A 56,406-nucleotide genomic window follows, 5' to 3' on the forward strand; every position below is an offset into this window, starting at 1 on the left:
CCCTACGGTGGATGGTCTTGTAGGGTGGGTGGAGCGCAGCGATACCCACCAACACCGAAAACCAACGCTCAAGGCGCGGCCAGGTAATCCTGCAGGCAAGCCTGCAAATGCTCGCGCAGCGCCGCCACCGCCGGCGACAGCATCAGACGATGCGGGATCACCAGACACAGCGGTGTGGCCTCGGTCTGCCAATCTTCCAACAGCGGCAGCAAACGGCCGGCGCGCAGATCGTCCAGCGCGTCCAAACGCGACTTATAGGCGATGCCCAAACCCTCCAGCGCCCAGCGCCGCACCACCTCGCCGTCGTCGCTCTGGCGGCGGCCGTCCACCGTCACCTGCTCCCGCAGCGGACCCTGGCTGAAACTCCAGCGCTCGTGCAAGGCCGCGCCCAACACCAGCCGCAGGCATTGATGGCGGCGCAGTTCCTGCGGCGATTGCGGCCGACCGTGGCGCGCCAGATAGTCCGGCGACGCGCACAGCACCCGCCGGTTGTCCGGCGCCAGCGGCAGGGCCACCAGGCTGGAGTCTTCCGGCACGCCGTAGCGCAGAGCCACGTCCACCGGCTGCCGGTACAGATCCGCCACCCGGTCGCTGATCCGCAATTGCAGGCGCAGACCGGCGTGGCGCTCCAGAAAGGCGTCCAGCCAGCCGCGCAGCCGGCTGCGCCCCAGGTCCGACGGCATGGACAGCGACAGTTCCCCGCTCAAAGCCTGACGCTGCAAGGCCAGCGCCTGGCCGCCGGCCTCCACCGCCTCCAGCGCGGCGCGCGCATGGGCCAGGTAGCGCTCTCCGGCCAGGGTCAGCCGCAGGCTGCGGGTGGAGCGCGCCAGCAATTGCGCGCCCACGGTTTTTTCCAGCCGCTTCAGCGCCGCGCTGGCCACCGCCGGGCTCAGATCCAGCTGACGCGCGGCGGCGGACAGGCTGCCGTTGTCGGCGGCGCGGACGAATACCTGCAAATCTTCGAAACGGACCATGATCGTCAAAATTTTTTTGAAACTGAATCGAATTTTAGCCGGCTTTTCGTTGGGTCGAATAGGAATAGCATAAGCACCATCAAGACCGGGCCTTAGAACCTGTTCAAAGTCTGCTGCGCTTCGGCGATACGGCGTTGAAAACAAGCTCAAAATGCTCATGTACCACGTGTACATTCCGCTTTTTCGCTCGTTTTCGCCTTGTCTCGCTCTTGCTCGCGAGACTTTGAACAGACTCTTATCGGCCCACACGCTATGGAGCATGCCAAGATGAAAGCCGTCGCCTATTACCAGAATCTGCCGATCGAGCACCCGGAATCGCTGCAGGACGTGCAGCTGCCCGAGCCCGCCATCGGCGAGCACGACCTGTTGGTGGAGGTCAAAGCCGTTTCAGTGAACCCGGTGGACACCAAGGTGCGCGCCGGCGCGGCGCCGGAAGCCGGCCAGCCCAAGGTGCTGGGCTGGGACGTCGCCGGCGTGGTGCGCGCAGTGGGCGACAAGGTCAGCCTGTTCCAACCCGGCGACAAGGTGTGGTACGCCGGCGCCCTGCACCGCCCCGGCGCCAATAGCGAATTGCACGCGGTGGACGAGCGCATCGTCGGCCGCATGCCGCACAGCCTGGACTTCGAACAGGCCGCCGCCCTGCCGCTGACCGCCATCACCGCCTGGGAACTGTTGTTCGACCGGCTGCAAGTGCTGGACAACCGCGCGCCCAGCGGCCGGAGCCTGCTGGTGGTGGGCGCGGCCGGCGGCGTCGGCTCCATCCTGGTGCAGCTGGCGCGCCAGCTGACCGGCCTGACCGTGATCGCCACCGCCTCGCGGCCGGAAACCCAGGCCTGGGTCAAGGAGCTGGGCGCTCATCATGTGATCGACCACCGCCTCCCGCTCAGCGAGGAGCTCAAGCGCATCGGCTACCCCAGCGTCGATTACGTGGCCAGCCTGAACCAGACCGACGCCCACTTCAAGGAGATCGCCGCCGCCATCGCGCCGCAGGGCAAGCTGGCGCTGATCGACGATCCGGCGGCCCTGGACGTGCGCGAGCTGAAGCGCAAGAGCGTGTCGCTGCACTGGGAGTTCATGTACACCCGTTCGTTGTTCCGCACCGACGATCAGATTGAGCAGCACCGCCTGCTGAACCGGCTGGCCGAGCTGGTGGACGCCGGCCTGATCCGCAGCACGGTGGCCGAGCGCTTCGGCCGCGTCGACGCCGCCAATCTGAAACGCGCCCATGCCTTGCTGGAGAGCAACCGGGCCAAGGGCAAGATCGTGCTCTCGGGTTTCTAAGAACCGGTTTGCGATCCGCTGCGCGTCGTGAAGCGTTGCACGGTGAGGACGAGCTCAAAATGCCCATGTACCACAAGTACATTCCGCTTTTTCGCTCGTTTTCGCCTTGCCTCGCTCTCGCTCGCGAGAGCGTAAACGCCTTCTAAGAATCGATACACGCCATCGCGCCGGCGGCGGCGCCTCGCCGCCGGCCTCATGCCAGCGCGCTAAGCGTCACCGCCCGTCGCCGAAATCGCTTCACAAGGCGCAGCCGGCGCGGAATAATGGCCTGCTGGCTGTCTTTAACAATCCGGGGAACGAGATCACGAATGCGCACGCTTTCGCCTCCGGCCCCGCCGCAGGCGACGCCGGCCGCGCCGCAGCGCCTGGCCCGTCCCGCCATTCCACCCTCCGTTCCCTCAGCCGGCCAGACCGGCGGCGCAAGCGCTCCCTGCCGCCAAACCTTTGCGTAATGGCCTATACCAAGCCTGAGGCCGAAGCGAAACCGGAGCCGCCGCCCGCGCAACAGAATACACAGGTTCAGAGACATAACCATGGCGCAAGGCGCAGCCGCGCCGCCATCTGTTGGGATACTCATATGCCTGATGCCAAATCATTGCGGAGCCAGCCGATACAGATCACCTTGCTGGACGATCACCTGATGGTGCTGAACAGCCTGGCCGGCCTCCTGGCCGATGAAACCGACTTGAACGTAACCGGACAGTTCACCAGCAGCGCGCCGCTGATTCAGCATCTGAAGCAGCACGACGGCGTCGACGTCGTGGTCACCGACTACGCGCTCAGCCCCGGCGACATCGACGGCTTCAGCCTGATCCGCGGCCTGCGCCGGCGTTTCGCCCGCGTGCGCATCCTGGTGATGTCGGCCTATTACACCCCGGCCACGGTGGCGCTGGCGCTGCGCTGCGGCGCTCACGGCTTCATCGGCAAGGAGCAGAGCCTGGACGAACTGGTGGCCGCCATCCGCCTGCTGGCCGACGGCCACAGCTATCTGAGCCCGGACATGAGCGCCGCGCTGAACGAAAGCTGCGCCAACCTGCCGGCGCCGCAAAAAGCCATGTTGCGCAGCTTGCTGGACCATCCGGAACTGTCCCCGCGCGAACGCGAGGTGCTGCGCTGCTGCCTGGACGGCATGACGGTCAGCGATATCGCCGTCAAGTTCTCGCGCAGCATCAAGACCATCAGCAATCAGAAGCAGTCCGCGCTGAAAAAGCTGGGCCTGCGCAGCGACAACGAGCTGTTCCAGCTGCAAAGCCGGCTGGCCAGCCACTGAAGCCATGCGCGCGCGCTCCTTTCTGCTCTCCTGTCTGCTGCCGGCCTTCTGCCTGTCCGGTCTGAGCCACGCCGGCTTCAAGCCGGCGGAACGCGCCTGGCTGGCCAAGCACCCGGTGGTACGCTACGCGATAGACCCCCACGGCTGGCCTATCGAATACATGGAGGACGGCGAGCACCGCGGCCTGACCCAGGCTTATCTGAACCGCATTTCCGAGATCAGCGGCCTGCGCTTCGAGCTGGTGCCGGTGGCCAACCGCCAACAGGCGGTGGACATGATGCTGAGCGGCCGCATCGATCTGCTCACCGCGCTGTCCTCCGGCCTGATTCCGCCGGAGGTGGGCCGGCGCATCCGCTTCAGCGACCCCTATTTTTCCGGCAGCACCGTGCTGGTCACGCAGCCGGACAAGCCCATCGTGTTCAACACCTCCAAGCTGGCCAACAAGACCATCGCGGTGGAAAGCGGCGACCCTTACGAATACTTCCTGCGCGAAAACTTTCCCGCGGTGGACATCGTGGCCACGCCCACGCCGCTGGCGGCGCTGGACGCGGTGGCGGACGGCAAGGCCTACGCCGCGGTGGGGCTGGACGCGGTGATGCAGTCCGTGATCCGCCGCCGCTATTACGGCTCGCTGCGCATCGCCGGCAGCGTCAGCGAAATGCCCAGACTGGTATCAATGGCGGTGAACAAGGACCAGCCGCAACTGCTGTCCATCATCAACGGCTCGCTGGCGCGGCTGACCGCGGACGACACCCAGCACATGCTGGAAGACTGGTTGCAGACCACCGACTACGGCGCGCCGTCCTGGCGCTCCATCGCCCGTTATTACGCGCTGGAGCTGTCCGGCGTCGGCCTGGTCCTGCTCTTGCTGCTGCTGTTCGCCCAGCGCGCCCACGCCGCGCGCCGCGCCGCCCAGCGCAGCGAGGCGGAGAAATCCACCTTTCTGGCGGTGATGAGCCATGAAATCCGCACGCCGATGAACGCGGTGCTGGCCTCGGTGGAGCTGCTGCGCCAGGCCGAGCTGCCGCCGCGCGAACGCGAGCTGGCGGCGCTGGCCAACGCCTCGGCGGTGAATTTGCTGGAGCTGCTGGACAATGTGCTGGACGTGTCCAAGCTCAACGCCAGGCGGCTGCGGCTGGAGCCGCTGGCCACCGACGCGGCGGCGCTGTCCAGCGGCGTGGCGGCGATCTACCGCGCCTGCGCGGAAAAGAAAGGGCTGGAACTGCGGCTGGAGCTGCTTGGCCTGTGCGGCCGCCTGCTGGTGCTGGACCCGGTGCGCCTGCGCCAGATCCTGAGCAATCTGCTCAGCAACGCGGTCAAGTTCACCCGCCAGGGCGAGGTGTGCCTGCGATTGGAACTACAGGAAATAGAGGAAGAGCGGGCGCTGCTCTGCGTCCAGGTCAGCGACACCGGCATCGGCATCGCGCCGGAACAGCAGGCCCGCTTGTTTCACGAATACGCGCAGGCGGACCATACCCAACAACGCTACGGCGGCACCGGGCTGGGCTTGTTGATCTGCCGGCAACTGGTGGAGCTGATGTCCGGCCGCATCGCGCTGGACAGCCAGCCGGAACAAGGCACCACGGTGACCTTGTGGCTGCCGGTGCGCCATGCGCCGGCCGAGCCGGCAGCGGCCGCCGAGCCGGACGTCGCCAGCCCGCCGGCCGCCCTCAAGGAAGCCTGCGATCCCATCCTGGTGGTGGAGGACCAGCCGGCCAATCGCTTCATCATCGCCCAGCAGCTGCTGCAACTGGGCTACCGCGCGGTGACGGCGGACAACGGCGCCGCCGCGCTGGGCTTGCTGGATCAGGGCCAGCGCTTCGCCATGGCGCTGCTGGACTGCAATCTGCCCGGCATCAGCGGCTATCAACTGGCGCTGCGGCTGCGCCGCCACCCGGCCTTGCAGTGGCAGCCCTATCTGCCCATCATCGCCATCTCGGCCACCACCGGCATAGAACACCAGCAGCGTTGCCTGGACAGCGGCATAGACAGCTGCCTGACCAAGCCCTTGCGGCTGGCCCAGCTGGAACAGATCATGACGCTGTGGCTGGACCACCGCCCCGGCCCGGCGCCGGCCGCGCCGATCCCGCCCGACGGCGAGCTGACGCAGTTGCTAAGCCACAGCTGCGACGCCGACGCCGCCGCCTTGCGCCAGGCCTTGCAGGCGCGGGACTGGCCGCAGGCGGAACACTACGCGCACCGCCTGCACGGCGTGGCGCTCAGCGCCGGCCTGCCGCGCCTGCCGGCGCTGGCGGCGGACATGCAGACCGCGCTGCGCCAGCCGCAGCCGGACGCCGCCCGGCTGCAAGACCTGCTTCAGGCGCTGGAGGCGGCGCTGCCGCAAGCGGAGCCGAGCGGCGACTGAGCGAGGCGCCCCGCCAGCTGCCGCTCCACCACCTGGCAGACATGGGCCACGGTCTTGATGTCGACGATGTCGTCGACGCCGATCTCGATGCCGAACTCATCGTTCAGCAAGAGCACCATGTCCAGCAGCTCCATCGAGTCCGCGTACAACTCGTCCACCAGCCGCGCCTGCGGCTGCAGCTTGGACTCCTCCACCGATAAACAGCAGGCCATCACCGCCACCACTTGTTGCTCAAGACTGATTGCCACGGTTGCGCTCCCGGATGCGGTTGGGATCGAGATGCAGGCCGTCGGTGGTCAGGGTGACGCCCGAAGACGAGCTCAAGGCTTCGCCGCGCCGCGCCTCCGCGGCCGCGTCTATGCTCAGCCCGCTGAGCAACGCCGTCACCAGCGGGTTGGCCGGCTTGCCGCGCGGCAATAGATTGGCCTCGCGGATCAAGGTGCGCGCGAAGCTGCTCAGCGCCTGGCGCTGTCGCTCCAAACCCGGATGCTCGGCCAGCACTTGCCGCAACTGCGCGGCATCGTCGCCCAGCGTGCCCGCCTTGCCGTCGGCGAAGTCCTTCAGTACGCCGCTCTGCTGGGTGCTATTGCCCGGCAACACGCGGTTGCGCAGCGCTTCGAACTCGCGCCGTTGCGCGAAGGGCTGCGTCGCGTCGGGCTCCAAGGCGCCGCGCACCGCGCGGATCAGCTCGCTGCCGGCGTCCAGCGCGAAAGCGCGGCTACGCAGATAGGCCTGGGTCGGCAGCGTGTACAGATTGCCGTCGCGGAACTTGAGCCCGCCAAAACCGCCGCCGTCTCGTTCTGCCGTCGGAGCCGTGGCCTCCGCCGTCGGCGCGCGGCCAAGCTGAGACGCTTGTCCATTGGCCTCCGGTTCGCCGGCCGCGCTCTGGCCGGCGGCAGCGTTCAAGACTTGGGATAAGCCATCCGCCACCTGTCGCGCGGCCTGATGCAGACTCGAGCCGGCATCGGCGGCCGGCGCGTCTCCGGCCGACAAGCGAACCGCTTGGTCCAACGGCGTGCTGGCCGCTTGCTGGATATCGACGCGTTCGGCCCGCAACTCGCCTTCCACGCGCCGGCCGGCGGCGGTGTCCAGCACCGTGGACAAGCCGTCCGCCACCGCGCGCGCGGCCTGATGCAGGCGAGCGCCGGCATCCGCCGCCGGCGTGTTGCGCGGCTGAAGACCCAAGCCGCTCAGAAACTCGCCCAACAAGGGATTGGCGCGTCCGCCCGGCGGCAGCAAATTGGTTTCCCGGATCAGGGTTTGCGCAAAACCGCCCAGCGCCTGACGCTGCCGCTCCAGGCCGGGGTGCTCGGCCAGCACCCCGCCCAGCCGGCGCGCGTCGGCGGCCAGCGTTTCCGGCGCGCCGTCGGCGAATTGCCGCAGCAAATCGTCTTGCTGCATGCGGCCGCTGGGCAACATCCGGTTGCGCAAGGCTTCGAACTCGCGCCGTTGCGCGAAGGGCTGCGCCGCGTCGGGCTCCAGCGCGTCGCGCAGCGCCTTGATCAGTTCCCGGCCGGCGGCATGGCCGTCCAAGGTCGAATGAAAAATCTGGCTGCGCAGATAGGCCTGGCTGGGCAGATTGCGCAGCGGGCCGCCACGGAAGGACAGCCCGGCGAACTCCCCGCCTAGGCTGGCGGTTTGCGGCTGGGCTGCCGCGTCGAGCCGCGCCTGACGCGCCGTCGCCTCCAGCTTGCCCGCTTGCGCCGCGCCGGGAATGGGCGTCGCCAGCGTTTCCTCGCCCAAGGCCGTGTTCATCAGCTCGGACATGGCCGTCGACACCTGGCTGGCCGCGTCGCGCAAAGCCTGGCCGGCATCGGTCTGCGTGCCCTGTTCCACGCCGGACGGCACGCCGCCGAGAGTCGCGGACTGCGGCGTGGCCGGCTGGCTGAGCCGCGCCTGACGCGCCGTCGCCTCCAGCTTGCCCGCCTGCGCCGCGCCGGGCGTGGGCGCCGTCAGCGTTTCCTCGCCCAGCGCCGTGCCCATCAGCTCGGACATCGCCTCCATCACCTGGCTGGCCGCGTGATGCAAAGTCTGGCCGCCATCGGTCTGCGTGCCCTGCTCCACGCCGGACGGCGCGCCTCCCAGGATTGCGGATTGCGATGCGGCCGGCTGGCTGATCCGCGCCTGACGCGCGGTCGCTTCCAGTTTGCCCGCCTGCGCCGAACCGGCCGTGGGCGCCGTCAGCGTTTCTTCGCCCAGCGCCGTGTTCATCAGCTCGGACAAGGCGCCCGTTACCTGGCTGGCCGCGTTCAGCAAGGGATGACGCGTTTCCGACAAGGTAGCCTGCTGCGGCTTGGGCAATTCCTGGCTGCGGGCGACTTGCGGCGCCGGCATGCGCAAAGACGTCACCAGGCGCGAGGGCGCTCCGCCATGATGGCGGTTGCCCTTGTTCACATCGCCCAGATAGGTGTCGCCGCGCTTGTCCCAACGCCGGTTGTCCTGACGATTGTCCTGGCTGTTGTCGTTAAAGTTGAAGTGGTAATGCACCTCTTGCGGCCGCGGCGTTTCACCCGGCTCCGCCGGGCCCGGGTTCGGCTGAGGGCCCGGGCCGGGATCGGGCTGATCGGCGCGGACCGGCTCCGGCCGTTCCGGGTCTTTCGGACCCTGGCCCAAGCCCTCCAGCAGGCTGCGCAACAATTGCGGCAGGATGGCGACGGTGTCGAGGTCGCGCGCCAGCGTGCCCACGCTGACGCCGCGCTGCTCTATCAACTCGCCGCGCCGCTGCCGCAGTTCTTCAAAAGCCTTCATCGCCGCGCTGTCCACCAGTTCGGTCAGACGCTGGCAGGTGCTCTCGTCCAGCTGACGCCCCAAGTGGGACTCGACGCGGGACAGGATGAAAGGCACCACCTCGCGACGCATGAAGTCATTGCCCAGCTGCAACACGCCGCCCGGACATTGCCGCTCCATCATGGCGGCCAGCTTGTGCTCCAGCTTGCTGCGCTGCTGATAGTGCTTGTCGGTTCTCGGCGTCCACGGGCCAAAAGCGGATTTTTCGCCCAGGCCGTCCTTCAATATCTTGTCGGTGTACTGCTGCGCCAGCCCGTCCAGCGTTTGGCGCGCCTGTTCGCTCAGGCCCTCCTGCCGGCTCAACTGGCTGTAGACCTTGGCGAATTCGGCGATTTCCAGCTTGGCGTAGCGGTTGGGCGACTCCTGATACAGCTCGCCCAGACGCTGAGACTGCGACGAGGCGGCGAACAAGGCCGCCACGCTGTCGCGGCTGTAGTCCGCCTTGTAGCTGGCCAGATCCGCCAGCGAGTGGCGACGCGGCGGCGCGGCGTCGCTGCTGCGCGCCTCGCTCAGCCGTCGCGCCAAGGCGCTGGCCGGCCGCGCCGGTCCATTCAGCAGCGCGGACAGGTCCGGGCAGGAATGGGCGCGTGATAATCCGGAAAGTCCCGGCATGTTGCTCTCCTAAGAGCCTGTTCACGATCTTGCGAGCAAGAGCGAGACAAGGCGAAAACGAGCGAAAAAGCGGAATGTACTCGTGTACATGAGCATTTTGAGCTTGTTTTTAACGCCGTATCGCCACAGCGCAGCAGTTCATGAACAGGTTCTAAAATGTTGATGACGGTTAACGACAAGCTGAGGACAGGGGCGTCGGCGCGCCCGGCCTCAAGCGTCAAACCGCTGCTTAGCCTTGCAGGAAGGACTTGGCGGTTTCCGTGCAGCTGCTGATGGTACTGCTGAGCACCTTGACCAGGTTGTCGTACAGCGAGTTGGCGTTGCTGTATTTCTGGGTCAGCGTCTGCAGGGTGTTTTTCAGGTTTTCTTCCTGCGCCTTGAAACCGGACTGCCAGGCCTGGAATTTGGCGTTGTCCATTTCTACCGCCGAGCCACTGCCCAAGGCGCCAACGTCGCGGATCATGGTGTCGACCGGCGTCATGTCGATCACCACCACCCATTTGCCGTCCGCCGACTTCTGGACGCAGGAATCCGGCAAACCCATCTCCTTGGCCCACTTCCTGGCGTCCTCTTCGCTGCCGCCCTTGATCGGATCCGCCGATTTATCCTGCGAGGGGAAAAGCACCGCCGCTTTCTTGGGCAGGGAGAAATCCGATTTCAGCTTCTGCAGCGCAGCCTTGAGCGCATCGACGTCCAGCTTGACCTTGTTGCCGTCGCCGCCGGGTTTGATCCAGTTCGCCATCTGCGACAGGATGTCGCTGAACGCCTTGTAGAACTCGGTGTACTGGGCCACCACGTTTTCGTACACGCCCAGATAGCCGTCCTTGATGTCGCCGATGGCCTTGCTGATCATTTCCCACAGTTCGCGGTCGGAAATCATGTCCTTGGCCGCGCCCGGCGCCGTGTACAACATCGGCGCGGCAAATTCCCGCGCTGTGGGCGGAGCGTCGGCGAACACGTCGGCGATATCCGCCTGCAGCGTCGACTTTTGCTCGGCGGACATCACATAGCCGCTTTGCGCCAAAGCGCCCAGACTGCTTTTGAGTTGCTGAGTATTCAGCGTCTGCATGTCGCGGGCCTGGTCCTGCGCCCGCGTCAACGCGCCGCGCTGGAAATTAAGCCGCTCGGCCGCCGGCTGCTCGCCGCCGGCAATCGCCGCCTGCCAGCGCTGGTCCACCAGCTTGCTTTCATAGGTGGTCTGCCCTTCGACGGTGCGGCGGGCGGCCTCGTTGGCCTGGCGTAACGCGTCGGCCTTGTTCTGAGCGGTATTGAGCGCGGACAGCTCCGGCCCTTGCGGCGCGGCGGCGCGGGTTTCAACAGCGACGCCGCCGGTATCGGCTCGCGGCGCGGCGGCCGGGGTTTCCGTCGTTTGCGGCAGCGTCAGCGGCAAGGAGGATGTGGTTTGAATGCCGTTCATGGGAATTCCCCTGCATGGCCAGCGCCGAGGCAGGCGCCAAGGCGCTGGCGGAATGAATGGTGTGGAAGGCCGGCCCGACCGGGATGGCTGGGCCGGCGGGCGGCGCCAGGGACGGCGCCGCCCGGTTCCGGGCTAGCGGATCAGGCGCGGATGTTGCCGGCCACAGCCCCCATGGCCGCGCTCTTGGATTGGCTGATGCTGTCCAAGGTGCGCAGCAGCTCCTGGATGAAGCTGTCGGACTTGCGGCTGCTCTCGCGGGTTTCCTCGGAGGCGGTATTGGCCACGCGGCTGGAAGCCTGGCTGATCTGCTGCTCGGACTGCTCCAGCGTGGAGGCGTAGCGGCCAGAGCCGCCGGCGATATTGCTGGCCGCGGACGAGCTATCCATGATGGCCCGACCGGTGGTTTGCTTGGCCTGAGCCTTGAGCTTGGTGTCGTCCATCGTTTGCTGCTCGATCGAGCTCTTCACCGACAAGTCCTCGCTGGCACTGCCCAAGGCGGTTTCATGCGGCTTGCCCAGGTTCTGGTTGCTGGACTTCAAACCGATCTTGTCACCGGCCATGCCGTCCGCCACGCTGCCTGCGGCGTTGGACTGCGTGCCCGGCTCGCCTGCGCCCAACTTGGCCGCGCCCGGCTGCGACTTCAGGCCCACATGCTTCAGGCTGTCGGGCTCCGTGCCCAGCTTGACCGTGTTCTGACGGTTCAGCGTGGTTTGGATATTGCGACTCTCGTCACCGGCCTTGGCCAGCTTGGGCGCGTTGTTCTTCAATGCACCGCGTTCGGCGTTGAGGCCGTTCAAGCTCTTCTTGGCTCCGACGCCGGTAATGGCCATCTGGCCCACGCCCTGAGCAATACTGCTGGACAGGTTGGCGATGCCTTCGCGCACCATGGAGGCGGCGGTGGCCTTGGTGGCGTCGAAGCTGACCAGCGACAACTTGGTGCTTAAAGCGTTGTCGGCGGTGCGCAGCGCCGACATCAAGACGATGGCGGCCACCAGCAGCGCCACCCCGCTGGGCGCCATGCCGCTGATGTCGAAGGATTTACCCTGTTCTGCCTGTTCCTTGACCTTGTCGTTCATCAGCTTGTTCACGCCGGATTCGACCTTCTGGTACAAGGCCCCCAGATCCTGAACAAACTCCGGGTCCTTGGCTTTTTCGCTCAGATAGGCCTTCAGGCCGTCGGTCACCTGCTTGCTCACTTCGGCGGACGGCGGACGCAGTTCCGGCCCGCTCATCACCTCGGCCAGCGCCTTGCCGTCGCGGCCGGCGCTGTTCAGGATGGGCAGGATGTCCTTGATGTCCACCAGCGACTTGGCCGCCAGCGATTTATCGGCCGCGCCGGATTCCGCCGTAGCGGGGAAAAGAGTATGGACGGACGTGGTGTTGATAGTGTTCAGCATGCTATTTTCTCCTGACTCAAGCGTGGCTCTGACGCAGTACGAAGCGGCCGGCTTCAGCGTTCTGCTGCAGCGCGGAAGACATCATCGTGGTCAGTTCCTGAGTAATTTTCTGAGTGTTGGCGAAGGCTTCCACCGCCTGCTTCAGCCATTGCTCGATCTGATCCATCGCGGCGCGCGCCAGGGTGAAGTCGGCCAGCGCGTCGCTGGCGTTCTTCATGAACACGCCCTGCGCCACATTGCCGCCGGCCTGGGTGGTGGCTTGCGCCACTTCCCCGCCCACCACCACGCGGTTGAGGGTGTTGGCCATCAGCTGTTTGGAGGCGGCGTCGGTGCGCAGACCCAGGCTGTTGGCCAGGCGCTGGAAGCCCTGGGTCAACATCTTGCTGCCGTTCTTGGCCAGTTCCTTCAGCACATTGGGCACCATCTTCTTGATGGCGTCGCCCATCAGCTTGCTGAGCGCGCCGCCCAGCTTGCTGGCGGCGCCCTTGCCCACCACGGCCACCACCACCATCACCGCGACCATGGCCACCGCGGCCAGCACCGCGCCGATGATGGAGCCGGCCAGCTCAGCGGTCTTCTTGTCCACCCCCATGCTTTCCAGCGCCTTGGTAATGGCTTTGCCTATCAGGTCCATCAAGGGTTTGAGCACCTTGTCCATCAAGGGCTTCAACGCCTCTTCCATGAAAGACACCCCGGTGGTGGCCTTGACCACCTCGTCCGCCACCATCAGCGCGACGCCCACCGCGGCCAGCGCCAGGCTGGCGCCGCCGGTGAATGCTGCGGCCACGACGCTGACCACGGTCAGCAACGCGCCTAGAATCTTGCCAATGCACCCCATGGTGCGATTGAGTTCTTCCGCCTTGCGCACTTCTTCCTGGTACTCGGCGGATTTTTTGTCCATTTCCTTCTGGCGGCCTTCCTGCAAGGCCTGGAACAATGCCAGATCGTTTTTCAGACTTTCTTCGCTGTTCTTGCCCACCAGCTCGACGAACATCGCCATCAACATGGTCAGCTTGGCCACATTGGACAGGTTGTCCTCGCCGGTTTTGCGCGCGACATCGCCGCCCACATTGGCGCCTTGCACCTTGCCGGCCAGATCATCGGCGATCTTGCCCTTTTCCACCGCCACCACGCGGGCCTTTTCCGCCACCTCGAACGCCTTGTCGGCTTTCTGCTTGGCTTGCGCGGCTTCGCCGGAGGCTTGCTGGCTGGCGGCCTGGGCGTCGGCGTAACCCGGATCGTCCGGCGACATGCCGTTCAGCTTGGCCAGGGCCGCATCGGCTTTCTTCTGGGCGGCGTCCGCGGCCTGTTTGGCGCTGTCGTAGTTGCCCACCGCGTCTTTCAACGCCTCGGTGGCTTCGCTCGCCGCCTTGAACGCGTCCTGGAACTCTTTGGACAGTTTCTCGCCCATCGCCACTTGCGCTTCCATCATCGCGCGCCAGGTGGCGATGCGGCTTTCCAGCTGCGACAGCGAGACATTGCCCAGCAAGGACATCAACTGCCCCAGCAGCAGCGTCAGCTTGCCCGCGCCGTCCAGCTCTTCCTTGGCCTTGGCCGTGGGCTGGGTCAGCGGCGGCGTGTTCAAGTCACTGCGCGGCTTGGCGGCGCCGGCGTCGTCGCTGACGCGCATCGTGAACAGCGCTTGCGCCGACTTCTGCGCGGCGTCGACGAATTTCTCGCTCGCCTGGGTGTTACCCGATAGCGCTTTCGCCAGCTTGGCACTGTCAAGATTGAAGCTTTGACCGATAGTGTTACCGCTCATGCTTGCTCCTTTTCCTGCTGACGGGATTGCTCGGCCTCCGTCTCCTGCAAACTGTCCAGATACACTTGGGCCTTGGCGCGCAGCGACTCGTCGTCGCTTTGTTCGCACACCAGCTCGAAACACTGCCTGGCCTTGGCCGCCTTGCGCATGAACAGCTGGCACTGCCCGGTGAAGAACACCGGCCGGTAGTCGTTCTTGCTCAGGGCGAAGGCCACCGCGTACAGATCGGCGGCCTTCTGGAACTGTTTCTTGAGCTGGCACACGGCGGCCAGCCCCATGATGTAGTCGGGGTTGTAGAAGTCGTAGATGCACAGAAAGCGGAAGAAGGTTTCCGCCTCGTCGAGCCTTCCCTTGTTGTAAAAATCGTAAGCGTGGGCGTACAGGCCTTCCATCATGTCCGGCGGAATGCCGTGCACGTCTTTCAGGGTGGCGCCCGCGCTTACCGCTTCCCAGACCATCTCTGCCAGGCGGTCGTCGCTGACACTGTCTTCAGGGTTCATCAAACTTCTCCTAGTCGCTGTCACCAACCCGGCAGAGCTGGCTAGAGACGACGGTTGTCTTGGGTGTGAAATGACCGTCGTCGCTGTCATTTAACAGCGGTCGGCGGGGGGAAACATTCAGGAATCGCTCATGGCGACGGCGCATCGGCTATCCGGGCGTGTTCAATATGGCCTTGCGGGTTTTGAGGCCGCCGCCGCGCGGGGGAAGATTGGCGTTGCCGGACCTTCCCGGCGGGCGGGAAGGCTCTTGGGCCGCGTCTATGCGCTCAGCCCTCCTGGTCGTTTTGTTTATCCACAGAAGCGGGCTTGGCGGCGGATTTATCCACAACCGGCCCGGCGGCGTTCGCGTCCTTCCCCTGTTGCTCCGCCGGTAGCCTCGATGGCTCCGGCTCCGGCTCCGACGCCTGCGCTCCGGCGTTTTCCACCTGCTCCAGCCACATCAGCAAGCGCAGCACTTCCTCCACCTCGTCCAGGCTGACCAGGGAATAACGGCGGTGGCTGGCGAAAATGCGCCGCGCCAGCGGGATGTCGCGCACCACCGGCACGCCCACTTTTTCCGCATAGGCCCGCACCGCCAGCGCACGCTGATTGGTCTCCATCACCGAGATGAAGGGGATGGGCAGCAGCTCGGGCTTGAAATAGATGCCGACGGCGATATGGGTAGGGTTGGCCACGATCAGGCGCGAGTTTTCGATGTCGGACTTCACCTGCTCGGACAGGATCTCCATATGCGCCTCGCGGCGGCGAGACTTGATCTCCGGATTGCCCTCCTGCTCCTTCATCTCGCGTTTGACCTCCTGCTTGTCCATCTTCATATCCTTCATGAACAGGAAGTACTCGGCGATGGCGTCCAGCACCAGCACCGCGACGATGCAGCCCAGGCAGGTCAACACCAGCGCCAGCAGCAGTTCGCGCCAGATCACCGCCATGCCTATGGGGTCGCCGTTGAGCTGGGCGAACAGCAGGGCCTTGTGCTTGTGCCACAGCACCAGCACCGCCACCACGAAACTGGCCAGGTAAAGCAAGGCCTTCACCGCCTCCTTCACCGTGCGCAGGCTGAACAGCTTCTTGAAGCCGTTGACCGGGTTCAAGGCCTCCAGATTGAGCTTCAAGGCCTCGCTGGCCAGCACAAAGCCGCTTTGCAGCAGGGAGGGCAAGGCGGAGGCGACGATGCACAGCAGAAAGATGGGCAGCAAGAGCTTGATGCCCAGCCAGGCCACCGCCTGGGCGTAGCCCTGCATGTCCTGCTGGAAGCCGCCGGCGATCACCTGGCGGAAAGCGCCCATCAGTTCCACCAGCGAGCCGAAGGACACCAGATAGGCGACGCCGCACAGGGTCAGGCAGGCCACCACCAGATCGCGGCTCTTGAAGGACTGGCCTTTCTTGGCCGCGTCCTGCAAGCGCTTGCGCGTGGGTTGTTCGGTCTTGTTCGACATCTCAGCGCACCGGCGCGCTCAGCCAGCCGGGCAGCGCCGTCGGCGGGAAGGCCAGCCGCATCACCGTGTCGGGCAACACCGGGCCGAAATACATCAACATGATCAGCAAGGCCGCCGCGCTCTTCACCGTCAGCGACACCGCGAAGGCGTTCATCTGCGGCGCGAAACGCGACAGCAGGCCCAGCACCACCTCGGACAGCAGCAAGGCCGCCACCACCGGGCTGGCCAGCACCACCGCCTTGCTGATCACCTGATTGAGCAGGCTCAGCGTCGGCTGCAAGGCCGGCGCGCACACGCCCAGCGGGTCGCACAGCTGATAGCTCTGACGGAACAGGTCCAGCATCAGGCTCATGCCGCCACCTTGCAGATAGACCGCGGCGGCGAACAGATTGAACATATTGGCCAATTCCGAAGTGTCCACGCCGTTGGCCGGGTCTATGCTGCTGCTCAGCGTCGCGCCGCGCTGGTTGTCTATGATGCTGCCCAGCGCGTGAAACACCCAGAACGGCCAGGCCAGCAGGCAGCCCAACAACAGGCCCACCGCAGCCTCGCGCGCGATCAGCGCGATAAAGGGCAGCGCCTGAAAGGCCGGCAGCGCCTCCACCGGATGCGGCCACAGCCCCAGCGCCACCAGCATGGTGGCCGAGGTGCGCACCACGCCGCTGAGCACATTGCTGTTCAGGAAGGGCAGGATGAAGAACACCGGCGCCACGCGGGCGAAGCCGAGCGCGGCCGAGGCCACCCAGCCGTGGATTTCGAAGAACAGGCCGAACTGCATCCGCCTCAGCCCCGGGCCAGCGCCATGCGCATCACCTCCCGGCCAAAGCCGAGCAGGGTTTCGCCGTACCAGCCGGACAACAGGAACAGGCACAGGCTGACGCCGAACAGCTTGATGCCGAAGGGCAGCGTCTGCTCCTGCAACTGGGTCACGGTCTGGAACAGGCCCACCAGCAGGCCGATGGCGGTGGCCACGATGATGGGCCAGGCCGACATCAGCAACACCAGGTACAGCGCCTTGTTGCCGGCGAACACCAGATCATTCATAGCAAAACTCCAAAATTGAGGCGGGCGGCATGGACAGCGCGGTACTCCGCCCGCTCCATGAAAGCCATTCGCTCCGAGACGCGGAAAGCAAAACCAAACGCAGCGCCATGCCGTGGCGGGACGGTTTGCTCCGCCCGGCTAGGTCGCCAAATCCAAGTACTGCAACACCAAGCCCTTGGACAACAAAGTCCAGCCGTCCAACGCCACGAACAGCACCAGCTTGATCGGCACCGAAATCGTCACCGGGCTCATCATCATCATCCCCAGCGCCAGCAAGATGCTGGAGATCACCAAATCCACCACCACGAAGGGCAGGTAGAGATAAAAGCCGATCTTGAACGCGCTCTTGATCTCGCTGAGCGCGTAGGCCGGCAGCAAGGCGAAGAGGGACGGCTGTTCGTCCTCGGCCGCGTTGCCTGTTTCGCGCTCGGTGCGCTGCGCCTGGGCTTTTTCAAAGAAACTCACCAGTTCCGGATCGGAATACTTCTGCAAATAGCCGCGATAACCGTCCAGGCCGTTTTCGACAAAGTTGCTCACCGATTCCACGCTGTTGAAGCTGACCTGTTCTTCCTGGTAGTGGCTGTAGGCCTGCTGCGCGATCGGCAGCATCACGAACATCGACAGCATCAGCGCGATGCCGTTGAGCGTCATATTGGACGGCACCTGCTGCAGGCCCAGCGCGTTGCGCACCATCACGAACACGATGGAGAACTTGATGAAGCAAGTCCCGGAAGCGATCAGGAAAGGCAGCAGCGTGGCGAAGGCCAGCAGCGCGATCAGCGAAATATCATTCGACATCGGCGGCTCCGCCCAGCCACTCCGTCACTTCCACCCCCAGATGGCCGGCCAGCTGCACCAGTTCGCCGCGTCCCAGCAGCGCGCCGTTGGCGCGCACTTCCACCCGCCGCTCCACGTCCGCCGGCAGGTTCAACAACTGGCCCCGGCACAAGTCCTGCAGCTCCGTCAGCGTCACCCGCCCGCGGTGCAGCACGAATTCCAGCTCCACCGGCAGCTGTCCCATGTCGCGCGCCGGCGCTTCCTGCTCCGCCGCCTGTTGCGATTCATCCCATTCCATGACGATTCCTTCCTCATACGTTTGATAAGTGCCCAGCGCGCGGTCGTGGCAGCGCACCGCCGCCGCCGGCTCGCGGATCAGCAGCACGTCGCCGCGCGTCACGCCACGCAACAAGCCCAGGCTGATGCGGCTGTCGCCGATGACGAAGCGCAGCGGCCAGCTCAACAAGGGCGCCGGGTCCGGCGCGTCTCCGGCCTCGAACGCCGGCGCGCGCTCCAGCCACAGCGGCCCCTCGGCGCACATCACCCGCAGCAGCGGCTGGCGCGGCAAGGCGTCGCCCGGCCCCGCCTCGCCCAGGCTCAAGCGCTGGTAGGCCAGCTCCGGCATCGGCGGCGTCAGCGGCCGTTCCGCCGCCGCCAGCCATTGCGCCGCCTGCGCCTCCACCCCGGCGGACAAGGCCAACCGCGCCAGTTCCGGCGCGGCGTTCTCCAGCCAGGCGCGCGCTTGCAGCCAGCCCTGCCAACGCTGGTCCGCGTCGGCCACAGACAGCCACAAGCCGCCGCGCGGCGGCGTTTCCAGCGTCGCGTCCCAGCCCTGGCGCCGCCAGGCGGCGGCGGCGAGGCTCAAGGCGCGTTCACGCGCGTCGATTTGTCTGAGCGCCAGCATCAGGCGTCCTCCTCCTCATCCCGCTGCGGCTGCTGCCGGCCCTGCTCGTGGCCGTCGTCGCGGGCCATCTGCCATTGCTGCGGGTTGCCGGACTGCCATTGCTCGCCCAAACGCTGTTGCACCAGGCTGTCCGAGGGCTGCAGGCTGAGCACACCGCCGGGCTGGCTCTGCACGTTCACCGCGTGTTCGCCGCCCCAGCGCTGAAAGCGGTAGGTCAGGCCCGGCTGGGCCGGCTCCGGCGCGCTGGGCGCGGACGGCGTCGTCTGGCTCAAGGCAGGGTCCTGCCGCGGCCGCGCCTGCGGAGCGGCTTCGCGCGGCGGCGGCGTCGCCGGCGCGGACGGTTGGGCCGGCGGAGGCGTCAGCGCCGCGGCCGCCGGAGCGGATTCTGTCTTGCGCGTCTCTCCGCCTTCGCGCGCGGCGGCCGGCGTCGGGACCGGCGCGGCGGCTTCGGCTTTCGACACGGTCCGTCCGAGCGGCGTCGGCGCGGCGGCTGCCGTCTGCGGCGCGGCGGCGGGAAGCGAGGCTTCGCCCTTGGCCGAGGCGTGCTCGGCTTTGCGCAGCGCCGGCTCAGCCTTGGACTGCGCCCCCAGCGTCTGCGCCACGACTTTGACCGGCGCGTCGGCCGTCGGCGCCAGGCTGGCCGCATGCTGGGCCGCCAGCGCCGCGGCGGCGGCCTGCGCGCCTTGCGGCCGGGCCGCGGTCTTGCCGCGCGCGCTGGCGTCCGGTCCTTCGCCCTCGCCCAGCGGCGTCCGGCCGCGCTTGCCCGGCGCGGACAGCGCGGCTTCCGCCGCATGGCGGCCGCCGGCGCTCAGCCGCGCCGCGTTCCAGTGCGGCGGCAGCGGCGGCTGCCACAGCGCCCCGGCCGGCAGGCGGGAGCGGTCCCGCTCGCGTTCGCCGGCCTCGTCCTCGCCGTCGCGTTCCGGATCGGCGGCGTCTTGCCGCTGCCTTTGGGCTTCGCGGGCAAAGGCTTCAGCGGCGCCGTCGGCTTCGGCCGCCGGCCGGGCGTCCATGCTCGGCGCGGGAATAGGCGTCATCGCTTCCATATCGTCCTCTCTTCCTGCTCGGCCTCGTCCAGCCGCAAACGCCGCATGCGTTCCTGGCGGCGCTGCAGCTTGGCCCAGCGTTGATACTTGTCTTCCTTGCGCAGCCATTGCCGACGCAAGACCTGTTGTTCCTCGCGCCGGCCGGCCAGGCCCTGGCGCTGTTCTTCTAGCTGGCCGCTTTGCAGGTCCAGGTTCTGCAACTGACGTCGCAGCACCGCCTGCTTGCGCTGCAAGGCGAACAGCTGGCCGCGGCTCATCGCCCCGGCCGGCCGTTGCGCCAGCAGCAATTGGCGCAGGCCCTGGCCCTGCGAGGCCAGCGCTTCTTGCTCCGCCGCCAGCGCGCCGTCCTGGCGCGCCAGCTGAGCCAGCTCGGCCTCGCAACGCGATTGCGCCGCCTGACAACGGCGCAGCAGCGCGCCCAGCTTAGGCAACAAGCTCATGCAGGCTGCGCAGGGTGTCGGCGAAACCCGCGCCTTCGTCCACCGGCTGGCGCAGCCAGCGCCGCAGCGCCTCGCGCGCATTCATCGCCCGGTCGTTGTCGGGGTTCTCGCCGGGGCGGTATTCGCCCAGGTCGATGAAGACTTGCAACTCTTCCAGCCGCGCCATCAAGGCGCGCAGCGCCGAGGCCGCCTGCAGATGGCCGCCGTCGCAGACCTGCCCCGCCACGCGGCTGGCGCTCTTGAGCACGTCGATAGCCGGGTAATGGCCCTGACCGGCCAGCTTGCGGCTCAGATAGATGTGGCCGTCCAGGATGGAGCGGATCTCGTCGGCCATCGGGTCCGGCTCGTCGTCGCTCTCCAGCAGCACGGTGTAGAAGGCGGTAATGCTGCCGCCGCGGGTGGCGCCGGGGCGCTCCAGCAGCCGCGGCAGGCTGTCGAACACCGAGGCCGGGTAGCCGCGCCGCGCCGGCGGTTCGCCGGCGGCCAGCGCCACGTCGCGCAGCGCGCGGGCATAGCGGGTCATGGAGTCGACGAAGAGCACCACTTTCTTGCCCTGGTCGCGGAAGTACTCGGCCACCGTGGTGGCCAGCAGCGCCGCGTTGCAGCGGTCCACCGAGGAGAAGTCCGAGGTGGCGAACACCAGCGCGCAGCGCTCGCGCTTGGGCGAGGCGCGCAGCGATTCGGCGAATTCGGTTACTTCGCGGCCGCGCTCGCCGATCAGGCCGATGACGAAGACGTCGGCGTCGCTCTGCTCGATCAGCATGTGCATCAGCACGGTCTTGCCGCAGCCGGCGGAGGCGAAGATGCCGACGCGCTGACCGACGCCGCAGGTCAGCAGGCCGTCGATGGCGCGCACGCCGGTGGCCAGCGGCTCGCGTATGCCCACGCGCCGCGAGTACGGCGGCGGATCGGCGTCGATGCCGCGCTCCTCGCCGCCGACGCCGGCCTCGGGCGCGAAGCGCTCGACGATGCGGCCGGTGGGGTCCAGCACCGCGCCCAGCGCCGACTCGCCTATCCAGGCCGCCAAGGCGCGGCCGGTGGGCTGCAGCACCGCCTCGCGCGACAGGCCGCGCGCGTTGCCGATCAGACTGAGCACGGCGCGCGGGCCTTGAAAGCCCACCACCTGGGCGCGGGCCACCACCTCGCGGTCCTGCCAGCTGCGGCGGATGTCGCACAGCTCGCCTATCGCCACCTCGGGCAGCGCGGCTTCCAGAATGGGGCCGGACAGGCGTTGCGGATACGCCAGCCGGCGCAGCAGGCGCGGCGCTTTCATCGCAGCAGCGACTCGCTGAAGCGTTCCAGCGCGTCGAAGAAGCCGTTCAAGGCCTCGGAGAAGCGCTTGCCGTCGGCCAGATAATCCGGGTGGGCCATCGCCTTCAGCTCCAGATAGCCGTCGTTGGCGGCCAGTTGCAGCTGGCCGCCGCGGGCGAAATGGCAGCCCTGCATCAGGTCCTGCAGCAATTGGCCGGCGCGCTGGGCCAGCACCGCCTCGTTGTGCTCGCCCAGCCGCGACCACAGCCACACCTCGCCGTCCTGGGCGCTGACGTGGATGCTGGGCAGATCGTGCAGATCCAGCGCAATGGTGGAATGGCTGTCCAGCTCGCCCAGCAGGGCGGGATCGCAGCCGCTCTCTTCCAAGGCGGAGCGGACCAGTTGGGCGATATCCATGGCGAACATAGGCGGAATCCTTTTTTAAATGGTTTTGATCACGTTCACCGACACGCTGTCGGCGATTTCGCCGAAGGACACCACTTCCAGGTCGCGGAAGCGGGTTTCGACCAGTTTCTTGATGAAGCGCCGCACGTCCACCGAGGCCAGCAGCACCAGGTCCTTGTGCGCGATGCCCATGCCGTCCAGGCCGAGCGCGAACAGGTCCATCAGCTCGTCCGAAGCCGCCGGCTCCAGATTGAGGAAGGCGCCGGCCGAGGTCTGGCGTATGCCCTTGCGCACCATGTCCTCCACCTCGGCGGACATCATCACCGCGCGCAGTTCGCCGCCGCTGGCGAACTTGTGGCAGATGTAGCGCGCCAGCGCGCCGCGCACATGCTCGACCAGATTGATCACGTCTTTCTCGCGCGGCGCCCACAGCGCCAGCGCCTCCATGATCAGCTTCATATTGCGCACCGAGATGCGCTCGGCCAGCAGCCGTTGCAACACTTCGGCGATGCGCTGCACCGTGGCGTGGCGCAGCACTTCCTTGAGCAGGTCCGGGTATTTGGCCTCCAGCTGATCCAGCATGTGCTTGGTTTCCTGGACGCCGAAGTATTCGTTGACGTGGCGCGCCAGCAGCGCGGCCAGGCAGTGATAGAGCTCGTCCAGCGCCGGGCGCAGCTGGTAGCCCAGCTTGGCCAGCTTGTCGCCGTCGGCCGGGCGCACCCAGGCGCACTGGCTGGCGCCCTGGGCGCTGAACACCGGCTGCGCCAGCGCGGCGGCCTCGTCCGAATAATTGATCACCCGCAGCAGATCGAAATGCAGTTCAAACTCGTCGGCGCGGATTTCGTTGATCAGCACCGCCACCCGGTTGTCCGGCAGGCCTTCGCCGTCGCGCAGCAGCATGTCCGGCAGCCTCACCCCGTAGTCGATGAAGAACTGGCTGCGCAGGCGCTCGGCCAGCTGCGCCTGCTCCAGCGCGGCGCGGCGCGCCTTGGGCACCAGCAGGATCAGCGGCACGGTTTCCGCCGCCACCTTGTCCAGATTGCCGATCAGGCCCAGGGAGCTGTCCTTGCCGCTCGCCGGCGCCCCGCCGGCCGCGGCCGCCGCCGGAGACTGGGCCGCGCCCGGCGCGCCTTTGCCGGCCATGCGGCGCTTGTAATAGAACAGGCCGCCCAGCGCCGCGGCCAGGATCAGGAACACGATCAGCGGGAAGCCGGGCAGCATACCCACCGCCAAAGCCAGCACCGCGGTCACCACCAGCACGAACGGGTTGCCCAGCAACTGGCTCATGATGTTGCGGCCCATATTGTCGCTGTCGCCGTTGACGCGGGTGACGATGAAGCCGGCGCTGATGGCGATCAGCAGCGCGGGGATCTGCGCCACCAGGCCGTCGCCGATGGTGAGCATGGTGTAGGTGGACAGCGCGGTGGACAGGTCCATGCCGTGCTGGGTCATGCCCACGGCGATGCCGCCGATGAAGTTGACGAAGATGATGATGATGCCGGCGATGGCGTCGCCCTTGATGAACTTCATCGCGCCGTCGAAGGAGCCGTAAAGCTGGCTTTCGCGCTCCAGCACGCTGCGGCGTTCGCGCGCGCCGTCGGCGTCCACGATGCCGGCCTTGAGGTCGGCGTCGATGCTCATCTGCTTGCCGGGCATGCCGTCCAACGAGAAGCGCGCCGCCACCTCGGCCACCCGCTCCGAGCCCTTGGTGATGACGATGAACTGCACCACGGTGACGATGGAGAACACCACGAAGCCCACCGCCAGGCTGTCGCCGATCACGAACTGGCCGAAGGTGTTGATGATCTCGCCCGCGTCCGCCTCGATCAGGATCAGGCGGCTGGTGCTGATGGACAGCGCCAGCCGGAACAGGGTGGTGATCAGCAGCACCGAGGGAAAGGTGGAAAAGCTGAGGATGCGGTCGATGTAGAAGGAGCCCATGAACACCAGCACGGCGATCACGATGTTGAGGCCGATCAGGAAGTCCACCAGATAGGTGGGCAGCGGGATGATCAGCATCGCGATGATCATCACCATCAACAGCAGGATCAGCAATTCCGGCCGCGAGCGCGCGCCGTTGAGCAGGGAATTAAACACCGTTAGTCATCCAAAGCGATTCGATATTGGCGACGGGCCGCGGCCCGCCGGGAAAAACAGCCAGGCAAGACGGGACGTGTCCCCCCGCCTTGCCTGGCGGCTCTCGTTTACTCCGCGCCGCCGCCCTCGGCCTCGCGCCGGCGCTCGGCCAGCTCGTGGCGGTAAGCGATGGCGGCCAGGCGGCGGAATTCCTCCTGCAAGGCGTCCAGCCAGCGTTCGTCGACGAACAACTGCGGCGGCAGCGCCTTGCAGGCCTGGTACAGCGCCTGCAGCAAGGTGGAATGCTCGCTGTGGCGGCTGAGCAAGGCGGTGTCGCCCACCGTCTCCGCCAGCAGGCCGTCCAGCTGCTGCGGCTGTTGCAACAGCGACAGCAGGAACAACAGCCAGTCCGCCTCGCTGGGGTTGAAGGCGCATACCTGCGGGTTGGCCAGCATGCGGCCGACGAAGAGCGCGTCGGCCGAACGCAGCAGCTTGAGCTGGCTCAGCCGGCCCAGCAGATTGCCGAACTCCAGCCGCGAACAGCTGGCGTCCAGCGAATCGATGTCGGCCAGCAGCGCGCCTTCGATGAAATCCAGCACCACCGCCCGGCGCTGGTAGCCGTAGCTGCCCACCCAGTCGGCGTAAATCTCCACTTCCGCCGCCTCGCTCTCCAGAAACTGGCGGTAGCTGGCGCGCAGCAGGCCGGGGCTCAGGGACAAAGCCTTGCCGAACAGCCTCGCCTTCAGCGCGCAATTGATGCCGGCCTTCAAAGGCTTGGCCTCGGCTTGCTCCTCCACCTGCTTGAGCAGGGCCTGCAGGCGTTTGCGCACCACCTCGTCCAGCTGACGGCGGCGCAGCAGTTCGCGCAGCACCAGCACCAGATCGCTGTCGTCCGGGAACAAGGAACGCGCCTGGCGCAGCAAGTCCTCGGCGCTGATCCCGTGGGACTTGGCCACGTTCACGATCTGCTGCGCCTTGGGCTGGGCTTCCTCGTCCAGCACCCGTTCGAAACTGTCGGCCAGATGGCCCAGCTTCTTGTCGTAATCGCGGCGGTTGCGGAACTGGGTCAGCGCCGCCGACATTTCATCGGTGGACTGGACGAAGCGCTGCACCTCGGCCGCCGGGCTGGCGTCCTCCACCTGCTGCGCGTCCGCCTGCCGGGCCTCGCCCTGGCGCTGGGCGTCGCGCTGGGCGTCCAGCTTGCCCTGATGCTTGGGCGAGCGGACGCCGAAGACCGGCGGCGGACGGCCGCTAATGTCCACGCGTCGCGCCCTTGGCCGCGCCCTCGGCGCGCTGTTCGCGGTCCAGATAATCCCGCACCCATTGCTGCAGCGGATCGCTGGAGATGCCGCCCTCCTTGGCCACCGCCGCCGACAGATCGCTGGCGTCCGGCGTCAGCGGATCGTCGATCTCGCGCGGCTGAATCAGGAACACGCGCACGGTATTGCTCTGGTTCTGGCTGCGGTAGCGGAACAGGCCGCCCACCAGCGGCAAGCTGCCCAAGAACGGCACCTTGTTGTTCTGCTCGATATTGGCGTCGCGGGTGTAACCGCCTATCAACAGGCTCTTGCCCTGCGGCACCCGGGCCACGGTGCTGATGCGGGTGCGGCCCACCTCGGGCAAGGCGTCCTGCGGGTCCTTGTCGTAATCCGGGCTCTTGGCCTCGCGGCCGTCCTCGATATTCAGCGACATCTCGATCTGGCCGTCGGCGGAGAAGCGCGGCAGCACGCTGACCAGGGTGCCGTAGGTCACGTGCTGCAGGCTGGAATTGCGCTCGCCCACCAGCTTGGCGTAGAAGGTGCGGTTATTGTCGAAGATGGCCGGCACGTTTTCCTGGGTCAGCACCACCGGGCGCGACACCACATTGGCCTTGTTCTTCTGCGACAACGCCATCACCGAGGCGATGAAGCGGGTGCCGTCCAGCGTGCTGATCGAATTGCTGGGGTTCAGCGCCACGCCCAGCTTATTGCCCACGGTGACGCTGCCGCTCCAGTTGACGCCCAGCTGATCCAGATCGCCCTTGTCCAGATCGATGATCCACAGCGACAGCTCCACATGGCGCTTGGCCACGTCCAGCGCCAGCGCCAGGTTTTCGATGAAGCGCACCTGTTCGGTGGTGCCCTTGATCAGCAGGCTGTTGGTGTCCGGATAGGCGATCACCTTGATGTCGCCGGCCGCCGTGTCCTGCTTCAGCGCGTCGGGCAGGCTGAGGCCGGCCTGGTAGGCCGGCGCCTTGAGCTCCCCGCCGGCGGGAAAGTCCGGCATCGCCGGGATGTCGCTGCCCCGCGCCGGCGGCCGCGCCGGATTGGCGGCGGTCTGCAAGGGCTTGTCCTCGCCCTGCAGCAGCTTCTCTATCACCGTGGCCATGCCGGGGATGACGATTTTCTGGTCGCGCAACTCATAGCTGCGGTCGCTGACGAAGGTGTTGTTGAGCCGCACCACGCCGATCTTCTGCCGACCCAGCTCGATGCCGTCGCTCTGCTTGTCCATGAAGCCGGCGGCGTTGACCACCAGATCCACGAAGACCGGCGGCCCGGACACGTAGAAAGTGCCGCTGCGGTTGTCTCCGCGCAGCGGATAGCGCTTGTCGTAGAGGCCGGACTTGCGCAGGAAGTCGTTGAAGGCGGAGAGCGAGACATTGCGCAGCGACACCACCGCGTTGCGGGTTTCGCTGGCGTCGTAGACGTAGATGGCCTGGCCGTCGTGATACCAGATCAGGCCCAGCTGCTGGGTCATCTTGTCCAGCAGCGCCTGCGGATTGGCCAGGTCGAAATCGCCGCTGATCTGCTTGCGCGCCGCCTGCTTGCTGACGATCACCGGCTTTTTCAGCCGCGAGGAAATCGCGTCGAAGAAAGAACGCAGGCCCTCCTTCTTGGCGACGTAGCCGGCGGAGTCGGCGGCGCGCGCCGGTTCCGGCGCGGCGGCGGCCGGCAGGGCCGCGAGCAGCGTCGCGGCCAGCAGCGCGGCGGATAAAAAGCTTCGATTCATTTGGTGGCCAGTTGAATGATATTGGACAGACCGCGCGGCGACACGCCGATCAGTCCCTTGATTTCGTTGGAAAAATGCGACGACGAGGCGTAGCCGTGCTTGAGCGCCACCTGGGTCAGGTTTTCCCGTCCCTCCGCCACGTCCAGCAGCGAGCGGGCCATGCGCCAGTCGCGCAGCTCGGTCTTGGCCGCGTTGCCCAAGGCGTGGCGGCACAAGCGGCGGAAGTGGGAGTAGGACACGCCGTAGCGTTCGCCCAGCGCCTGCAGCTTGTCGCCGCAGGTGGACTGGGCCAGCAGGAAGCGCACCAGCCAATAGCTCTCGCTGCGGCGCAATAGCGACAGCAGCGCGGCGAAGGCCGGCGACGGCGTCAACACTTGGAGCAAGAACCAGTATTCGCAGCGCTTGCGGTCCTGCCAGGCGCTCAGATCGGCCAGCGGCAATTGCGCGCAACGCGCCTCGCCTGCCGACGCGTCCGCGTCGCGGGCCTCGTCGGTCTTGGCTTCGTCGACAAAAGCCAGCAGCTTGCTCAAGGGCTCCAGCCGGACCGGCTGGAAGGCCAGCTCGCCGGCGGCCACGCTCACATCCACGCGGTCCAGCAGCAGCAGGCCCTGCCAATCCGCCGCCAGGGTCAGCGTTTCCGCGCCCTCTTCCCAGCTCAATTCCAGCCGCGCCTCTTCCCGGCGCGGCGGCAGCAGCCAGACGTCCTGGGCCGGCGCGCAGCGCTTGGCGGCGGCCTCCAAAGTCTCCAGCGGGAGCAACACATCGTTATCGGTCATCGGTCAAACGCCCTGCCGGGCTCGTGCTTGGACCGGGAAAGTGTCCCCCAGCGCCGCGGGCGAATCCTGATGCAAATCTGATGGGATCCCGAGTTTTCGCTCCAGCGCCCGCCAGATAGAAAGAACAGGCCCGCCGCGACGGCCCTCGCGCGGCGCAGGCCGCAGCGAGCGCGCAGGCGCGCCCCGCTTGAGCCGGGATCAGCGCCGCGATTATCCCTTTCCCCGCCGCGGGCAACTTTCAACTATCGACCATGGCGCCGGCTTTTCGCCATCCGTAAGAACGCTCAGCAAAACTACGCGGGCGCGGGCGCGCCGCCGCCGTGCTATAGGCAGAGATAGGCCCGACATGCCAAATAAATGATCGAACCAAAATCAAAAACCGCCGTGCTGCCGATGGAGAGAATGCGATGGCCCAGTTGACCCCAACCCTGCGCCGGGGAGCGGCGTTGCTCTTGCTGTTGAGCCTGGCCGGCTGCCGGGACGGCGAGCCCAAGCCCGGCACCGTGCTGGACGAAGCCAAGCAGGCCCAACGCACGGTGGAATCCTTCCCCGCCGCCGACGAGGACTACTTCAAGGACATGGACAGCGCGGTGGCGCTGGACGCCGCCGAAGTCAAAGGCCGCAACACCTGGCTGGTGTGGACCGGCGGCAACGACAGGCTGTGGGATAAGCTCGCCACCGTCAGCGTGGGCAATCTGGACCTGCTCAAGACCCTGTCCTCCCACCCCGGCCTCAAGTTCAGCCGCGACAACCGCTGGAACTATCTGGGCCTGGTCAACGAGCCCTGTTTCGACAAGGCGGGCGGCCCGGACGACAAGCGCTTCGGCCTGTGGCTGGACCAACGCCGCGCCGATTGCCCGAAAGACCCGTTCGAGAACGAGCAGAAATATCCGGGCGTGGCCATAGGCGCGCGCGGCAAGAACCTGCCCGCCGGCTCCTTCTACGGCTACGCCACCGGCGTGGTGGGCCTGCGCCTGTTCCCCAACCCGGCCTTCGACGAAGCCGCGGCCAAGAAATGGGACGCCAAGCGCTATTACGAAGACCCGACGTATTACAACGACAAGGACCTGATCCGCCCCTACCGCGTGGGCATGTCCTGTGCGTTCTGCCACGTCGGCCCCAATCCGGTGAAACCGCCGGCGGACCCGGAACATCCGAAGTGGGAAAACCTGAGCTCCAACGTCGGCGCCCAGTATTTCTGGGTGGACCGCATCTTCTCCTGGCAGGCCGACCCCAGCAGCTTCCCCTTCCAGCTGTTCCACACCTCGCGCCCCGGCGCGCTGGACACCTCGCTGATCTCCACCGACTCCATCAACAACCCGCGCACCATGAACGCGGTGTACGGCCTGGGGCCGCGGCTGGACATCGCCAAGCGCTGGGGCAAGGAAACCCTGGCCGGCGGCGGGCTCAACAACAAGCAGTTCAACGACTTCGTCAAAGACGGCCCGCTGACCCAGTTCTTCCAGCCGCCCAAGACCGTATGGACGCCGCGGGTGCTGAAAGACGGCTCGGACTCGGTGGGCGCGCTGGGCGCGCTGAACCGCGTGTATCTGAACATCGGCCTGTTCAGCGAGGAATGGCTGCTGCATTTCAACCCGCTGGTGGGCGGCAAGACCATCACCCCGATCCAGATCGCGGACGCGCGCAAGAACTCGGTGTACTGGCAATCCACCGAGCAGCAGACCGTGAACATGGCGCTGTTCTTCCTGAAGAGCACGGACCCGCACAAGCTGAAGGACGCGCCCGGCGGCGAGCAATACCTGAGCCGCGACGCCGCCCAACTCAGCCGCGGCAAGGTGGTGTTCGCGGAAAACTGCGCGCGCTGCCACTCCAGCAAGCTGCCGCCCAAAGTGCCGCCGCTGGACCCCACCGCCGGCTGCGCCGGCCCGGACTACCTGGGCTGCTTCAACAAATACTGGGACTGGACCAAGACCGAAGACTTCAAATCGCAAATGCGCCAGATCGTCCAGGCCGACGACTTCCTGAAGGACAACTACCTGTCCACCGAGCTGCGGGTGCCGGTGACCTTGCTGCAGACCAATGCCTGCAGCCCGCTGGCCACCAATGCGCTCAAGGGCAATATCTGGGACAACTTCTCGTCCAAAACCTATAAAGACCTGCCCTCGGTCGGCGAGATCACCGTGCACAACCCCTTCACCGGCGCGCCCTCGCAATACAAGATGCCGGCCGGCGGCCGCGGCTACACCCGTCCCGCCTCCTTGATCAGCGTCTGGTCCACCGCGCCCTTCCTGCTCAACAACAGCCTGGGCAAATTCAATCCCAGCCCGTCGGTGGCCGCGCGCATGGAGTCCTTCAACGACTCCATCCAGAAACTGCTGTGGCCGGAAAAACGCGAGAAGGACACGATGCTGGGCGCCAAAATCCCCGGCCTGATAGACCGCACCACCGCCCGCAGCTATCTGCGCGTGCCCACCGGCTACCTGCCGGACGCGCTGCAAGAACTGCAAGGCCCGCTGCAACGCTATCTGCCCTGGCTGTTCGGCAAGGACGGCGTGGAACTGGGCCCGATTCCGGCCGGCACCCCGGTCAACCTGATCTCCAACCTGCAGGTGACGCTGGACAACCCCTCGCTGGGCGAACGGCTCAAGCACGACAAGAAGCTGCTGGACCTGCTGCTCAAGATCAAGCACGACCTCAAGGCGCTGCCGCCGGGCGCCAGCGACGAAGAGGCGCGCAAGGTGTTCGCCAACCTGGCGCAGCCGATGCTTGAGCTGAGCACCTGCCCGGACTTCGAGGTCAACCGCGGCCATTACTTCGGCACCGGCTACCAAAGCAAGGAACCCGGCCTCAGCGACAGCGACAAGTACGCGCTGATCGAATTCCTGAAAACCTTCTAAAGGCGCTCCATGGACGAATACGAATACATCGTGGTGGGTTCCGGCGCCGGCGGCGGCACGCTGGCGGCGCGGCTGGCCGAGGCCGGGCACCGGGTCATGCTGCTGGAGGCCGGCGGCGACCCGCGCGCGCTCAAGGGCGGCGACGCCTGGCAGCCCCAGGCGGAACGGCTGCCCGACGATTACGATGTGCCGGTGTTCCACGCGCTGGCCTCGGAAAACGAAGCAATGAAGCTGGACTACTTCGTCCGCCACTACGCCGACGACGCCCAGCAAAAACGCGACCCCAAATACCGCGCGCAATGGAACGGCCAGAACGTGGACGGCGTGCTCTATCCGCGCGCCGGCGCGCTGGGCGGCTGCACCGCCCACAACGCCATGATCACCGTCTACCCGCACAACGCGGACTGGGACGGCATCGCCCAGCTCACCGGCGACCCCAGCTGGCGCGCGGACCACATGCGCGGCTATTTCGAACGGCTGGAGAACTGCCACCACCGCCCGCTCTACCGCTGGCTGGGCCTGCTCGGCGTCAACCCCACCCGCCACGGCTGGCGCGGCTGGCTGCAAACCGAGAAGGCGATCCCGGAATCCGCGCTGGGCGACGCCGGCCTGGTGGACACCCTGCTGGTATCGGTGGACAAGGTCTTCCAGGAGGTGGACGTGCCGCACCGCAGCTGGCGCTGGCTGCTGCAAGGCCAGGCCGATCCCAACGACTGGCGGCTGGTGCGCGACAACGCCGTCGGCGTCTGCTACCCGCCGCTGGCCACCCGCAATCATCAACGCAACGGCAGCCGCGAACGGGTGCTGGACGCGGCGGCCCGCCACCCGGAACGGCTGCGCGTCGAGCTGGACGCGCTGGCCACCCGGGTGCTGTTCGACGAAGGGCAGCGCGCGGTCGGCGTGGAATACCTGAAGGGCGCCGGCCTTTACCGCGCCAGCGGCCGGGTCAGCGAAGCCGCCGGCGAGCGCCGCGAAGTCCGCTGCAGCCGCGAAGTCATCCTGGCCGGCGGCGCCTTCAACAGCCCTCAGCTGCTGATGCTGTCCGGCATCGGTCCGGCCGCCCATTTGCAAGAGCACGGCATCGCGCCGCGGGTGGACCTGCCCGGCGTCGGCCAGAACCTGCAGGACCGCTACGAAGTGGGCGTGGTCAACCGGATGAACTTCAAGCACTGGGAAGTGCTGAAAGACGCGGAATTCGCGCCCGGCGACCCGCAATACAAGCAATGGGCGGAAGGCCGCAAGGGCGTTTACACCACCAATGGCGCGGTGCTGGCGGTGATCCGCCGCTCGGCGCAGGAACGGCCGCTGCCGGACCTGTTCTGCTTCGCGCTGCTGGGCCTGTTCAAAGGCTATTTCCCCGGCTACTCGCGCCTGTTCCCCGAACACCTGAACTACCTGACCTGGGCCATTCTCAAGGCGCACACCAATAACCGCGCCGGCACGGTGAAGCTGCGCTCCGCCGACCCGCGCGACCCGCCGGACATCAACTTCCACTACTTCGAGGAAGGCAGCGCCGGCGGCGATCAGGATCTGGACTCGGTGGTGGAAGGCATCAAGTTCGTGCGCAGCCTGACCGCCGATCTGAAAAAGCAGAACCTGATCGCGGAGGAGGAACTGCCCGGCGAGGCGCTGCAAAGCGATGACGAACTGCGTCAGTTCGTCCGCGACAACGCCTGGGGCCACCATGCCTCCTGCAGCTGCGCGATCGGCGCGCGCGAAGCCGGCGGCGTGCTGGACAGCCGCTTCCGCGTCCACGGCGTCAGCGGCCTGCGCGTGGTGGACGCCTCGGTGTTTCCGCGCATTCCCGGCTTCTTCATCGTCTCCGCGGTCTACATGATCGCGGAGAAGGCGGCGGAGGCGATTTTGGAAGACGCCAAGCGCTCATAAGCGCTGCGGGATGGCGCCCAGGCGCGAACCGGCCTTGCCGAGTGGCCTTTAGGCGTGGAGAGGATAGGGAAGCAAACCCATATCATCTCCCCGCCCCACCCGCGCCGCCACCTCGACCCATTCCGTCGGAAAGGACCCGATGAGCACCCCGACCCAGCCCTTCTCCCAAGTCCACGCCGACGAACGCGCCGGCCTCGCCGCCGCGCGGGCGGAAGAAGGCGTGGAACGCCCAGGCGGCGGCGAAGCGCCGCAAGCCGGCCTCGCCTTCTCCGGCGGCGGCATCCGCAGCGCCACCTTCAACCTGGGCGTGCTGCAAGCGCTGGCCAGCAGCCGCTGGCTGCGCGAGTTCGACTACCTGTCCACCGTGTCCGGCGGCGGCTACCTCGGCGGCTGGCTGTCCGCGCTCAAGCGCCGCGCCGGCAACGCCGGCATGGAACAGACGCTGCGCGACCATCAGGGCCGCCAGCCGGCCATCCAGTTCCTGCGCGACTACAGCAACTACCTGACGCCCAAGACCGGCCTGTTCAGCCTGGACACCCTGTCCGCCGTCATCACCTACTGGCGCAACTTCATCCTCAACCAGATCGTGCTGCAAAGTCTGCTGCTGGCGCTGCTGCTGGGCCCCCATTTCCTGGTGGGCCTGGCGCGCAGCCTCGCCGCCTGGCCCTACGCGGGCACCGCCGCGCTGGCCGTGGCCGCCGCCTCCGCCGTGCTGTCCGCCCTGCTGGCGCGCGCCACCACCCGCGACGGCAAAACCGCCGCCTCGCCCAATGCCCCGGCCTGCAGCATAGGGCTATTGCTGCTTTTCTGTTACGCGATGGCGGTGTTCACCCTCCAGCAACTGGAAAACCGCGCCGATTTCTGGCACCAGCTGCCGCTGTGGCGGGTGGCCCTGGTCTCCAGCCTGGCCTACGCCGGCTACTGGGCCTTGCTCGCGCGCGGCTTCAGCCAGCTGCGCGGCAACGGCTATCTGCGCAGCGTGCTGTGGGCGCTGCTGGCCGGCCTGGCCGGCGGCGGCAAGCTGTGGCTCTTGCTGCAGGCGCTGGATTACGGCCTGGGCATCCGCGCGCCGCTGGCCCAGGCCTGGTATGTGGTGGCCGGCGCCTTCGCCGTGCTGCCGCCGGTGTTCGCCCTCAGCGCCGCGCTGCACATCGGCCTGGTCAAACGCAGCTTCTCCGATCTGCAGCGCGAATGGTGGTCGCGCCTGGGCGGCCTGCTGCTGGCGCTGGATCTGGCGCTGGTGCTGCTGTTCCTCGTGGTGGCGCTGTCGCTGCCGCTGCTGGCGGTGACCGCCGACTGGCTGCGCGCGCTGACCCTGCCGGCCTGGCTGCTGACCACCTTGGCCGCGGTCTGGCAAGGCCAGTCCGCCAAAACCGGCTGCGGCCAGTCCGCCGACTGGCGCGACCTGGTCGCCCGCATCGGGCCTTACGTCTTCGTCGCCGGCTTGCTGATCCTGCTCAGCGCCGGCCTCAGCTGGCTGCTGGCGGCGCTGGAGATCCACGCCGACGGCTGGCAGCTGCGCCAACAGTTGTGCGGCTTTCAGCGCTGCGGCCTCAGCGATTGGACCGCGCTGCATTTCGCCGCCTCGGAACAACAGGGCATGGGCGGCGGGCTGTACGCGGCGCTGATCCTGGCCTTCGTCGGACTGGCCGTGTTCGCCTCCTCCCGCTTCGACATCAATCTGTTCTCGCTGCACAACTTCTACCGCAACCGGCTGACGCGCGGCTATCTGGGCGCCAGCGCGCCGCAACGGGCGGACACGGTCAACCGCTTCACCGGCTTCAACGCCGACGACGACCTGCCGCTGGCCGAGCTGGCCGGCTCGCCTTCCGGCCCGCCGCAGCGGCCCTACCACCTGATCAACACCGCCCTCAATCTGGTGGCCGGCGACGACCTGGCCTGGCAGCAGCGCAAGGCCGCCTCCTTCACCTTCACCCCGCTGTACTGCGGCTACAAATTTCCCGACAGCGCGCCGGAAGTCATCGACGCCTTTGTGCCCACCCGCGCCTATATGCACGACGACGCCACCGGGGCCGAGCAGGGACCGATGCTAGGCTCGCTGATGGCGGTGTCCGGCGCCGCGGTCAGCCCCAACCAGGGTTATCACAGCTCTCCGGCGGTGACTTTTCTGCTGACGGTGTTCAATGTGCGGCTGGGCCGCTGGTGCCCCAATCCGGGCAAGCCCGGCGCCGCGCTGCAGGCGATGTCCCCGCCGCAGGGCTGGGTCTATCTGTTGAATGAATTGCTGGGCCGGACCAACGCCCGTTCGGACTTCGTCTATCTCAGCGACGGCGGCCACTTCGAAAACCTGGGCCTGTATGAACTGCTGCGGCGGGAATGCCGGCTGATCGTGATCAGCGACGCCGGTCAGGACGAACAAATGACTTTCGAGGACCTGGGCAACGCCATCCGCAAATGCCGGATAGACCTGGGCGCGGAAATCCACATCGACGTGGACGCCATCCGCCGCGATCCGGCCACCGGCCTCAGCCGGTCCGCCTTCGCCGTCGGCTACATCCGCTACGCCTCCGGCGCCAACGGCCACCTGCTCTACCTGAAGCCCTGCCTGCAAGGCCAGGGCATGGAGCCGGTGGACGTGCTGCAATACCGGGCCGAACATCCGGCCTTCCCGCACCAGTCCACGCTCAATCAGTGGTTCGACGAATCCCAGTTCGAGAGCTACCGCAAACTGGGGCTGTGCATAGGCGAACAGGTGGTGAGGGAACTGGACCGCAACGGCGCGGGTTGGCTGGCGGCGGACGGCGGCGGCGCCTGAGCGGGAACAGGCTGAACGTTTCCGGTCCGCCGTCCGGCGTCTCGCTATGCGTATTGGATCATGAGCAGGCGCTTAGAGCCGCTAACAAAAGCTCGCAGAGAAGCTGAGCCAAGGCGCGCCGACGCAGAAAACGAAGTTTCTGCGAAGCTACAGTACCAGTCGTACGACAAGGAGGCGCAACGCAGGGTCAGGGGTTTTGTTAGCGGGTCTTAGGCCATGTCCTTTTGATGCGCCACATCGATAGGAAGCCTAAGTTCGCTATAGTCGGCAGGCATTGGTGCTTTACTTTCAGGCATGCCTTTAATCTTATGTAGCATATCTTTGCTCGGCAATATAAATTGCCCATCGTTTCGGGACAATATCAACTCATTGATATTTCCACCACTCTTTAAATGCTGAATGACCTCATCAATACCAAATGCGCGCGACTCATTTAAAGGATGATCCCCTTTGTTCACCCAAATATGCATATGCAAGGTAGCGGTTGAAGGCGCCACCGGAAAATGGAAAAACAACTTAACCTTATCTTTTTCAGCAGACACCCCATAGGTATCAACTAAACACTGAAGGCTATCCCGCTTTAGTTTTTCCAGCATTCCAACATCGCTTTGCTCCAAATCCAATATAGAAGTCAATGACTTCACGCCTGATTTTAACTCGGCGTTATATTGATTTAATTCCTCACTCTGATTCACCGCTACTTTTTCTATTGAAGGGTCACCCTTCATTTCCTGAATCAAGTCATGTGGCAAAGCAGGATGAACGGCCCAGGCCGTCAGCTGAATGCCTTCTGGCCTAGTGGCCAAATCCGTGACTTGTCCAGCAGTGTAGGTTTGCGACATATAGGGAATATTCGGATAAATCAGAAACCCATTGCCCGTCCCCAACGGGGCAGAGTAATGGAAGATATCGGGATTTTTTTTATACACCTCATTGTATACCTTATCGCCAGGTTCCCAGCTGTTACCGCGTAGCAGCTCAACCAGGAACTGGGTAGTATTTTCGTTTTTGTACGTTTCCTGGAGCTGCGCCAGGTTTGTTGTTGTCAGCCTTACCTGAGCCAGGTCCTTAGTTTGATACTTTTGCAAACCTCTTGGGTTTAGCCATCTGAAACTACCATAGTCGTCTTCAGATTGTTTGGATATATAGACACCATGGGTTAAATCGGCGGCGCCGGATTTGTCTTGCTTAATCAACACCTGATACCTGTCTTGATTTAGCTGGCTCAGGATTTTCCGGTTGTCATCAATGCCGTAAGCATCCAATGTTCTGCGGATCGCAGAGCTTTCGTGTTGTGTCAGGCTGGCCTGAGAGTTACGTACTGCCTGTACATCTAGGGTCTCATGGCATAAGCGACTCGAGTCAGCGGGCAAAGTCGCAGCAGAAGGCCGCAACGCTTGAATTGAAATCATGAGTTATCTCCTGTAATTGTCATATTGCACGTTGCAGGTGCGTTGGCTGCACTTAGTCACTCAGGCTTACTGATCGCACTCCAACGAACAAAAGGCCAAGTATAAATATTACAAAGGCAGATTTAGAACATTGTCGTGCACGCCTTTAAATGGAATACCGCTAATATCCTTAATGGAATCTGAGGTCGGCAAAAAATAATTCCCCCCGTTTCGGTCAAGAACAAGATCGCCAATCTCTTTCCCGGACTTAAGATGCGCAATAATCGCGTCGAGATCGAAAGATCTTGGTTCATTCAGCGGGTGATCGCCTTTGTTTACCCAGGTGTGCAAGTGAAGCGTGGCGGTTTTCTCTGCAACGGGAAAATGGAAAAACATTCTGGTATTGTCATGTTCATTTACAGCATATACATTTCGAAGATGTTGCACTGTCTCTTGTCGCAATTTTTCGAGCTGCGGAAGATGCTCTTGTTTTAAACTCAGAATACTGGTCAAGGAGTCAATCTGTGTTTTTTCATCAATCATCTTTTGTGGCGTCTTTTGGCTTGCCTCAAGCCTCTCAGGGCCTGATTGATGATTTCTTGACTCCAGAAATGAGGACTGTATACCCGGATGAATCGCGTAGGTGCACAAGATGATGCCATGTTTGCTATTTTTGAGTGTTTCGGGAGCGTTGACATAGGCATCCAACACTTTTGCATCGCAGTACGGTGTATTGGGACTAATGAGATATCCATGTTGCGTGCTGTCAATTGGCGAAACAAACTGCGCCAGACTCTCATTCCGGCGATAAAGATCAGTATCTAGGCAGGCCTCTGCATTAAGTACCTTGGTGAGAAAATCCGGCAAGGGAGTCTTCGAGTAGGTCTCGCTAAGCTGTGTTAACTGATCTTTATTCGTAAAGCTGATAACAGCGACATCTGGGGTTTGATATTTCATCAGCCCCTTTGGATTTAACCAGTTAAAGTTGCCATAGCCATCCTCACCCTGTTTGGACACATAGGCACCGTGGGTTAAATCAGAATTACCTGAGTGGTCTTTTTTAATCAACACATGGTATTTATCCTGATTTAGCTGACTTAACGCTTTCCGATTATCATCTATACCGTAGATGTCCAGCGTTCTGTGCATCGGCGAGTTTTGAGTATTGTGCACTGCCCGCACATTTAGGGACTGATTGCGCTGATGACTTTGCTCAGTCGGCGCAATAGAGGTAGAACGATGCAATGTTTGGACTTGGATCATTGTCTATATCCTAATAGAATGTGTTTGTATTATTAAACTCCCACCTGGCAAACAACACCGTCAACCAGAATACTTCCTCACCAGCGCTTTTATATCACCCTGCGCGATAGACTTGGCGTGGATATCGAGCTCGTCAATATTGACGCCTTGCGCCGCCAATCGAGCTAAAAGATGTTCTAGCTGAGGCCGCTGCGGCATATAGTGGCCGGAATCCAGATGAAATGATTTCGCTTTTCCCTGTGCAATGAGTATCATGCCCGCTGATAAAACCGGCTTACCTTCTGTCGTCGAAGTATGTTGCCATTTGCCTTTTTCATATGGATGGACAAAGATATTTCCATCGCGATGGACAACAATGGCAGCGTGGCCCTCCATCCCGGCCTTGCCTGGCAGATGTGTCGTATCTAATAATTTACCCCCTACTTTCCATTCACCCTGTGAAAGCGTTACCCGATAATTAGCGGCTTGATCTGAGGATAGATAATTGATATAGCCGACATCCTGCGACAGAGGATGCTTAGGTTTATTCTTGAGCGTATTGATTTCAACATCGGGATGCTGATCAATCCACTGGAATAGCCCAACCTTGCTATTAGCGTCTTCCTGCCATGCGCTTAATGCACCGGACTGGGCATCAAGACCATTCAACGAAACCCTATCGCGATGCTTCGGATCTTTAATTTCCAGCCAGTATTTTTGATTAGCACCTGCTTCCCCACGGCTTTTTCTTGGCATCATTTCCATAATGAATTGCGCGACTTCTTTGAAACGCATCATTCCTGAGGAGTTTTTTATTGTTTTAACCGGCAGCAACGGAGGCTCACCCTGCTGTTCTGCTTGGCATCTGCCGACCTGGGCGATGTGATTGACTTTAATTTCCAGCATTAAACATCCTTCCTCATCGGTGGCTAGACACAATCTTTAGCGCGCCATAAAAACCATAAATAACTTCACTGAATTTATTTTCAAGCAATGCGCTCGGGTTAATCAATGCTTTTAATTCGAAACCATCATTGCACTTACCCAATGTTAAGTGCCCCGTTTCAACATATTCCATTACAGTTGTGAGAACAGGCATGATGTGCCTGGCATTGTCTATCAACAGCGCCTCACCAATCGGGATAAATGACCAAATGAAGAGGCGATCGTCGACCAGCGAAACATTAATAGATAGCCCTTCATTTAGATCAATGGCTATGGTTGAGTGTGAGTCAAAACCATGCAACAATTGGTCTGAAACGCCCAGCTCGGTCAGCGCATCGCGAACCAAGGAACTAAGTTCATGATGAATATTTTGAGAGAATGATAATGAACTGTAGGTCACAGAATTCAACGACCTGCCCAAGGAGTGGGTTTGATCATTCATTTTTTCGCTCATGGCATTTCCTTTTTCTGCACCGCACGGCCCAGTGGTTTGTCCTCAGACTGCAAGCTCGCCTTCAATTGACTGAACAAGCCGCGTAGTTGTTTTTCCTGCTGATATTGCTTGGCATCCGGAAATAGCGTATTCACTTGTTCGCGGACTTCCTTATTCACCGCGTAAGCGCCGAATGGTTTCGAATCCACCCACAAATTCACCGTGCTGTTCGGGTTTTTCTCCAACCCTCCGCGCAGATATTTCTGCTGGCTGTCGCCAGGCTTGGAGCCAAGCCAAACCATATGGATTTCCGACGACACCGCCTTGAAATCGCTCTTCTCGTAAACCTGAGCAAAACGCTTGCTGGCCTGCACCGATTCCACGCCGGCATTGGAGGATGAGGTTTGAAGCAGACGAACTCCGACTGAATTCAGCATCATGTCTGCGACTCCTGAAAATTAAGAAAATAAAACAGTCGGAAGTATTTAAATCCAAGCCAAGATCAAGCACTTCCAAAAAGCGCTCACCTAAGCCGCGGGCGCCGAGCTGACATAAAAAAAACGGCGCGCCAAATTGGCGCGCCGCTTGCGTCTGAAACCGTCCCGGCTTCAGCGCCGGGCCTGGCGATAGGGCGCCAGCACCTCGGCCAGTTCCGCCCGGTCCTCATGCGGAGCCAGCACCACCAGTTTCGACAGATCCATCTTGCCGTTCAGAAAATCCAGCAGCCGCTCCAGATCGTCCAGATCGCTCATATAGTGGCCGGAAGACAGCATCAGCGACCTGGCCTTGCCCTCGCGCAGCTCTATCATCGCCGCCGCCCGCACCGGCCTGCCGGCGCTGGCGCTGGTATGGTGCAGCCGCCCCGGCACCGCGTCGTGGACAAACAGCCTGTCGTCCCGGTCCAGCACCAAGATGGCGTAGCCGGGCATGCCCAGCTTGCCCTTGGAGCCGGCGGTGTCGATAGCCGTGCCGTCCGGCCGCCGCCATACGCCGTCGGCCACCTCCGCCAGATAGGGCTGGAGCGCGGCGGCGTCGCTCAGATAGCTGACTTGCGGCGCGTCGCCCAAGCGCGCCATCCGCGGCGGCTGGCCCGGCTTGGCCAGGTTGATTTCCAGCTGCGGGCGAGCATCCATCCAGGCGAAGAAGTTTTCCCTGGCGCTGTCCCCGCTGGCCACCCATTGCCGGTGCGCCGGCTGTGCGTACTCCCGGTAGCGATGGCGAGGGTCGCGCGCCTCGCGCAACTCTTCGTCCACCAGTCCGGTTTCGCCTTCTTTGGGCATCAGCGCGGCGACGAAACGGGCGATGTCGCGGAAACGCTCCAAGGGCCGCGGCGCGGGCTCGCCCACGCTGTCGACGCCCTTGAAGGCTTGCGCCAGCCGGCTGGGCGCCGCCGTCGGCGTCGCTTCCGGTCGCGGCGGCGGCATGGCCGCGCCGCTAGCCGAGATTCTCATGCGCTTTGATCCTCTTCATCTTTAATCCACCGCCGCTAGAATCCACCGCCGCTAGCGCGCCAGCGGCAGTTCTTCCCAACCGGCGAAACTCTGCTTGTCCGCCTGCCATAAGGGAAGCTGGCGCTCCATCATCGCATCCAGTTCCTTCAGCGCTGCGTCCCCGGCGGGCCTGGAGCCGCCGACAGCGTAAGCTTCCATCGCGGCGAAGAAATCCGCGCCGTCCGCGCCCTGGCGCCGCAGGTAGTAATCGGCCTCCCGCCGCACCGCCGAGCCCGGCTCGGCCAGCTTGCGGCACAAGGCTTCCAGCGCCGGGCGCTGCGCCTCTCTCATCGCGGGCCAACGCTCGCTCTCGTCCACCGCCTTCAGGTGCAGATAATGCATCAGCGGCGCGCTCAGGCTGTTGTCGCCCCAGCGCTCGCCCAGCACCGCTGTGGCGGAGGCGCCGGCGTTAAGGCCCAGCTCCAGGGACACGCCCGGCTGCAGCGGCACGCCGCCGGAGGCGGACAGGCCAAGGTTGCCGCTGGCGCTGACCCGGCTCAGTTGCAGCCGAAAGCCGGCGGCTTCGGCCGGGAAATCGGCCTGGGTCTGGTATTGCGGCCGATAAAAGCGCAGCAGCAGGGTCAGCGCGCCGCCGCCTTGCAGCCCCGCGGAACTTTGCAGGCCGGCCAGCGCCGCCGGCACTTCGGCGGCCAGGCCGTGCGGCGCCAGCTGCGCGCTCAGCGCGTCGCGCAAGGCGTCCAACGGCCAAGAGCCGCTCAGATTGCCGGACAGGCTGATCCTCACGTCCTTGTAATCCCCGGCTCGCACCGGATTGTGATGCACCCGGGTGCGTTCGGTCAGCGAGGCTTCCGCTTTCAGGCCCAGCGGCCCCAGCGCGCCGCCCAGATCCAGCGCGACGCTGCGGTCGCGGATCTGCAGGCGCAGCACATCGTGGAAGCTGGTGCGCTTGGCCAGCGCCGCCGCGTCGTGACGGACGGGCGGCGCGTACAGCCGAGGCGCCAGCTCGTCCAGGCTCTGCAACAAGGCCTCGTCGCCCTTGCCCGCCGCGCTCAGGGTCAGCGCGGCGTGGGCCAGCGCCATATTGGCCAGCGTTTCCTCTCGGCTTCCCGCGCGCCAGGCGGCCTGGATGGAGCGTTCCACCGCCGTGCCGCCCTGACGCTTGCCGATGCCGGCGTCCAATTGCTGGGCGACGGCGCAGAAATGTTCGAATTCGGCACGCAGGCCGTCCGCGGCGTCGCGCAGCCGCTCCGGCGTCTGTTCGCGCAGCGCCGCCATGCTCTGCGCGCCGCTGAGCCAGCTCAGCGGATGATTGCGCGCGTCCGCGCCCATCAGCGCGGCGGCTTTTTGTTCGATGCCGGCCAGCCGCTGTTGCGCGATCGTCGCGTTGCGCGCCGCGCCCTGCTCCTGGCGCAGGCCTTGCCAGATCGGGGTCAGCGCGTCGGCCTGGATGTCGATACGCTCCACCGCCGCGCCAACGCCGACGCCGATGCCCACGGCCTCGGCGCGCGCGGAGGCGCTGCCCTTGACGCTGTCCACCGTGCTGGGCGGCAGATAGGGCATCTGCGCGCCGGGCAGGGACGCGGCGCTGTCGCGCTGGCCCAGCCAGCCCAGCAATACGCCCAGCCGCTGCTGCTGATCCGCCGCCTGCTGTTGCAATTGCTGGTACTGACGCAACTCATTGCCGTGGCCGGGACGGAACAAGCGGATCAAGGCGCCCACCGCGGTGCGGGCGCTGACGCCCAGGGTGTCGCGGCGCGAGCCGTGAGCCAGTTGGTCCGCCTTGAGTTTGACGAAGGCGCGGGAGCTGGCGTACTCCACCGCCCGCGTACGTTGACGACGCCCCTCCACCGCGCCGGACAAGGAGGCGACGCCGACGCCACCCTGAATCCCGGCGCGTGCGGACACCGCCTTGCCCTGGTTCTGGAACACGAAGCCTTCGTCGTCGTTGTCCATGCCGCGGCTCCAGGCCAGGCCCACGCTGAAGGTGGCCTTGGCGCCGGCGCCGGCCTCGCCCAGTCCCAGGCCGACCCCAACCGAAGCGCCGACATTGCGCTCCTGGCTGGCGCCCGGCTGATCAAAGCGCTGGAATTGCGGCAGCAGTTGCGCTTCCGCCTCCGTCCGCGCCAACTGCGCCCAGGCCGCCTGGCCCAACAGGGCCAGCCGCTGGCCCAGTTCCGCCAGCGGGCTGCCCGGCGTCGCCGCGCGCGCCAGCGCTTCCATGTCCAACGACAACCGCGCGCATTCTTTAATGTCCAGCGGCGTCTGCGCGTCACCGGCCGCCAACTTCTGCCGCAAGCTTTCCACGATGGCCACCGTCTTGGGCGCCACCGCGTGGCTACGCGGCAGGATGTTCAGCGCCTGCACCCAGCGCGGCCAGCGCGAGCGTTCCGGCTCCGCCTGGCGATACGCTTCGCGTTTCATCGCCAGCAGGGTCTGGCCCAGGTCTTCGCGCCGCAAGCGCAGCTTGTCGTCGCTGAGGACCACCTGACTGCCGCGCGCCGGCGGCGCGTCTTCCACGCGGCGTTCCGCCGCGCCGCGCGCGCCGCTCAAGGCGGCGGCCAGGCCCTGCGCCGGCCGCGGCGCCGAAGATTCCGATAAGCGGCGGAAGCCCTGCAACCGCACCGTACCCGCCCCGCTTGCAACTGTGTCCAACATGGATGCCTCCTCGCGCCGCATCGCGGCTCAAACGCCGGGCCGGGCCCGGAGCGCCTGCCTAGTTTTCGCCGTTGCCGGCTTTCAAGTTCGCGGCCAACGCCAAGGGCGACGGCCTTTCCGCTTGCAATTCCCGCCCCATCTCCGTCCAGCCCAGCAGCAGCCCCTGCAATTGCCCGCGCGCCTCGGGACTGACTGTCCCGTCTTTCACGCCCTGGGCCGCCAAGTCGCAATATTTAGCGCAGTCCCGAGCTAGCTCGGCTATCACGGCCTGCCAGGCGTCGGCCTGCTTGGACGCCGGCTTCTGTTCGACAGCCGGCGCCTGCGCCGTCATGCCGCCGCCGCGCAGCGCGGCCGCGAACGGGCTCTGCGCCGGCGCGGACGGCGCGCCTGGCTGCGGCTCGGACAGCGTCGCCAAACGGGGGGAATTGGCGGTCGGCTTCGACGAAACATTAAAAGACATTTCAAACGCTCCTGATTTGGCGGCGAGGCCAGAACAACGGTGATGAGGGGCCGCCGGCGCATGCTCGGCGACAGCGTCAAACTACCCCAACGCCGGTAACCGAACTTGCATAAATCGGCCGCGGCCTCGTCCGAGCCGCCCCCCTCGTTTTTGAGAGTTTTCCCATTTGTAGCAAGCACTCCCTCACGTAGTATTCCTACATACATCAATTTATGCGAAGGAAATCAAAAACCTCCCTAACAACCCGATGACATAACAACAGGACAAACAAGACCATGTCATTCGCTGAACATTTTTTGCAAGCTGGCCCTCGGCGGCAAAAGTACCATCCACTCTCTCTGTTTTTATGACCGGATAAAGGCTTTGAGCGCCAGTTGACGACACTGGCAATTCCAGGCGACAGCGGGCGGGAAGCGGCGGACACACGCCGCGCGATGCGAATCCGCAGCCGGCCCCAAGAACCAGCGCAAATCACCCAACAGATCCACCGAACAAAAAACACGCCGACATGCCGCGATGCTACGGGGAATAGCACACAAGTCGCAGCATTGGTCGACTCGATCCGCATGGTCCGCCATGCGCTATTGCGCCGTGCGCGCAAGAGGAACTAGAAGATGGCGTTACATAAAGATGGCTTCATGAACAGGCAATTTGTTTTTGGCGACTTCGTCCTTCACTTCGACGGCATGCTGCTGCACCGCGAGCAGCAGATCAGCATTCCGCCCAAGGAACTGGCTGTGCTGACCACCCTGCTGGAAGCGGCGGGAGAGCTGGTCAGCAAGGACGCGCTGCTGGACCGCGTCTGGCCGGACGGCGAAGTCAACGAAGAGTCGCTGACCCGCTGTATCTACGCGCTGCGGCGCATCCTGCTGGAAACCAAGGATTGCCGTTATATCGACACGGTGTACGGCAAGGGCTATCGCTTCAGCCGCCCGGTGGCCATGGTGTCCAAACCCACGCCGCTGGCGGCGCAATGCTCGGTGGCCGTGCTGCCCTTCCGCACCCATCCGCAGCTGGACGCGGTCAGCCTGCACAACGCTCTGGTGCAATGCCTGTCGCGCTACTCGCCGTTCGGCCTGATCGTGCTGCCGGCCACCATCACCCAAAACTGCCGCGACGTCACCGACATCGTGGCGATGATCGATCAGCTGCGCCCGGACTACTACCTGGCCGGCCAGACCCTGCAGCAAGGCGGCGTCTGGAAGCTGCGGGTGGAATTGGTGCGCGCCGCCGGCCATCAGCTGATCCACCATGAAAGCATAGAGCTGAGCCCGGAACAGCCGATCACCGCGCTGCAAACCCGGCTCGCCAGCCTGTTGCCGCAACGCATTCCCGGCCTGCGCTGGAACCAGGGCCAGAACAACGAGCTGGGCTCGCTGGACATGGCCATCACCTATCTGAACGGCCGCCACGAACTGCAGCAACACACCCCGTCCAGCCTGCGTCGCGCGCTGATGCTGCTGCGCCAATGCGTCAACGCCGGCCCCAGCCACGCGCTGCCTTACTGCAGCCTGGCCGAGTGCTATCTGACCCTGGCCCAGCTGGGCCTGTTCGACCAGGCCCAGGCGCTGATCCAGGCGCAACAGGCGGTGAACAAGGCGGTGGAACTGGACGCGGCCAATCCGCAGGCGCTGGGACTGCTGGCCTTGCTCAGCAGCATGCGCTCGGAGCAGGCGGTGGCCGAGGCGCTGTTCGAACAGGCGCGGCTGCTGGCGCCGGATGCCGTCGACATCCATTACTACCACGCCTGGCATTTATTCCTGTCCGGCAAGCTGGCCCAGGCGCAGCAGGCGCTGGACGCCTGCCTGGAACGCGACCCCTCGCGCATCTCCGCCAGCATTCTGAAGCTGTGGCTGACCTATTACGAACACCGCATCGACGACGCGGTGTCGCTGGGCAAGCGCCAGCTCTGCCAATACGGCCAGAACCACCCGGTGCTGCAAAGCGTGCTGGCGCTGCTGCTGGGGCTGCAAGGCCAGCACGCGCAAGCCGACGAGCTGGTGCAGGCGGTGCGCGACTCCGGCGAGGAAGCCGGCCTGCTCGCCCTCAATCACAGCTACGTGGACTATTGCCGTCGCGGCGACGCCGCGGTGCCCGCCTTGCGCGCCTTCCTCGCCAAGGTGGACAGCCGCCAGGTGCGCTCCAGCCTGCTGCCGCTGATCCTGGCCGCGCAGGGCCCGGAGGCCGCGGTCCAGCATTGGCGCCAATTGCAGGCCGAAGGCTATCTGTGGATCAAGGCCTGGCGCCACGATCCGCGACTGAGCGAGCTGGCGGAACACGCTCAGCCCTGCCAGCCGGAGGCGGCGTGATCCGCGTCTGTCTGTTGTCCGCCCTCTTCTTGTGCGCCGGCGCGGCGCGGGCGGACTGCTGGGATCGCGCCGGCCGCATGTTCAATATCGCGCCGGACTTGCTCTACGCCATCGCCCAGCAGGAGTCCGGGCTCAAGCCGGACGCGGTGGGCCGCAACCGCGACGGCAGCCGGGACCTGGGCCTGATGCAGATCAACAGCACCCATCTGCCGCGGCTGCGCCAGCTGGGCGTCACCGAACCGCAGCTGATGGGCGACGCCTGTCTGTCCGTGGTCGTCGGCGCCTCCATCCTGGCCGAGATGATGAAACGTTACGGTTATTCCTGGGAGGCGGTGGGCGCTTACAACGCCGGCACCGCGCCCAGCCGCCGCGCCTTGCGCATGCGTTACGCCGAGCAAGTGTGGCGGCGCTACCAGAAGCTGCGCCAAGCCGCCCCACCCCCAAGCAAGGAGCTCTCATGATTCGCTCGCTTTCTCCCGCCCCGCGCGCGCTGTCCGCGACGCCGCCGCCCACCTCCCCCAAGCCCAGTCCCTCCTCGGCCTGGACCGCCCAGTTGCGCGGCGTCAGCCAGGGCGCCGCGCCCCAGCCCGCGCCGCGCACGGCGCAGCCCGGCCGCTCGGTAGGGCTGCTGCGGCAAGCTTTCCAGCAAGCCGCGCCCCAGGCCCGCGCGGAAACGTCGGCTCGGCCCATGGCCAAACTGCAGCAGCCCGCGCCCCTGGCGGACGTCGGCCCGGCCCGCGCCGACGCCGCGCCGACGCCCAAACGCGACCCGATGGCATTGCTGCGCCAACGCATGACGCCCGAGGCGCTCAAGGATTTCGAGCAGAAACTGGCGGACACCGCCGGCAAGCGCGCCCCGGCCAAGGCGCCTCAAGCGCCGGCCGCCATCGTACAAGCCGCACCGGCCGCGGCAGCCCCGCCAGCAGCCCCGGTCCTGGCCGCCGCGCCGCAGCCGACGCAGCCCGGTCAGATTCCACCGCCTCCGCCTCCCCCACCGCCGCCGCCCGTCAACGCGGCGGCCCCGGCGGCCGGCCCGGCGCGCGCCTGGAACAAGGTCGCGGCGGCCAGCGTGGCCGATATCCAGCAACTGCGTGATGAACAAAGCCAGAAACTGCGCAAGGAGCCGGGTTCCAAGCCCTCCGCCGCCTCGCCGGCGGGAGCGGAGCTCATTAACGAATTGAAAGAGCGACAGCAAAAAATGGCGGCGCGGGCCGCCAGCGCTCAGCTGCGGTAATTCCGCAACTCTCCCGATCCCCCTTTACATGGCGGCCGCCGCTTCCGCGGCACGCCGCCATGCTTTTTCCCTCCTCCCCGAATCTGATTCCCCTCCCGAGATTTCATCGGTTTTCCATCAGGAATCCGTCCCCGCATGTCCGTAAAGTGGATGCCAACATCGCAGAACCTTGCGCACTCACCGACAGACACCATGGCAGCTGAAGACATCACTCTCTCCGCGCCGGCGCCCATCGTGGTCCGCCTGCTCAACAGCCCGCTGCGCGGCTGCGAATTCCTGCTGCAGCCAGGCAAGACCCTGTTCCTGGTCGGCCCCGCCGCCGCCCTGACCGAGGCCGGCCAGTTGCCGGAATTGCCGGCAGACGCCCTGTTCATTCCTCTGGAGCAAGGCGGGGTCAATTTCGAAGTGTTGATCGACCGCGCCGAGCCCGACCGGGTAACGCTGCGCGAACTGCGCGACGCCGGCGTGGACGAGCGTCCGGCCGAATTCAACCGCCCGCTGCGCATCGGCGCGCTGGAGCTGGCCTTGCGGCCGGAGCACCTGTCCTGGTCGCCGGAAGTGCTGGGCCACGGCCAGGACGCGCCGCCGCCGGAACAAAAACCGGCGCGCCGCCACGCCGCCGCCGCGGTGGCGCTGGCAGTGATCGCCGCGCTATTGCTGGCCGGCGGCGGCTACTGGCTGTGGAACACCCCGCAGCGCCAGGCCTCGGAATTGAACGCGCTGCTGGGACGAGACAGCCAGCGCTTCCAGGTGCTGCCCGGCCGCGACGGCGTGTTCTACGTCTCCGCTGCCAATGAGCGCGACAGCGCCTGGGCGCGGCAAGTGCTGGCGCGCGGCGACTACAACCGCCCGGCGCAGGTGCTCAGCCCTCAGCAGGAAAACGAACGCATGGGCCGCTGGCTGGCGGATAACTACCCCCACCTGCCCTATTACCGCTTGCAGCTGGACAACCCTCGCCGGCCGCAGCTGTGGGTCAGCCAACAGCGCGCCGCGCTGGGCGGGCCGGCCAGCCAGGCGCTGTCGCAGCGGCTGGCCGAGCAGATGCCCTACGCCGACGCGGTGGACATCGTGCCGGTGGACGACGCCGCTGCCGCGAGCCAGGCCGAAACCGGCCTGTCGCGCCAGGCGCTGCCCTTCACCCGCAGCGAGCAGCCCAACGGCATCACCTTCGTGATCCAGGGCGCGCTGGACGACGGCGAACTATTGCGCGCGCGCCGCTTCGTCGACGACTACTACCGCCAGTGGGGCGGCCGCTACGTGCAATTCGCCATTGAATTGAAGGACGACTGGCTCAAGGGCAAGTCCTTCAAGTACGGCAACCAGGGTTACGTCAAGATGGCGACCGGCCACTGGTATTTCCCCAAACCTCTGTAAACCCAAAGGCAAACCACCATGGCAATCGATATCACCAATCCGGACTGGACCCTCAGCGACATGTCCAAGGAGTTCGACACCGGCACCAGCAAGCTCCAGGGCGAGCTGACCACGGCGCTGGATAAGCTGAACGGCAACCCGTCCAACCCCCAGTTGCTGGCCGACTACCAAAGCAAGCTGTCCGAGTACAACCTGTACCGCAATGCGCAGTCCAACACCGTCAAGGTGTTCAAGGACATCGACGCGGCCATCATCCAGAACTTCCGCTAAACCCCGACGCCGGCCACGCGCCGGCGCTTCAGGAGTCCGCCCATGACCCCCATCGCCGCCCTCTCTCTGGATTCGCTGACCGCCCAGGTCAGCGACATCACCCGCTCCGAGCACAATCTCGTGTCGCTGGACGATCGCCTGATCCAGGCCTTCTCGCAAAACGCCGTCGGCGTAGGCATGGAGAAGGACGCCATTCTGCAACGGCTGGAACAGCCGGGCCTGTTGAGCAATCCGGCCGTGCTGATGGAGCTGCAGCAGCGCACCTCCAATTACAACCTGGAGGTGTCCATGATCAGCACCCTCACCCGCAAGACCGTGGGCGCGGTAGAAAGCCTGCTGCGCTCATGATCCGCCATGGTTTCAAAGCCGTATTGCTGGCCTTGCTGCTGACCGGCTGCCAGCAGAAGGACTTGCTCAAAGGCCTGGATCAGCAGCAGGCCAATGAAGTGATCGCCGTCTTGCAGCGCCACAATATCGAGGCCGACAAGACCGACCGCGGCAAGACCGGCTTCAGCATCGCCGTGGCGCAGCCGGACTTCGCCGCCGCCGTGGACTGGCTGAAGGCCTACAACCTGCCGTCGCGGCCACGGGTGGAAGTGGCGCAGATGTTCCCGGCGGATTCGCTGGTGTCCTCGCCGCGCGCTGAAAAGGCGCGGCTGTACTCCGCCATCGAGCAGCGGCTGGAGCAGTCGCTGCAAACCATGGACGGCGTGCTGTCCGCGCGCGTGCACGTCAGCTACGACCTGGACTCCGGCGAAGGCGGCCGCGCCGCCAAACCCATCCACCTGTCCGCGCTGGCGGTGTACGACCGCGACGTGGACCCAGAGCAAATGGTCAACGATATCAAGCGTTTCCTGAAGAACAGTTTCGCCGACATCGATTACGACAATATCTCGGTGGTGCTGTCGCGGCGCAGCGAGGCGCAGCAGCAGGCGCCCACCGCGCCGGCGGAAGAGCGCGGCTCCGGCCTGAGCTGGCTGATGGCCGGCGTGGCGCTGATCGCCCTCCTGGGCGCGGCGGCGGCCTGGCTGTGGCAGCGCCGCGCGCCCAAACCCGTCGCCGAGCCGCCGGCCGCCGAGCCGCAGGCCGGACATGAGTAGCCGGCCCGCGGCCCGCTCGCCGGCGCTGCAAGCGCTGCTGTACGACCCGCTGGCCTATCTGCACCCGCGGCGCTTGGTTCTGCCGCCGGCGCTGACCGCCTCCGCCGCCGCGCGCGCGGCGGCCAATGAGCTGCTGATCTCCGCCTATCGGCTGGACAGCGACTGCGCCGACGCCCAGTTGGACCCGCTGGCGCGGCAATGGCTGCGCCACTGGCGGCGCTTGCCGCAAACCGCCTATTTGCTGGGTTGCCACGCGCTGCGCGCCGGCCTGGGCTGGCAGGCGGGCCTGCTGCGGCTGCCGGACTGGGCGCAGGACTTCGCCGCCGTGGCGCTGCCGCCGGACGCCGCCGCCGCGCAGCGGCCGGCGCTCAGCCACGGCGCGCTGCTGCTGACCGGCTACGGCCGCCTGCAGGCCTGGCGCGAGCGTCTGCCGCGCCCCTTGGCGCAACGCTTGCCGCTGCAGTTCCCGCCGGAGGCCGACGCCGCGCCGCCGCAGCCGCCCGCCGACGCCCTGATTCTGACCTTGGCCCTACAACATGCCCAGAGACATCCCCACATCCCGCCCTCCGACCGCCGCTGAAGGCGTGCTGGTGCGCCGCGGCCAGCTGCGCCGAGCCGAACGCGCCGATCAGCTGGAACGCGAGGCGCGACAACAGGCGCAGCGCGTGCTGCGCGACGCCGAGCGCCAGGCCGAAGCCCTGCGCCGGCAAGCCTGCCAGGACGGCTATCAGCAAGGCATGCTCGCCGCGCTGGAACACGCGGCCGCCCATCTGGCCGCCGGCCAGGCCATGGCCTGGAACTGGCGGGAGCGGCTGGAGCAAGAGGCCCGCGCCATGCTGAGCGCCGCCGTGGACCATCCGGACACCCTGCTGCTGCTGCTGGACGAATGGCTGCGCGGCCTGGATCAGCCGGACGCCACCCTTTATCTGCAGCTGCCCAAGCGCGCCCGCGCGCTGCAGCCGCAGTTGATGACGCTGCTGACGGAAAACTGGCCCGGCGCCATCCAGATCGACTATCACGCCGACACGCGCTTCATGATGCGCTGCGCGGACCAGGCGGCGGAATTCTCGCCGGAACAATACGTGGAGCCGGCCAGCCGCCAGTTGCTGCAATGCCTGGAGCCCTTGCCTCAGGACTGCCGCCGTTTGTCGGAGCAGGCGCTGCGCGGCTTGATCGCGCAACTGGAACAAGACCTGGCGGCCTTGACCGCCGCAGACAGGAGCCCGGAATGATCCCCTCGCTGACCCCTTCCGCCATCGGCCGCGCCGCCGCGGCCGGCGACGACATCGTCCCGCTGCAGCAACGGCTGCTGGCCGCGGCGCAAAACGCCGACGGCGCCGCGCCGCCGACGGAAACCCCGGCGACCGACGACGCCAAGCCAGTGGAGCCGCCGCCGCACAAATGGCCGGACTTCCAGTCCGACCCGTTGGCGGTGGCCTTCCTCGCGGCGCTGCGCCAGCTGTCGCCGCCGGCGTCCGACTCGCAAGAAGACAAACAGCGCTACGCCGACGCCGTCGGCAAGCTGCTGGGCGAATTCAAAGACCCGGCCACCGGCGAACTGGCCTTCACCACCTTGAAGCAGAAAAACGACATGATCCAGCGCACGCTGGAACAGATCGACGCCGCCTCGCCGCTGCACACCGCGCTGATGACCTCGCTGGTGGGCAATATCGGCGTTGCCGGCATGATGCAGCAATGGATGCAGGACGCCATCATGTCCGGCGGCGTGCCCAAGGAAATGGAGGACTGGTGATTCACACCGCGTCCCACAAGGCCCGCGCCGCCGCCGCGTGGTAGAAGACATCGCCGCTGCGCTGGAACTCGCGATGGCAGGCGTACACCAGCTTGATCACATGCTCGTTGCGCACGTTCAGCACACGTTGCAGCAATAAGGGCCAGGCCGGCTGCGCGTCCGGCAGTTCCTCCGCCTCCAGCGCCGGCGCGCCGATGGACACATAGGCGACGCAGAAGGTCTGCCACAAAGCCGGGTACCAATCCTCCGCCGGCAAGCCGGGCAGATGCTCCAGCACGTCGCGCAGCGCCAGCGTCGCCGTCACCATGTGCAGCGCGGTGAAATTGTCAGTCTGCCAGTACACCCGCAGCGCCGCCCGCGCCAGCGCGTCCAGCCAGTCCGGCGTTTGCGGCGCACTGGGCAAGGCGGCGGCGAAGCGCGGATCGGCCAACACCGCGTCGAAGCGATCGTGTATCCAGTAATCCGGGCTGTTCCAGCCAGCCAGCGCCCGCGACAGCCGCGCCAGCCCGTCCTCCGCCGAAGCCGCCGGCGCTTGCGCGTCCAGGCCGGCGGGCAGGCGCAGATAGCCGCTCAGATAATAGGCCAGCCCTGCCGCCGCTTCGCCGGCGTGGCCGGCGCGCAGGGCGAAGGCCAGGCGGATCAGCGGATGGAAGGCGCCCCCGCCCGGCGAGAACGGCAGGCTGGCCAACACTTGCCGCGCGGTGTCCTCCACCCCGCGCGCCGCCACCCGCTCCTCCATCACCCGGAGCAGCGCCGGGAAGGCGTCCAGCCGCCCCAAGGCCGCGTCCCAGCGGCCCCAGCCGATATCGTATTCTACCGGCTCCGCCGGCTCGGCGCGCTCGCTCTCCCAGAAGTCGAAGAATGCCCGCAGCTGATGCGGCTCCGCTCCCATTTCCGCCAGCGCGGTCAGCGCCATCGGGCAATGGTTGGTGGTGTCGCTGTGCATCAGCGAAAACTCATGGTTAGCGTCCAACAAGGCATGCAGTTCAGTGTGACGGCTTGGCGCGTTCATGGCGTCCTCCTTGAAAAATCCATGCGCTTACGATAAAAGTTAAAGTCAACTTTAAGTCAAGCGAGTCCGCGCATGCCCGTCGCCCCCATGGCCAAACCCTCTCCCTGGCTCAGCATAGGCGAGCTGGCGAGCCGTTCCGGCGTCGCCGCCAGCGCGCTGCGCTACTACGAAACCCAGGGCCTGCTGCACAGCGCCCGCTCCGCCGGCGGCCAACGCCGCTACCCGCGCGACGCGCTGCGCCGCGTCGCCTTCATCCGCGCGGCCCAGATCGTCGGCATCCGCCTGGACGACATCCGCGGTTCGCTGGCCGCGCTGCCCAGCCAGCGCACGCCGACCCCGCGCGACTGGGAGGCCTTGTCCGCGGACTGGCTGCCGCGTTTGCAGCAGCGCATAGACGAGCTGACCCGGCTGCGAGACCGGCTGGGCAACTGCATAGGCTGCGGCTGCCTGTCGCTGAGCCAGTGCGCGCTGTACAACCCCGGCGACTGCGCGGCCAGCCTGGGCGACGGACCGCGTTACCTGATAGGCGAACCGCCGGCGGAAGCGCCGGGCCAACCACCAGGCTGAGAGTCTGTTCTAAAGTCTCGCGAGCTAGAGCGAGACAAGGCGTTGCGGCTGAGAACACGTGGTGCATGAGCATTTTGAGCTTGGTTTCAACGCCCATTTCTATCCATCCCGCCGACGCGCAGCAGATCGTAAACAGGTTCTGAGCGCTTCCTGAAAGCCGCTGTCGCAACGGCGCGGTGTAATAGCGCCCATTTCAACGCCACTGGAGCGCCACTATGCTATTGCCTCTCGGCTTTCCCTCCGTCCGGCCCAACGCCAGCCCCTCGTACGCCCCTGCCCAGGCCCCGGAGACCCCCGTCGCCCAGACCGGCAGCCTCAAGGGCAAGCCGGTGCGCATAGACGACAGCGCCGAAAGCCGCGGCAAAGCCCATGCGGTCTTGAGCGAATGTCTGTCCGACGTGCGCCGCTTCTTCCAGCCGCTGAGCGGCCGGGTCGCCCGCTTCTTCGGCGCGATCCCGGACTGGGTGCGCAAGCTGACAGGCCAGGCCAAGCCGGCCGCGGCCAGCGCGCAGCAAGCGCCCGTGTCTCCTCTCACCGCGTCGTTCGCCGCCAATTTCTGCCGCCTGTGCGACACGTTCCAGGCCAGCCTGGCGGATAAGCGCAATATGGACGGCGCCTTCCGCGTGCCGGCATCGCACGAGAAATTGCAGAACGTGAAACAACAGATGGCGAATGGAGAGATGGCGCCGGACTCGCTCAGCCACATCGAGATTGCCGCGCTCATCAAGGACACCCTGAAACAATTGCCGCTGCCCAGCGATCAAGACCTGCACGCGCTGCACGCCAGCGGCGCAGACGTCACCCGCCTGCACCGCGAGATGTTGTCGCAATTGCCGGAAGGGCCGCTCAAGCAGTGCGGAAGCGCGGCGATGCGCACCCTGGCCTTGAGCCATCGCCATGCCGACGCCGGCACCGGCAGCGCGTTCAGCAAAACCTCCATCGAGGTTTCCGCGCCGCTGTGGCAGATGACCGAGCTCCAACTGGCCAAGACCATGCCCGCGATTGGCGGAGCGCTGCTGCAAGGCTGGCTGGATGAGCCATCCGCCCCGGCGGGCCCGCAAGCCGCGCTGATGCAGGAGTTGCGCGCCAAGCTGAACGCCGGACAGTAAGCACCATGCCGCCGGCCGCCGCGCGCGGCCGGCTTCCCTTCCCTCATCCAAAAAAGAAAAACCATGTCCACGCCTTTCCAACACGCCGTCGCCCAGCTTTGCCAGTCTCTGTCCCTGCAGCCGCCGGAACGGATGGACGACAGTCTGTTCACCTTGCAAGTGGGCGAACACGCGGTGCACCTGAGCGAACAGCCGGCGCGCCAGTTGCTGATGTTCTGCTGCCTGTCGCCGCAACAGGCGCAAACGGACGCGCCGCCGCTGCGGCAGAATCTGTTCAGCGACGATCCGCTCAAACCGGTGATCGGCCAATCCGAGCACAGCCAGGACTGGGTGCTGTGGAACCGTCAGCCGCTGGCCGATTGCGACGCCGCCGCGCTGCAGTGGCAGTTGGAGCGCATCAGCGATTGCGCCGAACAGTGCTGCCGCGCGCCGGAACCGGCGGCGTCGACCTTCGCGCCGCAGGCGCTGCGTCAGCGCCACGCCCGGCTGCATTGCTGAGCAGGACAAAACCCGCACGAAAACGGCCGAGGCCGCCGGCATACCCCAGTACGCCGGTCAAGCCTCGGCCGCGCTCAATCAACGGCAAGCGCCGCCTACAAGTCCACCACCGGGAAATCGATCTCGGTGCCGGCGATCAGATTGGCGTAATTGGTCAGCGTGTTCAGCGCCACCGCGGCGATCACCTCCACCAGCAGGCCGTCGTCGACGCCGGCGGCGCGCGCCGCGGCCAGGTCCTGATCGGACAACACGCCGCGCTGGCTGACGATTTGCCCGGTCAGCCTGGCGATCGCGGCGGTCTGCGCGTCGGCGGCCTGACCGGCCCGCGCCGCCTGGATGTCGGCCTCGCTCAGGCCCGCGCCCTTGCTCATCAGGGTATGGGCGGACAGGCAGTACTGGCAGGCGTTGGCCTGAGCGGCCGCCAAGGCGATCACTTCGCGCTGGCGCGCGCTGAGCTTGCCCTTGGCCAGGGCTTCGGAGAAGCCCAGATAAGCGTTCAACACCGCCGGAGACTGGGCGAAGGTGGCGAACAGATTGGGCACCTTGCCCAGCTTGGCCTTGACGGCGTCCAGGGTGGCGCTCAGTTCCGGGCTGGCTTGATGGCGGTCTACGGTGGGGATGCGGGGCATGATGGGCTCCTGACTCTCGAGTTGAACGACGATGGGGACTGCACAGAAGTCATCTTGCAATACAATCAGAAGCCTATCGTCTCGAAAACTTTGCAGATCGTATCGAAATGGACCTGTTGACGCCCTTGCTGCAGCAAAGCGCCTTCTCCGCGCGCGTATTCCATCATGGCAATTTATGTCATCTGGCGGACTTCGACCCTGGCGCAATGGCCGGTCATCTGCATCTGCTCAAGGGCGGCCGCCTGCGCTGCACCTTGCGCGACGTCCTGGTGCTGGACACCGACCGCCCCTGCGCCTTGCTGTTTCCCCGCCCCAGCGCCCACATCCTGCTGCCGGAGGGCGAACGCGGCGCCGACTTGGTCTGCGCCAAGCTGGACCTGGGCTTCCAGACCGGCGGGCCGCTGGCGCTGGCGCTGCCGGAATGCCTGGTGCTGTATCTGGACGATACGCCCAGCCTGCTGCCCACGCTGCGGCTGCTGTTCGACGAGGCCTTCTCCGAACGCTTCGCCCGCCAGGCGGCGCTGGATCGTTTGATGGAGTATTTCCTGATCCAGGCGATACGCGTGGTGATAGACGGCGGCCAGATCCACAGCGGCATCTTCGCCGCCATGTCCGACCCCAAATTGGCGCGCGCCGTCAACGCCATCCACGCGCGGCCGGAGCGCGGTTGGACCGTGGAACTGCTGGCGGAGCAGGCCGGCATGTCGCGCGCGCGTTTCGCCGCCCGCTTCCGGCAACAAGTCGGCCTCGCCCCGCTGGATTATCTGACCGACTGGCGGCTGGCCGTCGTCCGTCATCAGCTGCGCCAGGGCCAGCCGATCAAACGCATCGCCGCGCAAGTGGGCTACGCCAGCCCCGCCGCGCTCAGCCGGGTGTTTGCCCAGAGGCTGGGGCTGCCGCCCAGCGATTGGCTGAAGCGGCAAGCGGCCTCCTGAGCGGCCCGCGCGT

The 56,406-nt window shown here is 65.6% G+C and carries 50 protein-coding genes; 20 read left to right on the forward strand and 30 right to left on the reverse strand.

Going from position 1 to position 56,406, the window contains the following annotated elements:
- Positions 1–68: 68 nt before the first annotated feature.
- Positions 69–974, reverse strand: a complete 906-nt coding sequence (locus tag ACODRW_RS06245; protein WP_107801872.1) for a LysR family transcriptional regulator — start codon at positions 972–974, stop codon at positions 69–71.
- A gap of 267 nt (positions 975–1,241) precedes the next feature.
- Here ACODRW_RS06245 and ACODRW_RS06250 point away from each other — a divergent pair, with 267 nt between their 5' ends.
- From ACODRW_RS06250 to ACODRW_RS06260, 3 genes are all read left to right on the forward strand, one after another.
- Positions 1,242–2,255: a zinc-binding alcohol dehydrogenase family protein gene (locus tag ACODRW_RS06250; protein WP_253314158.1), complete on the forward strand. Its 1,014-nt coding sequence runs from the start codon at positions 1,242–1,244 to the stop codon at positions 2,253–2,255.
- Between the two features lie 577 nt (positions 2,256–2,832).
- A complete protein-coding gene (locus tag ACODRW_RS06255; protein WP_227105374.1) occupies positions 2,833–3,525 on the forward strand; it encodes a response regulator in 693 nt (230 codons plus the stop codon).
- A gap of 4 nt (positions 3,526–3,529) precedes the next feature.
- A complete protein-coding gene (locus ACODRW_RS06260) occupies positions 3,530–5,890 on the forward strand; it encodes an ATP-binding protein (RefSeq protein WP_488905376.1) in 2,361 nt (786 codons plus the stop codon).
- Here ACODRW_RS06260 and ACODRW_RS06265 read toward each other — a convergent pair.
- From ACODRW_RS06265 to invF, 19 genes are all read right to left on the reverse strand, one after another.
- On the reverse strand, positions 5,842–6,138 hold the full coding sequence (locus tag ACODRW_RS06265; protein ID WP_227105378.1) for an acyl carrier protein: 297 nt from the start codon (positions 6,136–6,138) through the stop codon (positions 5,842–5,844). The two genes, ACODRW_RS06260 and ACODRW_RS06265, sit on opposite strands and share 49 nt — an antisense overlap.
- Positions 6,122–9,289, reverse strand: a complete 3,168-nt coding sequence (locus tag ACODRW_RS06270) for a hypothetical protein (RefSeq protein WP_488905377.1) — start codon at positions 9,287–9,289, stop codon at positions 6,122–6,124. Before ACODRW_RS06270 ends, ACODRW_RS06265 begins: the two co-directional genes overlap by 17 nt.
- Before the next feature lie 229 nt (positions 9,290–9,518).
- Positions 9,519–10,706 (reverse strand): type III secretion system needle tip protein SctA, encoded by a 1,188-nt coding sequence (gene sctA / locus ACODRW_RS06275; protein WP_235086049.1) that lies wholly within the window; start codon positions 10,704–10,706, stop codon positions 9,519–9,521.
- A 140-nt stretch (positions 10,707–10,846) separates the two neighbouring features.
- Complete coding sequence (locus ACODRW_RS06280) at positions 10,847–12,103, reverse strand: IpaC/SipC family type III secretion system effector (protein ID WP_235086046.1); 1,257 nt, start codon at positions 12,101–12,103, stop codon at positions 10,847–10,849.
- 16 nt (positions 12,104–12,119) lie between these two features.
- Positions 12,120–13,865, reverse strand: coding sequence for a type III secretion system needle tip complex protein (locus ACODRW_RS06285; protein WP_235086044.1), 1,746 nt, complete (start codon positions 13,863–13,865; stop codon positions 12,120–12,122).
- Complete coding sequence (gene sicA / locus ACODRW_RS06290; protein WP_019103389.1) at positions 13,862–14,365, reverse strand: type III secretion system translocator chaperone SicA; 504 nt, start codon at positions 14,363–14,365, stop codon at positions 13,862–13,864. The genes ACODRW_RS06285 and sicA overlap by 4 nt, the downstream gene beginning before the upstream one ends.
- A 266-nt stretch (positions 14,366–14,631) precedes the next feature.
- Positions 14,632–15,801 carry an EscU/YscU/HrcU family type III secretion system export apparatus switch protein gene (locus tag ACODRW_RS06295; RefSeq protein ID WP_488905378.1) on the reverse strand — a complete coding sequence of 390 codons (1,170 nt, stop codon included), beginning with the start codon at positions 15,799–15,801 and terminating at the stop codon, positions 14,632–14,634.
- A gap of 1 nt (position 15,802) precedes the next feature.
- Complete coding sequence (sctT, locus tag ACODRW_RS06300; RefSeq protein WP_235086041.1) at positions 15,803–16,579, reverse strand: type III secretion system export apparatus subunit SctT; 777 nt, start codon at positions 16,577–16,579, stop codon at positions 15,803–15,805.
- A gap of 5 nt (positions 16,580–16,584) precedes the next feature.
- Positions 16,585–16,845, reverse strand: a complete 261-nt coding sequence (locus tag ACODRW_RS06305) for an EscS/YscS/HrcS family type III secretion system export apparatus protein (protein WP_019104573.1) — start codon at positions 16,843–16,845, stop codon at positions 16,585–16,587.
- 138 nt (positions 16,846–16,983) lie between these two features.
- Positions 16,984–17,643 carry an EscR/YscR/HrcR family type III secretion system export apparatus protein gene (locus tag ACODRW_RS06310; protein ID WP_107798946.1) on the reverse strand — a complete coding sequence of 220 codons (660 nt, stop codon included), beginning with the start codon at positions 17,641–17,643 and terminating at the stop codon, positions 16,984–16,986.
- Entirely contained in the window at positions 17,633–18,526 is an 894-nt protein-coding gene (locus tag ACODRW_RS06315; protein WP_253314154.1) for a YscQ/HrcQ family type III secretion apparatus protein, read from the reverse strand. Before ACODRW_RS06315 ends, ACODRW_RS06310 begins: the two co-directional genes overlap by 11 nt.
- Positions 18,526–19,569: a SpaN/EivJ family type III secretion system needle length determinant gene (locus ACODRW_RS06320; RefSeq protein WP_488905379.1), complete on the reverse strand. Its 1,044-nt coding sequence runs from the start codon at positions 19,567–19,569 to the stop codon at positions 18,526–18,528. The genes ACODRW_RS06315 and ACODRW_RS06320 overlap by 1 nt, the downstream gene beginning before the upstream one ends.
- Positions 19,557–20,009, reverse strand: a complete 453-nt coding sequence (locus ACODRW_RS06325) for a hypothetical protein (protein WP_019103510.1) — start codon at positions 20,007–20,009, stop codon at positions 19,557–19,559. The genes ACODRW_RS06320 and ACODRW_RS06325 overlap by 13 nt, the downstream gene beginning before the upstream one ends.
- A complete protein-coding gene (sctN, locus tag ACODRW_RS06330) occupies positions 19,993–21,282 on the reverse strand; it encodes a type III secretion system ATPase SctN (RefSeq protein ID WP_227105388.1) in 1,290 nt (429 codons plus the stop codon). Before sctN ends, ACODRW_RS06325 begins: the two co-directional genes overlap by 17 nt.
- Positions 21,279–21,686: an SPI-1 type III secretion system chaperone SpaK gene (spaK, locus tag ACODRW_RS06335; protein WP_107800828.1), complete on the reverse strand. Its 408-nt coding sequence runs from the start codon at positions 21,684–21,686 to the stop codon at positions 21,279–21,281. Before spaK ends, sctN begins: the two co-directional genes overlap by 4 nt.
- A gap of 15 nt (positions 21,687–21,701) precedes the next feature.
- Positions 21,702–23,762, reverse strand: coding sequence for an EscV/YscV/HrcV family type III secretion system export apparatus protein (locus ACODRW_RS06340; RefSeq protein WP_488905380.1), 2,061 nt, complete (start codon positions 23,760–23,762; stop codon positions 21,702–21,704).
- A 107-nt stretch (positions 23,763–23,869) separates the two neighbouring features.
- The gene (locus tag ACODRW_RS06345) at positions 23,870–25,003 is read right to left on the reverse strand and encodes a YopN/LcrE/InvE/MxiC type III secretion system gatekeeper (protein ID WP_304502826.1); all 1,134 of its coding nucleotides are present in this window, start codon (positions 25,001–25,003) and stop codon (positions 23,870–23,872) included.
- On the reverse strand, positions 24,993–26,729 hold the full coding sequence (gene sctC / locus ACODRW_RS06350) for a type III secretion system outer membrane ring subunit SctC (RefSeq protein ID WP_488905381.1): 1,737 nt from the start codon (positions 26,727–26,729) through the stop codon (positions 24,993–24,995). The genes ACODRW_RS06345 and sctC overlap by 11 nt, the downstream gene beginning before the upstream one ends.
- Complete coding sequence (gene invF, locus ACODRW_RS06355; protein WP_488905382.1) at positions 26,726–27,505, reverse strand: AraC family transcriptional regulator InvF; 780 nt, start codon at positions 27,503–27,505, stop codon at positions 26,726–26,728. Before invF ends, sctC begins: the two co-directional genes overlap by 4 nt.
- A 407-nt stretch (positions 27,506–27,912) precedes the next feature.
- Here invF and ACODRW_RS06360 point away from each other — a divergent pair, with 407 nt between their 5' ends.
- From ACODRW_RS06360 to ACODRW_RS06370, 3 genes are all read left to right on the forward strand, one after another.
- On the forward strand, positions 27,913–30,363 hold the full coding sequence (locus ACODRW_RS06360; RefSeq protein ID WP_107800832.1) for a c-type cytochrome: 2,451 nt from the start codon (positions 27,913–27,915) through the stop codon (positions 30,361–30,363).
- A 9-nt stretch (positions 30,364–30,372) separates the two neighbouring features.
- Complete coding sequence (locus ACODRW_RS06365) at positions 30,373–32,250, forward strand: GMC family oxidoreductase (protein ID WP_488905383.1); 1,878 nt, start codon at positions 30,373–30,375, stop codon at positions 32,248–32,250.
- Between the two features lie 139 nt (positions 32,251–32,389).
- The gene (locus ACODRW_RS06370; protein WP_488905384.1) at positions 32,390–35,026 is read left to right on the forward strand and encodes a hypothetical protein; all 2,637 of its coding nucleotides are present in this window, start codon (positions 32,390–32,392) and stop codon (positions 35,024–35,026) included.
- 209 nt (positions 35,027–35,235) lie between these two features.
- Here ACODRW_RS06370 and ACODRW_RS06375 read toward each other — a convergent pair whose 3' ends face one another.
- The 8 genes from ACODRW_RS06375 to ACODRW_RS06410 form a co-directional block, all read right to left on the reverse strand.
- Positions 35,236–36,438 (reverse strand): hypothetical protein, encoded by a 1,203-nt coding sequence (locus tag ACODRW_RS06375; RefSeq protein ID WP_488905385.1) that lies wholly within the window; start codon positions 36,436–36,438, stop codon positions 35,236–35,238.
- 108 nt (positions 36,439–36,546) lie between these two features.
- A complete protein-coding gene (locus tag ACODRW_RS06380; protein ID WP_488905386.1) occupies positions 36,547–37,680 on the reverse strand; it encodes a hypothetical protein in 1,134 nt (377 codons plus the stop codon).
- A gap of 60 nt (positions 37,681–37,740) precedes the next feature.
- Positions 37,741–38,565, reverse strand: a complete 825-nt coding sequence (locus tag ACODRW_RS06385; protein ID WP_488905387.1) for a hypothetical protein — start codon at positions 38,563–38,565, stop codon at positions 37,741–37,743.
- 13 nt (positions 38,566–38,578) lie between these two features.
- Positions 38,579–39,058: an InvB/SpaK family type III secretion system chaperone gene (locus ACODRW_RS06390; protein WP_488905388.1), complete on the reverse strand. Its 480-nt coding sequence runs from the start codon at positions 39,056–39,058 to the stop codon at positions 38,579–38,581.
- Positions 39,055–39,477, reverse strand: coding sequence for a TcdA/TcdB catalytic glycosyltransferase domain-containing protein (locus ACODRW_RS06395; RefSeq protein WP_488905389.1), 423 nt, complete (start codon positions 39,475–39,477; stop codon positions 39,055–39,057). The genes ACODRW_RS06390 and ACODRW_RS06395 overlap by 4 nt, the downstream gene beginning before the upstream one ends.
- A gap of 168 nt (positions 39,478–39,645) precedes the next feature.
- A complete protein-coding gene (locus tag ACODRW_RS06400; RefSeq protein ID WP_488905390.1) occupies positions 39,646–40,488 on the reverse strand; it encodes a hypothetical protein in 843 nt (280 codons plus the stop codon).
- 51 nt (positions 40,489–40,539) lie between these two features.
- On the reverse strand, positions 40,540–43,143 hold the full coding sequence (locus tag ACODRW_RS06405; protein WP_488905391.1) for a hypothetical protein: 2,604 nt from the start codon (positions 43,141–43,143) through the stop codon (positions 40,540–40,542).
- Between the two features lie 58 nt (positions 43,144–43,201).
- Positions 43,202–43,603: a hypothetical protein gene (locus ACODRW_RS06410; protein WP_227105408.1), complete on the reverse strand. Its 402-nt coding sequence runs from the start codon at positions 43,601–43,603 to the stop codon at positions 43,202–43,204.
- Positions 43,604–44,217: 614 nt separating this feature from the next.
- Here ACODRW_RS06410 and ACODRW_RS06415 point away from each other — a divergent pair.
- The 10 genes from ACODRW_RS06415 (at position 44,218) to ACODRW_RS06460 (ending at position 51,643) form a co-directional block, all read left to right on the forward strand.
- The gene (locus tag ACODRW_RS06415) at positions 44,218–45,912 is read left to right on the forward strand and encodes a HilA/EilA family virulence transcriptional regulator (protein WP_256477528.1); all 1,695 of its coding nucleotides are present in this window, start codon (positions 44,218–44,220) and stop codon (positions 45,910–45,912) included.
- Positions 45,909–46,373: a type III secretion system invasion protein IagB gene (iagB, locus tag ACODRW_RS06420; protein WP_304502823.1), complete on the forward strand. Its 465-nt coding sequence runs from the start codon at positions 45,909–45,911 to the stop codon at positions 46,371–46,373. The genes ACODRW_RS06415 and iagB overlap by 4 nt, the downstream gene beginning before the upstream one ends.
- The gene (locus tag ACODRW_RS06425) at positions 46,370–47,146 is read left to right on the forward strand and encodes a hypothetical protein (protein ID WP_488905392.1); all 777 of its coding nucleotides are present in this window, start codon (positions 46,370–46,372) and stop codon (positions 47,144–47,146) included. Before iagB ends, ACODRW_RS06425 begins: the two co-directional genes overlap by 4 nt.
- A gap of 192 nt (positions 47,147–47,338) precedes the next feature.
- Complete coding sequence (locus ACODRW_RS06430) at positions 47,339–48,520, forward strand: PrgH/EprH family type III secretion inner membrane ring protein (RefSeq protein WP_488876608.1); 1,182 nt, start codon at positions 47,339–47,341, stop codon at positions 48,518–48,520.
- Positions 48,521–48,538: 18 nt separating this feature from the next.
- Positions 48,539–48,790, forward strand: coding sequence for a type III secretion system needle complex protein (locus tag ACODRW_RS06435; RefSeq protein ID WP_166454394.1), 252 nt, complete (start codon positions 48,539–48,541; stop codon positions 48,788–48,790).
- Between the two features lie 42 nt (positions 48,791–48,832).
- A complete protein-coding gene (sctI, locus tag ACODRW_RS06440; protein ID WP_166454395.1) occupies positions 48,833–49,138 on the forward strand; it encodes a type III secretion system inner rod subunit SctI in 306 nt (101 codons plus the stop codon).
- A complete protein-coding gene (locus ACODRW_RS06445; protein WP_107800845.1) occupies positions 49,135–49,890 on the forward strand; it encodes an EscJ/YscJ/HrcJ family type III secretion inner membrane ring protein in 756 nt (251 codons plus the stop codon). Before sctI ends, ACODRW_RS06445 begins: the two co-directional genes overlap by 4 nt.
- Positions 49,883–50,470, forward strand: coding sequence for a type III secretion apparatus protein OrgA/MxiK (locus tag ACODRW_RS06450; protein ID WP_107800846.1), 588 nt, complete (start codon positions 49,883–49,885; stop codon positions 50,468–50,470). The genes ACODRW_RS06445 and ACODRW_RS06450 overlap by 8 nt, the downstream gene beginning before the upstream one ends.
- Positions 50,427–51,122, forward strand: coding sequence for a hypothetical protein (locus ACODRW_RS06455; RefSeq protein WP_227105414.1), 696 nt, complete (start codon positions 50,427–50,429; stop codon positions 51,120–51,122). Before ACODRW_RS06450 ends, ACODRW_RS06455 begins: the two co-directional genes overlap by 44 nt.
- Entirely contained in the window at positions 51,119–51,643 is a 525-nt protein-coding gene (locus ACODRW_RS06460; RefSeq protein ID WP_235086007.1) for a hypothetical protein, read from the forward strand. The genes ACODRW_RS06455 and ACODRW_RS06460 overlap by 4 nt, the downstream gene beginning before the upstream one ends.
- Before the next feature lies 1 nt (position 51,644).
- On the opposite strand, the gene ACODRW_RS06465 is transcribed toward ACODRW_RS06460, so the two are convergent.
- A complete protein-coding gene (locus ACODRW_RS06465; RefSeq protein ID WP_235086005.1) occupies positions 51,645–52,655 on the reverse strand; it encodes a questin oxidase family protein in 1,011 nt (336 codons plus the stop codon).
- Positions 52,656–52,727: 72 nt separating this feature from the next.
- On the opposite strand from ACODRW_RS06465, the gene soxR reads away from it, so the two are divergent.
- The 3 genes from soxR to ACODRW_RS06480 all read left to right on the forward strand — a co-directional run bounded on the left by soxR (position 52,728) and on the right by ACODRW_RS06480 (position 54,829).
- On the forward strand, positions 52,728–53,222 hold the full coding sequence (soxR, locus tag ACODRW_RS06470; RefSeq protein ID WP_488905393.1) for a redox-sensitive transcriptional activator SoxR: 495 nt from the start codon (positions 52,728–52,730) through the stop codon (positions 53,220–53,222).
- Between the two features lie 215 nt (positions 53,223–53,437).
- On the forward strand, positions 53,438–54,331 hold the full coding sequence (locus tag ACODRW_RS06475) for a hypothetical protein (RefSeq protein ID WP_488905394.1): 894 nt from the start codon (positions 53,438–53,440) through the stop codon (positions 54,329–54,331).
- Positions 54,332–54,394: 63 nt separating this feature from the next.
- Positions 54,395–54,829 (forward strand): CesT family type III secretion system chaperone, encoded by a 435-nt coding sequence (locus tag ACODRW_RS06480; protein ID WP_488905395.1) that lies wholly within the window; start codon positions 54,395–54,397, stop codon positions 54,827–54,829.
- A gap of 95 nt (positions 54,830–54,924) precedes the next feature.
- Here the strand turns inward: ACODRW_RS06480 and ACODRW_RS06485 are convergent, their stop codons facing one another.
- The gene (locus tag ACODRW_RS06485; RefSeq protein ID WP_253315164.1) at positions 54,925–55,458 is read right to left on the reverse strand and encodes a carboxymuconolactone decarboxylase family protein; all 534 of its coding nucleotides are present in this window, start codon (positions 55,456–55,458) and stop codon (positions 54,925–54,927) included.
- A 107-nt stretch (positions 55,459–55,565) separates the two neighbouring features.
- Here ACODRW_RS06485 and ACODRW_RS06490 point away from each other — a divergent pair, with 107 nt between their 5' ends.
- Positions 55,566–56,393 (forward strand): helix-turn-helix domain-containing protein, encoded by an 828-nt coding sequence (locus tag ACODRW_RS06490; protein WP_235085996.1) that lies wholly within the window; start codon positions 55,566–55,568, stop codon positions 56,391–56,393.
- The last annotated feature ends 13 nt before the right edge of the window (positions 56,394–56,406 follow it).

The sequence above is a fragment of the Chromobacterium sp. FG89 genome (assembly GCF_057808735.1).

Excerpts from the sequence above, each read along its gene's own strand:
- ACODRW_RS06305 (WP_019104573.1), bottom strand. The coding sequence starts at position 16,845 with ATGAATGATCTGGTGTTCGCCGGCAACAAGGCGCTGTACCTGGTGTTG.
- ACODRW_RS06475 (WP_488905394.1), top strand. The coding sequence starts at position 53,438 with ATGCTATTGCCTCTCGGCTTTCCCTCCGTCCGGCCCAACGCCAGCCCC.
- ACODRW_RS06250 (WP_253314158.1), top strand. The coding sequence starts at position 1,242 with ATGAAAGCCGTCGCCTATTACCAGAATCTGCCGATCGAGCACCCGGAA.
- invF (WP_488905382.1), bottom strand. The coding sequence starts at position 27,505 with ATGACCGATAACGATGTGTTGCTCCCGCTGGAGACTTTGGAGGCCGCC.
- ACODRW_RS06325 (WP_019103510.1), bottom strand. The coding sequence starts at position 20,009 with ATGAGCTTGTTGCCTAAGCTGGGCGCGCTGCTGCGCCGTTGTCAGGCG.
- ACODRW_RS06375 (WP_488905385.1), bottom strand. The coding sequence starts at position 36,438 with ATGATTTCAATTCAAGCGTTGCGGCCTTCTGCTGCGACTTTGCCCGCT.
- ACODRW_RS06270 (WP_488905377.1), bottom strand. The coding sequence starts at position 9,289 with ATGCCGGGACTTTCCGGATTATCACGCGCCCATTCCTGCCCGGACCTG.
- soxR (WP_488905393.1), top strand. The coding sequence starts at position 52,728 with ATGCCCGTCGCCCCCATGGCCAAACCCTCTCCCTGGCTCAGCATAGGC.
- ACODRW_RS06370 (WP_488905384.1), top strand. The coding sequence starts at position 32,390 with ATGAGCACCCCGACCCAGCCCTTCTCCCAAGTCCACGCCGACGAACGC.
- ACODRW_RS06465 (WP_235086005.1), bottom strand. The coding sequence starts at position 52,655 with ATGAACGCGCCAAGCCGTCACACTGAACTGCATGCCTTGTTGGACGCT.
- ACODRW_RS06380 (WP_488905386.1), bottom strand. The coding sequence starts at position 37,680 with ATGATCCAAGTCCAAACATTGCATCGTTCTACCTCTATTGCGCCGACT.
- ACODRW_RS06320 (WP_488905379.1), bottom strand. The coding sequence starts at position 19,569 with ATGGAAGCGATGACGCCTATTCCCGCGCCGAGCATGGACGCCCGGCCG.
- sctI (WP_166454395.1), top strand. The coding sequence starts at position 48,833 with ATGACCCCCATCGCCGCCCTCTCTCTGGATTCGCTGACCGCCCAGGTC.
- ACODRW_RS06310 (WP_107798946.1), bottom strand. The coding sequence starts at position 17,643 with ATGTCGAATGATATTTCGCTGATCGCGCTGCTGGCCTTCGCCACGCTG.
- ACODRW_RS06390 (WP_488905388.1), bottom strand. The coding sequence starts at position 39,058 with ATGAGCGAAAAAATGAATGATCAAACCCACTCCTTGGGCAGGTCGTTG.
- ACODRW_RS06485 (WP_253315164.1), bottom strand. The coding sequence starts at position 55,458 with ATGCCCCGCATCCCCACCGTAGACCGCCATCAAGCCAGCCCGGAACTG.
- sctN (WP_227105388.1), bottom strand. The coding sequence starts at position 21,282 with ATGAAAGCGCCGCGCCTGCTGCGCCGGCTGGCGTATCCGCAACGCCTG.
- ACODRW_RS06460 (WP_235086007.1), top strand. The coding sequence starts at position 51,119 with ATGATCCCCTCGCTGACCCCTTCCGCCATCGGCCGCGCCGCCGCGGCC.
- ACODRW_RS06480 (WP_488905395.1), top strand. The coding sequence starts at position 54,395 with ATGTCCACGCCTTTCCAACACGCCGTCGCCCAGCTTTGCCAGTCTCTG.
- ACODRW_RS06400 (WP_488905390.1), bottom strand. The coding sequence starts at position 40,488 with ATGAGAATCTCGGCTAGCGGCGCGGCCATGCCGCCGCCGCGACCGGAA.
- ACODRW_RS06315 (WP_253314154.1), bottom strand. The coding sequence starts at position 18,526 with ATGCTGGCGCTCAGACAAATCGACGCGCGTGAACGCGCCTTGAGCCTC.
- ACODRW_RS06255 (WP_227105374.1), top strand. The coding sequence starts at position 2,833 with ATGCCTGATGCCAAATCATTGCGGAGCCAGCCGATACAGATCACCTTG.
- ACODRW_RS06445 (WP_107800845.1), top strand. The coding sequence starts at position 49,135 with ATGATCCGCCATGGTTTCAAAGCCGTATTGCTGGCCTTGCTGCTGACC.
- ACODRW_RS06415 (WP_256477528.1), top strand. The coding sequence starts at position 44,218 with ATGGCGTTACATAAAGATGGCTTCATGAACAGGCAATTTGTTTTTGGC.
- ACODRW_RS06450 (WP_107800846.1), top strand. The coding sequence starts at position 49,883 with ATGAGTAGCCGGCCCGCGGCCCGCTCGCCGGCGCTGCAAGCGCTGCTG.
- sctT (WP_235086041.1), bottom strand. The coding sequence starts at position 16,579 with ATGCAGTTCGGCCTGTTCTTCGAAATCCACGGCTGGGTGGCCTCGGCC.
- sctA (WP_235086049.1), bottom strand. The coding sequence starts at position 10,706 with ATGAACGGCATTCAAACCACATCCTCCTTGCCGCTGACGCTGCCGCAA.
- sicA (WP_019103389.1), bottom strand. The coding sequence starts at position 14,365 with ATGAACCCTGAAGACAGTGTCAGCGACGACCGCCTGGCAGAGATGGTC.
- ACODRW_RS06455 (WP_227105414.1), top strand. The coding sequence starts at position 50,427 with ATGCCCAGAGACATCCCCACATCCCGCCCTCCGACCGCCGCTGAAGGC.
- ACODRW_RS06295 (WP_488905378.1), bottom strand. The coding sequence starts at position 15,801 with ATGTCGAACAAGACCGAACAACCCACGCGCAAGCGCTTGCAGGACGCG.
- ACODRW_RS06285 (WP_235086044.1), bottom strand. The coding sequence starts at position 13,865 with ATGAGCGGTAACACTATCGGTCAAAGCTTCAATCTTGACAGTGCCAAG.
- ACODRW_RS06430 (WP_488876608.1), top strand. The coding sequence starts at position 47,339 with ATGGCAGCTGAAGACATCACTCTCTCCGCGCCGGCGCCCATCGTGGTC.
- ACODRW_RS06365 (WP_488905383.1), top strand. The coding sequence starts at position 30,373 with ATGGACGAATACGAATACATCGTGGTGGGTTCCGGCGCCGGCGGCGGC.
- ACODRW_RS06425 (WP_488905392.1), top strand. The coding sequence starts at position 46,370 with ATGATTCGCTCGCTTTCTCCCGCCCCGCGCGCGCTGTCCGCGACGCCG.
- ACODRW_RS06360 (WP_107800832.1), top strand. The coding sequence starts at position 27,913 with ATGGCCCAGTTGACCCCAACCCTGCGCCGGGGAGCGGCGTTGCTCTTG.
- spaK (WP_107800828.1), bottom strand. The coding sequence starts at position 21,686 with ATGTTCGCCATGGATATCGCCCAACTGGTCCGCTCCGCCTTGGAAGAG.
- ACODRW_RS06405 (WP_488905391.1), bottom strand. The coding sequence starts at position 43,143 with ATGTTGGACACAGTTGCAAGCGGGGCGGGTACGGTGCGGTTGCAGGGC.
- ACODRW_RS06280 (WP_235086046.1), bottom strand. The coding sequence starts at position 12,103 with ATGCTGAACACTATCAACACCACGTCCGTCCATACTCTTTTCCCCGCT.
- ACODRW_RS06260 (WP_488905376.1), top strand. The coding sequence starts at position 3,530 with ATGCGCGCGCGCTCCTTTCTGCTCTCCTGTCTGCTGCCGGCCTTCTGC.
- ACODRW_RS06245 (WP_107801872.1), bottom strand. The coding sequence starts at position 974 with ATGGTCCGTTTCGAAGATTTGCAGGTATTCGTCCGCGCCGCCGACAAC.
- ACODRW_RS06490 (WP_235085996.1), top strand. The coding sequence starts at position 55,566 with ATGGACCTGTTGACGCCCTTGCTGCAGCAAAGCGCCTTCTCCGCGCGC.
- ACODRW_RS06385 (WP_488905387.1), bottom strand. The coding sequence starts at position 38,565 with ATGCTGGAAATTAAAGTCAATCACATCGCCCAGGTCGGCAGATGCCAA.
- ACODRW_RS06395 (WP_488905389.1), bottom strand. The coding sequence starts at position 39,477 with ATGATGCTGAATTCAGTCGGAGTTCGTCTGCTTCAAACCTCATCCTCC.
- ACODRW_RS06435 (WP_166454394.1), top strand. The coding sequence starts at position 48,539 with ATGGCAATCGATATCACCAATCCGGACTGGACCCTCAGCGACATGTCC.
- sctC (WP_488905381.1), bottom strand. The coding sequence starts at position 26,729 with ATGAATCGAAGCTTTTTATCCGCCGCGCTGCTGGCCGCGACGCTGCTC.
- ACODRW_RS06410 (WP_227105408.1), bottom strand. The coding sequence starts at position 43,603 with ATGTCTTTTAATGTTTCGTCGAAGCCGACCGCCAATTCCCCCCGTTTG.